33 protein-coding genes (1 of these 33 running past the window's edge) are annotated in these 57,671 nt (G+C 71.7%); 14 read left to right on the plus strand and 19 right to left on the minus strand.

The annotated features are described in order from the left end of the window. Positions 1-97: 97 nt before the first annotated feature. The 14 genes from WBA97_RS05170 to WBA97_RS05235 form a co-directional block, all read right to left on the minus strand. Positions 98-1,153, minus strand: a complete 1,056-nt coding sequence (locus WBA97_RS05170) for a branched-chain amino acid aminotransferase (RefSeq protein ID WP_424229522.1) — start codon at positions 1,151-1,153, stop codon at positions 98-100. 27 nt (positions 1,154-1,180) lie between these two features. Continuing rightward, positions 1,181-1,558 (minus strand): nuclear transport factor 2 family protein, encoded by a 378-nt coding sequence (locus tag WBA97_RS05175; protein WP_424229523.1) that lies wholly within the window; start codon positions 1,556-1,558, stop codon positions 1,181-1,183. Then, the gene (locus WBA97_RS05180) at positions 1,555-11,472 is read right to left on the minus strand and encodes an amino acid adenylation domain-containing protein (protein ID WP_424229524.1); all 9,918 of its coding nucleotides are present in this window, start codon (positions 11,470-11,472) and stop codon (positions 1,555-1,557) included. The genes WBA97_RS05175 and WBA97_RS05180 overlap by 4 nt, the downstream gene beginning before the upstream one ends. Further along, entirely contained in the window at positions 11,469-25,445 is a 13,977-nt protein-coding gene (locus WBA97_RS05185) for an amino acid adenylation domain-containing protein (protein WP_424229525.1), read from the minus strand. The genes WBA97_RS05180 and WBA97_RS05185 overlap by 4 nt, the downstream gene beginning before the upstream one ends. Before the next feature lie 40 nt (positions 25,446-25,485). Further along, positions 25,486-25,695: an MbtH family protein gene (locus WBA97_RS05190; RefSeq protein WP_424229526.1), complete on the minus strand. Its 210-nt coding sequence runs from the start codon at positions 25,693-25,695 to the stop codon at positions 25,486-25,488. A 120-nt stretch (positions 25,696-25,815) separates the two neighbouring features. Then, positions 25,816-27,198 (minus strand): amidase family protein, encoded by a 1,383-nt coding sequence (locus WBA97_RS05195; protein ID WP_424229527.1) that lies wholly within the window; start codon positions 27,196-27,198, stop codon positions 25,816-25,818. Further along, positions 27,191-28,432, minus strand: coding sequence for an MFS transporter (locus WBA97_RS05200; RefSeq protein WP_424229528.1), 1,242 nt, complete (start codon positions 28,430-28,432; stop codon positions 27,191-27,193). Before WBA97_RS05200 ends, WBA97_RS05195 begins: the two co-directional genes overlap by 8 nt. Continuing rightward, positions 28,429-29,697 (minus strand): glutamate synthase-related protein, encoded by a 1,269-nt coding sequence (locus tag WBA97_RS05205; RefSeq protein ID WP_424229529.1) that lies wholly within the window; start codon positions 29,695-29,697, stop codon positions 28,429-28,431. Before WBA97_RS05205 ends, WBA97_RS05200 begins: the two co-directional genes overlap by 4 nt. Continuing rightward, positions 29,694-30,698, minus strand: a complete 1,005-nt coding sequence (locus WBA97_RS05210) for an asparagine synthetase A (protein ID WP_424229530.1) — start codon at positions 30,696-30,698, stop codon at positions 29,694-29,696. Before WBA97_RS05210 ends, WBA97_RS05205 begins: the two co-directional genes overlap by 4 nt. Before the next feature lie 23 nt (positions 30,699-30,721). Further along, positions 30,722-32,002, minus strand: coding sequence for a methylaspartate mutase (locus WBA97_RS05215; protein ID WP_424229531.1), 1,281 nt, complete (start codon positions 32,000-32,002; stop codon positions 30,722-30,724). After that, positions 31,999-32,436 carry a cobalamin B12-binding domain-containing protein gene (locus WBA97_RS05220; RefSeq protein ID WP_424229532.1) on the minus strand — a complete coding sequence of 146 codons (438 nt, stop codon included), beginning with the start codon at positions 32,434-32,436 and terminating at the stop codon, positions 31,999-32,001. Before WBA97_RS05220 ends, WBA97_RS05215 begins: the two co-directional genes overlap by 4 nt. A gap of 106 nt (positions 32,437-32,542) precedes the next feature. Beyond that, entirely contained in the window at positions 32,543-33,004 is a 462-nt protein-coding gene (locus WBA97_RS05225) for a roadblock/LC7 domain-containing protein (RefSeq protein WP_424229533.1), read from the minus strand. Further along, positions 33,001-33,366, minus strand: a complete 366-nt coding sequence (locus WBA97_RS05230; RefSeq protein WP_424229534.1) for a hypothetical protein — start codon at positions 33,364-33,366, stop codon at positions 33,001-33,003. Before WBA97_RS05230 ends, WBA97_RS05225 begins: the two co-directional genes overlap by 4 nt. Positions 33,367-33,614: 248 nt before the next feature. Next, positions 33,615-34,517, minus strand: coding sequence for a hypothetical protein (locus WBA97_RS05235; RefSeq protein WP_424229535.1), 903 nt, complete (start codon positions 34,515-34,517; stop codon positions 33,615-33,617). Between the two features lie 357 nt (positions 34,518-34,874). Between WBA97_RS05235 and WBA97_RS05240 the strand changes: the two genes are divergently transcribed. The 6 genes from WBA97_RS05240 (at position 34,875) to WBA97_RS05265 (ending at position 41,736) form a co-directional block, all read left to right on the plus strand. Beyond that, the gene (locus tag WBA97_RS05240) at positions 34,875-35,270 is read left to right on the plus strand and encodes a hypothetical protein (RefSeq protein ID WP_424229536.1); all 396 of its coding nucleotides are present in this window, start codon (positions 34,875-34,877) and stop codon (positions 35,268-35,270) included. 39 nt (positions 35,271-35,309) lie between these two features. Continuing rightward, positions 35,310-36,377: an asparaginase gene (locus tag WBA97_RS05245; RefSeq protein WP_424229537.1), complete on the plus strand. Its 1,068-nt coding sequence runs from the start codon at positions 35,310-35,312 to the stop codon at positions 36,375-36,377. Further along, positions 36,370-36,840, plus strand: coding sequence for a PPC domain-containing DNA-binding protein (locus tag WBA97_RS05250; RefSeq protein WP_424229538.1), 471 nt, complete (start codon positions 36,370-36,372; stop codon positions 36,838-36,840). Before WBA97_RS05245 ends, WBA97_RS05250 begins: the two co-directional genes overlap by 8 nt. A 138-nt stretch (positions 36,841-36,978) precedes the next feature. Continuing rightward, positions 36,979-37,599: a TetR/AcrR family transcriptional regulator gene (locus tag WBA97_RS05255; protein ID WP_424229539.1), complete on the plus strand. Its 621-nt coding sequence runs from the start codon at positions 36,979-36,981 to the stop codon at positions 37,597-37,599. Further along, entirely contained in the window at positions 37,596-38,792 is a 1,197-nt protein-coding gene (locus WBA97_RS05260) for a cytochrome P450 (protein WP_424229540.1), read from the plus strand. The genes WBA97_RS05255 and WBA97_RS05260 overlap by 4 nt, the downstream gene beginning before the upstream one ends. 220 nt (positions 38,793-39,012) lie before the next feature. Further along, positions 39,013-41,736, plus strand: a complete 2,724-nt coding sequence (locus WBA97_RS05265) for a beta-L-arabinofuranosidase domain-containing protein (protein WP_424229541.1) — start codon at positions 39,013-39,015, stop codon at positions 41,734-41,736. A gap of 52 nt (positions 41,737-41,788) precedes the next feature. On the opposite strand, the gene WBA97_RS05270 is transcribed toward WBA97_RS05265, so the two are convergent. From WBA97_RS05270 to WBA97_RS05280, 3 genes are all read right to left on the minus strand, one after another. Then, positions 41,789-43,798 carry an ABC transporter permease subunit gene (locus WBA97_RS05270; RefSeq protein ID WP_424229542.1) on the minus strand — a complete coding sequence of 670 codons (2,010 nt, stop codon included), beginning with the start codon at positions 43,796-43,798 and terminating at the stop codon, positions 41,789-41,791. Then, entirely contained in the window at positions 43,795-45,219 is a 1,425-nt protein-coding gene (locus tag WBA97_RS05275; RefSeq protein WP_424229543.1) for an ABC transporter substrate-binding protein, read from the minus strand. Before WBA97_RS05275 ends, WBA97_RS05270 begins: the two co-directional genes overlap by 4 nt. Before the next feature lie 386 nt (positions 45,220-45,605). Beyond that, positions 45,606-46,352 (minus strand): FadR/GntR family transcriptional regulator, encoded by a 747-nt coding sequence (locus WBA97_RS05280; protein WP_424229544.1) that lies wholly within the window; start codon positions 46,350-46,352, stop codon positions 45,606-45,608. A gap of 72 nt (positions 46,353-46,424) precedes the next feature. Between WBA97_RS05280 and WBA97_RS05285 the strand changes: the two genes are divergently transcribed. Beyond that, on the plus strand, positions 46,425-47,582 hold the full coding sequence (locus WBA97_RS05285; RefSeq protein ID WP_424229545.1) for a mandelate racemase/muconate lactonizing enzyme family protein: 1,158 nt from the start codon (positions 46,425-46,427) through the stop codon (positions 47,580-47,582). A gap of 298 nt (positions 47,583-47,880) precedes the next feature. Here WBA97_RS05285 and WBA97_RS05290 read toward each other — a convergent pair whose 3' ends face one another. Together WBA97_RS05290 and WBA97_RS05295 are read right to left on the minus strand one after the other, a co-directional pair. Beyond that, complete coding sequence (locus WBA97_RS05290; protein ID WP_424229546.1) at positions 47,881-48,627, minus strand: IclR family transcriptional regulator; 747 nt, start codon at positions 48,625-48,627, stop codon at positions 47,881-47,883. Between the two features lie 27 nt (positions 48,628-48,654). Next, complete coding sequence (locus WBA97_RS05295) at positions 48,655-50,640, minus strand: FAD-dependent oxidoreductase (RefSeq protein ID WP_424229547.1); 1,986 nt, start codon at positions 50,638-50,640, stop codon at positions 48,655-48,657. 157 nt (positions 50,641-50,797) lie between these two features. On the opposite strand from WBA97_RS05295, the gene WBA97_RS05300 reads away from it, so the two are divergent. The 7 genes in view from WBA97_RS05300 to WBA97_RS05330 are tightly spaced (at most 3 nt apart) and all read left to right on the plus strand, a layout consistent with a single transcriptional unit that may run on beyond the window. After that, positions 50,798-52,459 carry an ABC transporter substrate-binding protein gene (locus tag WBA97_RS05300; protein WP_424229548.1) on the plus strand — a complete coding sequence of 554 codons (1,662 nt, stop codon included), beginning with the start codon at positions 50,798-50,800 and terminating at the stop codon, positions 52,457-52,459. Beyond that, positions 52,456-54,459, plus strand: coding sequence for an FAD-dependent oxidoreductase (locus WBA97_RS05305; protein ID WP_424229549.1), 2,004 nt, complete (start codon positions 52,456-52,458; stop codon positions 54,457-54,459). The genes WBA97_RS05300 and WBA97_RS05305 overlap by 4 nt, the downstream gene beginning before the upstream one ends. A gap of 3 nt (positions 54,460-54,462) precedes the next feature. Next, complete coding sequence (locus WBA97_RS05310) at positions 54,463-54,846, plus strand: carboxymuconolactone decarboxylase family protein (RefSeq protein WP_424229550.1); 384 nt, start codon at positions 54,463-54,465, stop codon at positions 54,844-54,846. Continuing rightward, entirely contained in the window at positions 54,843-55,571 is a 729-nt protein-coding gene (locus WBA97_RS05315) for a DUF2848 family protein (RefSeq protein ID WP_424229551.1), read from the plus strand. The genes WBA97_RS05310 and WBA97_RS05315 overlap by 4 nt, the downstream gene beginning before the upstream one ends. Continuing rightward, a complete protein-coding gene (locus tag WBA97_RS05320; RefSeq protein ID WP_424229552.1) occupies positions 55,571-56,353 on the plus strand; it encodes a maleate cis-trans isomerase family protein in 783 nt (260 codons plus the stop codon). Before WBA97_RS05315 ends, WBA97_RS05320 begins: the two co-directional genes overlap by 1 nt. Continuing rightward, a complete protein-coding gene (locus WBA97_RS05325; RefSeq protein ID WP_424229553.1) occupies positions 56,346-57,056 on the plus strand; it encodes an SDR family NAD(P)-dependent oxidoreductase in 711 nt (236 codons plus the stop codon). Before WBA97_RS05320 ends, WBA97_RS05325 begins: the two co-directional genes overlap by 8 nt. Beyond that, a protein-coding gene (locus WBA97_RS05330) for an ABC transporter permease (protein ID WP_424229554.1) crosses the window boundary here: on the plus strand, positions 57,053-57,671 show its 5' portion. 440 nt of this gene lie beyond the right edge of the window; only the first 619 of its 1,059 coding nucleotides appear in the window; the start codon lies at positions 57,053-57,055; its stop codon lies beyond the right edge, outside the window. The genes WBA97_RS05325 and WBA97_RS05330 overlap by 4 nt, the downstream gene beginning before the upstream one ends.

Consider the following 57,671-nt stretch of genomic DNA (forward strand, 5'->3'; position numbering starts at 1 on the left):
CCGGGCCGGGGGCGGGGCTGGTCGAGCACACGCTGGAGAGCCCGCATGCGCTCGCCGCCCTCGCCGCCGCGGCCGGGGTCGACCTGGCCAGGTGAGGTCAGCGGACCTGGTGCAGCCAGCCGTCCGGGTCCGGCGCGGTGCCGCGCTGCACCGCCATCAGCGCCGACCGCAGCGTGCTCGTCACCGGGCCCATGTCGCCGTCACCGATCACGAAGTCGCCGTCGCGGTCGCGGACCGTGCCGACCGGGGTCACCACGGCCGCGGTGCCGCACGCGAACACCTCGGTGATCGACCCGGCCTCGCACTCCGCACGCCACTGGTCCACCGACACCGGCCGCTCCGCGACCCGGTAGCCGTGCCGTGCGGCGAGCCGCATCAGCGAGTCCCGCGTGACGCCCGGCAGCAGCGTGCCGGTGAGCGGCGTCGTGAACACCTCCGCGTCGGCACCCTTGCCGCGCACGAAGAACAGGTTCATGCCGCCCATCTCCTCGACCCACGTGCGCTCCGCGGCGTCGAGCCACACCACCTGCTGGCAGCCGGCCTCCTGCGCCTTGCGCTGCGCGACGAACGAGGGGCCGTAGTTCGCGGCGCACTTGACGTTGCCGGTGCCGCCCGGCATCGCGCGGGCCTGGTCGCGGGAGATCAGCACCGACACCGGCTCGACCTTGTCACCGAAGAACCCGCCCGCCACGAACGCCATCACCAGGAACAGGTACTCGTCCGACGGGCGCAGCATCAGGTTCACGTCCGTGCCGAACATCAGCGGCCGCAGGTAGAGGCTGTGGTCCGGGTTGTCGGACAGCTCGTGCTGGTCCGCGGACACCAGCTGGTCCACACCGGACACGTACAGCTCCTCCGGCAGTTCCGGCATCGCGAGGCGCGCGGCGGAACGCTGGAACCGGCGGGCGTTCTCGTACGGGCGGAACACCGCCATCGTGCCGTCGGCCTGCCGGAACGCCTTCATCCCCTCGAAGATCACCTGCCCGTAGTGCAGGCCGATGGTGGCCGGGTGCATCGTCAGGTCCGCCATCGGTGCCAGCGAACCACCGTGCCAGCCCAGCTCGGGGCTGTAGCGGAGGCTGTAGAGGCTGCGGGTGAACGCGTCGCCGTGGCCGGGAGAGGTGGTCTCGGGCTTGTCGAGCAGCGAGGTCATCGGATTCTCCTTGGGATAGTGGGAAAGCTAGACGAGCGGGGCGGAGAAGAAGGTCTCGCGACGGGCGAAGCGGCCGTCGGTGCCGAGGGTGAAGAACTCGGCGAAGCGGTGCTGTGCGACCGATCCGTCGCGCTTGGTGCCCGCGAACGAGCCGCGCACGGCGACCTCGTTCCCGGTGACGGCGACGCCGTCGAGAGTGTGCGCGCCACCGGCGATGACGCGTTCGTAGCGGTAGAAGTGGTCCATGCCGGACTGCCCGAGCACCGGCGGGTAGCCGGGCCGGTGGTACTCGGCGTCGTCGGCGAACATCGAGACCAGGCCGTCGATGTCGCCCGCGTCGACGCGGGCGTAGAACTCGTTGGCGAGTCCGGCGGCGGTCTCCGTGCTGATTTCGGCGGTGGTCATGCCCGGGTTCCTTTCAGGTGGGTGGCGACGAGCGCGCCGATCTCGGCCAGCGGGCCGGGGGTGGCGAGGTCACCGTGGCGGCAGGTGATGTCGTGGGTGTGGAGGTGCCCGGTGACGCAGGCCCGCCAGTCGGCGGGGACGGGGGAGTCGGCGGTCTTGTCCTCGGTGGCGCGGACGACGAGCACGTCGCCGTCGAACGTGGCGGTGGTGCCGAGGGCCATGACGTTCCAGTGCGCGGCGAACACCGCCGCGAGCGCGGTGATCCGGTCCGGCGGCAGCCCGCCGAGCGGGCCGGGTTCGGCGAGCACGCGGGCGGCCACGTCGGCCGGGGTCTCGGGGGCGGGCTCGGCCGGGTAGCCGAGCGAGGTCAGCAAGGCTTGCAGGACAACGGCATCTGTCGCGCTCCACTGCCGGTCCGACGGGGTGGTCGGATAGCCGTCGAGCAGTGCCACCAGGCCGACCTCCGCACCCTCGTCGCGGAGTGCGGCGGCGAGCGCGTGGGCGACGTTCGCGCCGAACGACCAACCAAGCAGGTGATACGGACCGTCGGGCCGGACCGCGCGGATCTGCTCCAGGTAGTCCTTCACGAGGTCCGCCATGCTCGCGGGGTGTGCCCCGGGTTCGGACAGGCCGCGTGACTGCAGCGCGTACACCGGGGTGCCGGGGAGGTGGGGCAGCAGTCCTGAGTAGACCCAGCCGATCCCGGCCGCCGGATGCACGCAGAACACCGGTGGCGCGTCTCCGTTGATGCGCAGGGGAAGCAGCACGTCGAGTGCGTCCCCGCTCGCGGTGCCGCCCAGTACTCGGCGGGCGAGCGCGGCCGGGGTGGGTGCCTCGAACACCGTCTGCACGCCGAGCCGCACCCCGAACCGGGTGCCGACCGCGGCCATGAGCCGGGTGGCGAGCAGCGAGTGGCCGCCGAGGTCGAAGAACCCGTCGTCCGGGCCCGCGTCGACGCCGAGCACCTCGGTGAACAACGCGCACAGCGCCGCTTCCTCCCGCGTGGCAGGCGCCCGGCGGGCCGCACGCGTGACCTCCGGGGCAGGCAGGGCCTTCCGGTCGAGCTTCCCGCTCGGGGTGAGGGGCAGCGCGTCGAGCACCACGACCGCGGCGGGCACCAGCAGCTCCGGCAGGCGTTCCCTGGCGTGGGCACGGACCGCGTCCTGGTCCACCTCGCGGGTGGGCACGACGTAGCCGATCAGCCTGCCGTCGCGGGCGATCACCGCGGCCGCGGCCACGTCCGGGTGGGTGCCCAGCGCGGCGGCGACCTCGTCCGGCTCGATCCGCACGCCGCGGATCTTCACCTGGTCGTCCGCGCGGGAAAGGTACTCCAGCGCGCCGTCGGCGTCCCAGCGGACGACGTCACCGGTCCGGTACATGCGCTCGCCGGCGCCGAACGGGCAGGCGACGAACCGTTCGGCGGTGAGCGCGAACCGGCCGTGGTAGCCCCGTGCCAGCTGGACCCCACCGAGGTACAGCTCGCCCGGCACACCGGGCGGCACCGGCCGCAGCGCGGCGTCGAGCACGTACACCGCCGTGTTCCAGACCGGCCGTCCGATCGGCACGGTCGCCGTTGCCTCGCGGCAGGACGCCTGCTGGGCGGTCACGTCCACCGCGGCTTCCGTTGGGCCATAAAGGTTGTGCAGCTCGGCGCCGCACACGGCGGCGAACCGGCGGGCGAGCGCGCTCGGCAGCGCCTCGCCACTGCACACCACGCGGCGCAGGCTCGGGCAACGCAGCCCGGTGTCCTCGAGGTAGGCCACGAACGCGTCCAGCATCGACGGTACGAAGTGGACGGTCGTGACCCGCTGCGTGTCGATGAGGTCGGCCAGGTACGCCGGGTCGCGGTGACCGCCCGGCTTCGCGACGACCAGTGCGGCACCGGTCTGCATGGGCCAGAAGAACTCCCACACCGACACGTCGAAGCTCGACGGCGTCTTCTGCAGCACCCGGTCGTCCGCGTCGAGCGGGTACGCGTGCTGCATCCAGCGCAACCGGTTCACGATCGCGCGGTGCGTCATCAGGACGCCCTTGGGCCGCCCGGTCGAGCCGGACGTGTAGAGCAGGTACGCGGCGTCGTCCTGGTGGACCTCCGGCAGGGCCACGTCCGCCGACTCCAGGTCCCGCAGCGCCGGTTCGTCCAGCACCAGCACGGGATCGGCGTCGCCGATCATGAGCGCCACCCGGTCGGCCGGGTAGCCGGGGTCGACCGGCAGGTACGCGGCACCCGCGCGCTGCACGGCGTGCAGCGCCACCACCAGGTCCACCGACCGGTCGAGATGGACGGCGACGACCCGCTCCCGCTCGGCACCACGCGCCCGCAGCGCCCGTGCGAGCCGCTCGATCCTGTCCTCGACCGCCGCGTACGTGTGTGCGGTCCCGTCGTCGGCGATCAGCGCGACGGCGCCGGGGGTGCGTGCGGCCTGGGCGGTGAACAGCTCCGGCAGAGTCGTGGCGGGCACCGGGTGTGCGGTGTCGTTCCAGCCGGCCAGCACCAGCTCCCGTTCGCCGTCGACCATTACGTCCACAGTGGACAATGGCGCGTCCGGGTCGATGGTGACGGCGGTGAGCACGCGGACCAGGCGGTCGGCCAGCGCGCGGGCGGTGCGCTCGTCGAACAGGTCGTCGCGGTAGGCGAGCGCGCCGTCGAACCCGTCCGTGGTCTCCCGCAACCCGAGCGACAGGTCGAACGCGGCGGACCCGGTCTCCACCGGCACCGGTTCGACGGTGAGCCCTGGCAGTTCGAGCGTCCCGTCGCCGGTGTTCTGCAGTGTCAGTAGCACCTGGCACAGCGGGTGCCTGCTCAGCGACCGCGCCGGGTTCAGCACCTCGACGAGCCGCTCGAACGGCGCGTCCTGGTTGGCGAACGCGGCGAGGTCGGTGGCCCGCACCCGGTCGAGCAGTCCGGTGAACGTCGGGTCGCCCGCCGTGTCGGTGCGCAGGACCAGGGTGTTGACGAAGAATCCGACGAGGTCGTCCAGCGCGGCGTCGGTGCGGCCCGCGACGGGTGTGCCGATCGGGACGTCCGTGCCCGCGCCGAGGCGGGTCAGCAGCGTCGCGAAACCGGCCTGCAGCACCATGAACGGCGTCGTGCCGGTGCGCCGGGCCAGTGCCGTGATCGCCGCGTGCACGTCGGCGCCGAGCCGCACCGGCACGCGACCGCCGGTGTGCGCGGACGTGGCGGGCCTCGGCCGGTCGGCAGGCAGCGACAGCTCGTCCGGCAGGTCGCGGAGGGCATCCTGCCAGTACGCGACCTGGCGGTCGGCCTCGTCGCCGAGCCGGTCTCGTTGCCAGAGAGCGAAGTCCGCGTACTGCACGGGCAGCGGCGCCCACGTCGGTGCCCGGCCTTCGGTCCGTGCCCGGTAGGCGTCGCCGAGGTCACGCATCAGCGGACCCATCGACCAGCCGTCGCACGCGATGTGGTGCATGGTCAGGTAGAGCACGTGCGCGTCCGGCGTCTCCCGGACGATGGCCGCGCGGACCGGCAGCTCGGTGGTCAGGTCGAACGGGGCGGTCACCGCGTCGGCGTCCTCGGCGAGCGGCACGATGACGCCGGTGTGCACCCGCTGCACGGGTTCGCCGTCGACGTCAGGGAACGTGGTCCGCAGCGCCTCGTGCCGCGCCACCACATCCCCGACCGCCGAGGTCAGCGCCGCCACGTCCAGGTCACCCCGCAACCGCAGCGCGACCGGCACCGCGTACGACGGGCCCGCCATCCGGTTCAGGAACCACAACCGCCGCTGCGCGAACGAGAGCGGCACCGCGTCCGGCCGGACCACGGGTACGACCGGCGGCCGCGGCGGCGCTGCGCGGTCGAGGCACGTCGTCAGCCCGGCGGGCGTCGGGTGGGTGAACAGGTCCGCCACGGACAGCTCGACATCGAGCGCGGTGCGGAGCCTGCTGACGAGCCGGGTCGCGAGCAGGGAATGCCCGCCCAGCCGGAAGAAGTCGTCGTCTGTCCCGACGTCCGCCACGCCGAGCAGCTCGGCGAACAGGCCGCACACGATCTCCTCCCGTGGACCGCGTGGCGCACGGGCGCCACCGTCCGGCAGCTCGGGTGCTGGCAGTGCCCGGCGGTCGAGCTTCCCGTTGGCGGTCAACGGAAGCGCGGTCATCGGCACGACCGCGGTCGGCACCATGTGCTCCGGCAGCACCACGGCCAGGTCGGCGAGCAGCGCGGCCGTGTCGAGGTCATCCCTCTGCACCACGTACGCCACGAGGATCGGCAGGCCAGGCCGGTCCTCCCGGACCACAACGGCCGCGTGTGCCACCGCAGGGTGCCCGGTCAGCACCGACTCGATCTCGCCGAGCTCGATGCGGAACCCGCGCAGCTTCACCTGCTGGTCCGCGCGGCCCGCGAACTCCAGGTCGCCGTCGGCGTTGCGGCGCACCAGGTCGCCGGTCCGGTACATGCGCGCACCGGGCTCGTACGGGCACGCGGTGAAGCGCTCGGCGGTCAGGCCGGGCCTGCCGAGGTAGCCGCGGGCGAGGCCCGCTCCGGCCAGGTACAGCTCGCCGGTCACCCCGTCGGGCACCGGGTTCAGGTGCCGGTCGAGCACGTAGGCCCGCATGTTGTCGACGGGACGGCCGATCGGCGGCGGCACGTCGGCGCGGGTGCCGGCGCCGACCGGGCCGCACGTCGCGACGACCGAGGTCTCCGTCGGCCCGTAGTGGTTGACCAGCGTGAACGGGGTGTCCTGGCCGGGCCGCCTGCGCAACGCGTCGCCACCGGTGAGCACCGTGCGCAGCGCGCCGCCCGCCGCGGCGAGGTCGTCGAGCACGACCTCAAGGCGCGGGGTCGGCAGGAAGCAGGTGGTGAGTCCGGAGTGGACGATCCACGCGACGAGCGCGTCCGCGTCGGCGAGCGTGGCGCGGTCGGGCAGGTGCAGCTCGGCGCCCGCGGCGAGGGTCGGCCACAGCTCCCATACGGCGGCGTCGAAGCCCTGGGCCGCGACCTGACCGCCGCGGTCACCCGGCGCGGTGCCGTAGACGCGAAGGTGCCACGCGCACAGGTCGGCGAGGCCGCGGTGGTCCACCACGACACCCTTCGGCCTGCCGGTCGAGCCGGACGTGTAGATCACGTAGGCCGCGTCGCCGGGCGTGACCGGCACCGACACCGGCCCGGCCGCGGCGGGCAGGTCTGCCACACACACCACGGGCACGCCGTCGGCGGTGACCCGGTCCCGGAGCGCGGGTTCGGTGAGGACCAGCGCCGCGTCCGCGTCGGCGAGCATGTACGCGAGCCGGTCGGCGGGGTAGCCGGGGTCGAGCGGCAGGTACGCGGCACCCGCGCGGAGCACGCCGAGCGGTGCGGCGACCGCGTCGAGACCGCGGTGCAGGCAGACGCCGACGAGGTCACCTGGCCGCACGCCGTGTGCGACGAGGTGAGCGGCCACGCGGTTCGCGGCCGCGTCGAGGCCCGCGTAGTCCACCGTGACCGGGGTGAGTCCCTGCCACGTGACGACCGCTGTGGTGTCCGGGGTGGCACAAGCGTGGTCGGCGACCAGCTCCGCCACCGTTCGGAAGGCCGGGGCCGTCGTCGGCCCGGCGTCGGACAGCAGCCGCACGTGCTCGGCATCGCCGAGGATGTCGAGGCGCCCGATCGGTGTCGACGGGTCGGCCGCGGCGGCCGCGAGCAGCCTGCCCAGCCGGGCGAGGAGGGTCTGCGCCGTCGCCGCGTCGAACAGGTCGGTGGCGTACTCGAGCGTGGCGGTCATGCCATCGCCGTGTTCGGACACGACCAGCGCGAGGTCGAACTTCGCGGTGCCGGTGTCGGCGCTCATGTCCGATACCGACAGCCCTGGCCAGGTCGGAGGCTCGCCGCCGCCCGCGTTCTGCAGCACGAGCGTCACCTGGAACAGCGGGTGCAGCCCGAGCGACCGGGCCGGGTTCACCGCCTCGACCACCTGCTCGAACGGCACGTCCTGGTGCGCGTAGGCGGCCAGGTCGGTGTCGCGGACCCTGGCCAGCAACTCGGTGAACGTGGGGTTGCCCTCGGTGTCGGTGCGCAGGACGAGGGTGTTGACGAAGAACCCGACGAGGTCGTCGAGCGCGGCGTCGGTGCGGCCCGCGACAGGAGCGCCGATGGGCACGTCCGTGCCCGCGCCGAGCCGGGTCAGCAGGGCCGCGAGAGCGGCGTGCAGGACCATGAACACGGTGGTGCCACTGGACTTCGCGAGTGCCGTGACCGGCGCCGCGGCGAACGTGGTGGTGGCGAGGGCACCGCGTCCTGACGGCTTCGCCGGGCGTGGCCGGTCGGTCGGCAGGTCGAGCCGTTCCGGCGCCCCGGCGAGGGTGTCGCGCCAGAAGCCCAGCTGGCCATGGAGGTCGAGACCCTGGTGCCACAGCGTGTAGTCCGCGTACTGCACGGCGGGTGGCGGGGTGTCGTCGGCGCGGCAGGCGAGCCGCGCGGTGTAGGCGCGGGCGAGGTCGGCCAGCAGCGGCCCCTTCGACCAGCCGTCGCTCGCGATGTGGTGCAGCGCGAGGACGAGCACGTGCTCGCCGGGCCCTGCGGACCACAGGTGCACGCGCAGCGGCAGGTCGGTCGCCAGGTCGAAACCCCTGGTCGCGGCCGCCGCCAGTGCGTCGTCCAGCTCGGCGGGTGCGACGGTGCGTTCCTCGACCGGCGCGGTGGCCTCGGTCAGCACGCGTTGCACCGGCTCACCGTCGACGACGGGGAACACCGTGCGCAGCGTCTCGTGCCGCGCCACCACGTCCGCGATCGCGGCACGCAGTGCGCCGGTGTCGAGGGTGCCGCGCAGCCGCAGCACCCACGGCGAGTGGTAGGCGGCCGACCCTTCGTGCAGCTGGTCCAGCAGCCACAGACGGCGCTGTGCCGCCGACAGCGGGAGCGGGTCGGGCCGGTCGGCGCACGTGACGAGCGCGGGCCGCGCCTGCCCGGCGGTGGCGGCGCGGGCCGCGAGCGCCGAGGGGGTGGGACAGGTGAACAGGTCCCGGATCGTCAGCTCCACCCCGAGCACCCGGCGCGCGGCGCTGATCAGCCGGATCGCGAGCAGGGAGTGCCCGCCCAGGTCGAAGAACCCGTCGTCCACGCCGACCTCGGCGACGCCGAGCACCTCGGCGAACAGTCCACACAGGATCTCCTCCTGCGCGGTCCTCGGCGCGCCACCACCGGCGGTGTGCTCGGGTGCGGGCAGCGCACGCCGGTCGAGCTTGCCGTTCGGGGTGAGCGGCAGCTCCGTCAGCACGACCACGGCGGACGGCACGAGGTGTTCCGGCAACCGGTCGGCGACGTGCGTGCGGATCGTGGCCAGTGCCCCGTCGCCGGGCTCCGGCACGACGTACGCGACGATCCTGCGGTCGCCGGGCCGGTCCTCGCGCACGAGTACCGCCGCGCGTGCCACCGAAGGGTGGGTGCGGACCGCGGCCTCGACCTCGGCGGGCTCCACCCGGAACCCGCGCACCTTCACCTGCTCGTCGGCGCGGCCGATGTACTCGAGCACGCCGTCCATGCGGGTCCGCACCAGGTCACCGGTGCGGTACATGCGTGTCCCCGGCAGAAACGGGTCGGCGACGAAGCGTTCCGCGGTCGCGCCGGGGGCACCGAGGTAGCCGAGCGCGAGCCCGCCGCCGGTCAGGTACAGCTCGCCGACACCCCCCGGCGGCACGAGGCGCAGGTGTGCGTCCAGGACGTAGCCGCCCTTGCCCGCCACTGGCGTGCCGATCGGGATCGACCGGGCGTTCGTGTCCGCCGGGGTGATGGCGTGCGTGGTGCTGTAGCCCATGCTCTCGGCCGGGCCGTAGCCGTTGGTGAGCCGCAGGTGCGGGAAGTCACGCAGTGCACGGGCCGCGTGCGCGGCGGACGCCGGCTCGCCGCCGGTCAGCGCCCACCGCGCGTTCGCGAACACCGAGGGGTGCTCGTCGAGCACGTGGTTGAACAGACTCGCCGACGCCTTGAACACGGTCACGCCGTGGGTGTCCGCGAGGCGCGCGATCGCGTCCGGGTCCGGCGGGCCCGCCGGGTGCAGCACGCACACGCCGCCGTGCAGCAGCGGGCCGAACACCTCGGTGGCGAACGCGTCCCACGACACCGGCGCGGCCTGCAGCCACACGTCGCCCGCGCCGAACCCGGCGTAGTCCTGGCCGGTGAGGGTGGCGGTCAGCGCGCGGTGCGGCGCCAGCACACCCTTGGGCTCACCGGTCGAGCCGGACGTGAACATCACGACGGCCGGGTCGTCGGGCGCCACCGCGATCGCGGGTGCCGGTGCGTCGGGGACGGTGTGCGGGTCAAGGTCGGTGCCGACCACCACCCGCACCCCGGCCCGCTCGATGATCGACCGCAGCCGCTCGGCGGGGAAACCGGTGTCCAGCAACGTGTACGCGCCACCGGCCTTCAGCACACCGAGCAACGACGCGATCAGTGCGGGGCCGCGGTCGAGGTGCACGCCCACGATCTCGCCGCGCCGATCGCCGAGCGCGGCGGCGATCCGGTTCGCCCACGCGTCGAGTTCGCCGTAGGTGACGGGCACACCGTCCTGCACCAGTGCGGTCCGGGCGGGTTCCTTGGCGGCGACGATCTCGTGCACACAGCGGGTCTCGACCGGGCGGGGCGCGACGACGGTCTGCTCGGTCCCGGTCAGCAAGGGTAGGTCACTGAGCCGGGTGTCCGGGTCGGCCGCGACCGCGGTGAGCAGCCGGACGAGCCGTGTGGCGTGGGCCTCGACGGTGGCGTGGTCGAACAGCGCGGTCGCGTAGTCCCACGAGATCCGCAGGCCCGCCTCCTCGCGGAGGCCGACGGTCATGTCGAACTTCACGGTCCCGGTGCCCAGCGGGAGCACCTCGACGATGCCGGGCGCCGCGACCGGCGTGCCGCCGGATCCGGTGTGCACCAGCATGATCTGGAACAGCGGGTGCCGCGCGAGGGAGCGGCTCGGGTTGACCTCCTCGACGATCCGCTCGAACGGCACGTCCTGGTTGGCGAACGCGTCGAGGTCCGCGTCCCGCACCCGCGAGAGCAGCTCGGCGAAGGTGGGGTCGCCCGAGGTGTCGGTGCGCAGGGCGACGGTGTTCACGAAGAACCCGATGAGCTCCTCGAGTGCCTCGTCTGCGCGGCCGTGTGCCGCGGTGCCGAACACGAGGTCGGTGCCCGCGCCGTACCGGGTCAGCAGCGCGGCGAGTGCGGCCCGCACCACGGTGAACGTCGTGGTCCCCGCCCCGGCGGCGAGTGCCGACAGCGCCCCGTGGGTCGCGGCGTCGACCGACGCGGTGACCGTGCCGCTGCTGTGCGCGGGTGCCGTGCCGCGTGCGCGGTCGGCCGGGAACCCGGTCTCCTCCGGCATTCCGGCGAGCGTGCCGGCCCAGTAGGCGATCTGCCGTGCGACGCGGCTGTCCGGGTCGGCCGGGTCGCCGAGCACCTCCTGCTGCCAGTACGTGAAGTCCGCGTACTGCACGGGCAGCTCCGGCAGGCACGGGTCGCTGCCCGCCGCCCTGGCGGCATACGCGGTGGTGAGGTCGGCGACGAGCCTGCCGACGGACGCGCCGTCCACCGCGATGTGGTGCAGCACCACCAGCAGCACGTGCTCTCCGTCCACAGTGAACAGACGGACCAGCATCGGTGGCGCCTCGGTCAGGTCGAAGACGGTCCCGGTCGCCTCGGCCAGCGCCGCGTCCAGGTCGTCGACCCGCTCGGCACGCAGTTCCTGGCGCTGCGCGGGCAGCACGACCTGCCGAGGTGAACCGTCGACCTCCGGGTACGCGGTGCGCAGCGACTCGTGCCGGGTCACCACGTCACCGAACGCCGCCGCGAGCGCCGCGACGTCGAGCGGGCCTCGGAACCGCAGTGCCACCGGCACGTTGTACGTCGTCCCGGGGTCCATCCGGTGCAGCAGCCACAGTCGCTGCTGGGCGAAGGAGAGCGGGGCGGACACGGACGGGGGAGTGGACAGGCTGGTCACAGGGCCTCCTCGGGCCGGGGCCTGCGGCGCAGGGCCGGGCGTGCCCGCTCGGCCGCGCCCAGTCGTCCGACCAGGGCGGCCACCGTGCGGGTCTCGAACACGGACTTCAGCGACAGCTCGACGCCGAACGCGGCGCGGACGCGACTCACGAGCCGGGACACCAGCAGCGAGTGGCCGCCGAGGACGAAGAAGTCCTCGTCCACCCCGACGCCGCCGGGCAGGCCGAGCAGCTCGGCGAAGAGGCCGCAGAGGACCTCCTCCTGCGGGGTGCTCGGGGCGCGCCCCGATGGCCGGTCCGCGTGGGTCGGTGCTGGCAGCGCGGCGCGGTCGAGCTTGCCGTTCGGGTTGAGCGGCAACGCGTCGAGCAGCACGTAGGCCGACGGGCGCAGGTGCTCGGGCAGCGCGGTCTCTGCGTGTGCACGCAGGTCGTCGGCGGTGAGCCCCGGCTCGGGCACGACGTAGCCGACGAGCCGCCTGTCGCCGGGGGAGTCCTCGCGGACCACGACGGCGCAGCGCCGCACCCCGGCATGCGTGGCGAGCACGGCCTGGACCTCGCCGGGCTCGATGCGGAACCCGCGGATCTTCACCTGGTCGTCGGCGCGGCCGACGAACTCCAGGTCCCCGTCGGCACGCCACCGCACCAGGTCACCGGTGCGGTACATCCGGGTGCCGGGCTCGAACGGGCAGGCGACGAACCGCTCCGCGGTGAGCGCCGGCTCGTCGAGGTAGCCGTGTGCCGACCCGGTCCCGGTGACGTACAGCTCACCAGGCACCCCGGCGGGCACCGGTGCCAGCCGCGCGTCCAGCACGTAGGAACGCTTGCCGGACAGGGACTTCCCGATCGGCACGGTGCTGCCCTCGGTGTCCTCGGTGCGCACGTCGTGGCAGCTGGTGTAGATCATGTGCTCGACCGGGCCGTACGCGTGCACCAGCCGCACGTGCGGATGGTCGCGGCGCACCCGCGCCATGTGGCCTGGCGACACGGCCTCGCCGCCGGTCATCACCTGCCGCACCCCGGCGAACATGGCCGGGTACTCGTCGAGCAGGAAGTTGAACAGGCTGGTCGACAGGAACAGCGTCGTGACGCCGTGTTCGGTGGTGAGCGCGGCGATCCGGCTCGGCTCCGGCACCGGACCCGGCTGCAGCACACAGGTCGCGCCGTGCAGCAACGGCCCGAACAGCTCCAGAGCGAACGCGTCCCACGGCATCGGCGCGCACTGCAGCCACACCTGGCCGGCGTCGAGGTCGGCGTAGGACTGGCCGAGCAGCGTGCCGGTGACCGCCCGGTGCGGCGCGACGACGCCCTTCGGCTTGCCCGTGGATCCGGACGTGAACATCACGCACGCCGTGTCCTCGGGGGTCACGTCCACTGAGGGTGGCGTGGCGGGCAGTCCGTCCGGCACGAACGTGACGTCCAGGAACCCGATGTCGGTGGCCACGTTCTGGCCCAGCCAGGCGATGCCAGCCGCGTCCGTGGCGACGAGCCGCGCCGAGGTGGCGTCGAGGATGGCGTGCACGCGGGCGGCGGGGAAGCGGGGGTCGAGCATGGTGTACCCGGCGCCTGCCTTGAGGATGGCGAGCACCGCGATCACCGTGTCGGCGCCGCGATCCAGTCGCACGGCGATCAGCTCGCCCGGCCGCACGCCGCTCGCCACCATGCGGTGCGCGAGGCGGTTGGCGCGGGTGTCCAGTTCCGCGTAGGTGACGGGCATGCCGTCCGCGACGAGCGCCACGGCGCCGGGGGTGGCGGCGGCGTGGGCCGCGACCACCTCGTGCACGCACACCGCGGTGTCCGTGGCGGGGGTGCCCGCCCACGCGCCGGTGAGCAGGTCCCGCTCTACCGGGTCGAGGAGGTCGATCGCGCCGATCCGCACGGCCGGGTCGGCGGCGACGGCGGCGAGCACCCGGCCCAGCCGGGTGACGAGCGCCGTCGCCGTGTTCGCGTCGAACCGGTCGGCCGCGTACTCCATGGCGCCGTCGAGTCCGTGGCCGGACTCACGCATGGCGAGCACGAGGTCGAACTTGGCCGCACCGGTCGCCACCGGCGTCACCGTGGTGTCGAGTCCTGGCAGCGTGAAGTCGGCCTCCGCGTTGTTCTGCAGCACCACCATGTGCTGGAACAACGGGGTCCGGTCCGCGACCCGCGCCGGGTTGAGCGCCTCAACGAGGTGCTCGAACGGCACGTCCTGGTGGTCGTAGGCGGCGAGGTCGGCCGCACGCACTCGCGCCAGCAACTCCGTGAACGACGGGTCGCCCTCGGTGTCGGTGCGCAGGACGATGGTGTTGACGAAGAACCCGACGAGGTCGTCGAGCGCGGCGTCGGCGCGGCCCGCGACAGGTGCGCCGAGCGGGATGTCGGTGCCCGCGCCGTGCCGGGTCAGCAGCGTCGCGAACGCGGCCTGCAGCACCATGAACAGCGTCGTCCCGGTCCGGCGGGCCAGTGCCACCAGCGCCTGGTGCACGTCGTCCGGCACGGTCACCGGCGCCAGCCCGCCCCGGCTCGTACCGCCCCGAGGGTGGTCGACCGGCATCGGCACGACGTCGGGCAGCCCGGCGAGTGCGTCCCGCCAGTGCGCGAGCTGCGCCTCGGCGGTCGCGGCGAGCAGGTCCTGCTGCCACAGCGTGTAGTCGGCGTACTGGACCGGCAGCGGTGTCCACTTCGGACGATCACCATCGGCCCGTGCGGTGTAGGCGGTGGCGAGGTCGGTGAGCAGGGGGCCCATCGACCACCCGTCCGCGGCGATGTGGTGCACGGCCAGCACGAGCACGTGCTCGTCCGCGCCGGCCCGCAGCAGCGTCGCCCGGCACGGCAGTTCCGCGGTCAGGTCGAAGGCGTACGCCCCGGCATCGGCGACCGCGGTGTCCATATCGGACACCTCGGTGACGGGGATGGACAGGTGAACCCCGTCGGCGGGCCGGATCACCTGCCGGGGCACCCCGTCCACCGCGGGGAACGTCGTGCGCAGCGCCTCGTGCCTGCCGACCACGTCACCCAGCGCCGCGCGCAAGGCGTCGACGTCCAGGGGGCCGCGCAGCGCCAGCGCGTGCGCCACCACGTAGGCGGCGTCCGGTCCGCGCAACTGGTCGAGGAACCACAGCCTGCTCTGCGCTGGCGAGAGCGGTAGGTCGTCGGTCCGCTCCACGGGCACGAGCGGTGGCCGCGTGTCGGCGCTGCCGTCGAGCCGGGCCGCCAGTTCGCGCACCGTCGGCGCGGCGAAGACATCGGCCACCCCCGCCGCGACGTCGAGCGCGGTCCGCACCCGGCTGACCAGCCGTGCCGCGAGCAGCGAGTGCCCGCCCAGATCGAAGAACCCGCTGTCGACCCCGACCTCGGGCACGCCGAGCACCTCGGCGAACAGCCCGCACAGGATCTCCTCCCTGGCCGTGCGTGGCGCCGTCCTCCCGTCGGCCTCGGCGACGGGCGCGGGCAGTGCGGCGTGGTCGAGCTTGCCGTTCTGCGTGATCGGCAGCGCGTCGAGCAGCACGCACGCCGACGGCCGCAGGTGGTCGGGCAGCCGCTCGGCCGCGTGGCTCCGCAGCGCCACCGCCGTGAGACCGGGTGCACCGACCACGTACGCGACGAGCCGCTTGTCGCCAGGCTGGTCCTCGCGGACCACCACCGCGCACCGCCGCACCGCCGGGTGCGTGGCCAGCACGGCCGCCACCTCGCCCGGTTCGACGCGGAAGCCGCGGATCTTCACCTGGTCGTCGGCGCGACCGAGGTAGTCGAGGACGCCGTCCGCACGCCGCCGCACCAGGTCGCCGGTGCGGTACATCCGCATGCCCGGCCGGAACGGGTCGGCCACGAAACGCGCCGCGGTCAGGCCCGGCTGCCCGAGGTAGCCGTGCGCGAGCGTGCCCGCCATGTACGCCTCGCCGGGCACGCCGACGGGCACCGGCGCGAGCCGGTCGTCCAGCACGTGCACGACCGTGCCCGCGATCGGCAGCCCGACCGGGATGGCGGGCAGTGCCGTGTCCGCCCTGGTGATCGGGTGGCAGAGCGTGAAGATGGTGTTCTCGACGGGGGAGTAGCCGTTGACGAGCCGCAGGTCCGGGTGCCTGGCCAGGAGCGTGTCCACATGCGACACAGAGGCCGGTTCGCCACCGGTCATGACCTGGCGGACGCCCTCGAACGTGGCCGGGTGCTCGTCGATCAGGTGGTTCAGCAGGCTCGCCGACACGTGCATCGTCGTCACCCGCTCTGCCGACACCAGGTCCGCGATCGTCGCCGGATCGGTGTGGGTGCCCGGCAACAGCACGCACGTGCCGCCGGTCAGCAGCGGTCCGAACAGCTCCAGCGCGAACGCGTCCCACGAGACGGGCGAGCACTGCAGCCACACCTCGTCGCTCGCGAAGTCCACATAGGACTGTCCGAGCAGGGTCGCGGCGAGTGCCCCGTGTGGGGTGACGACACCCTTCGGCGTACCCGTCGAGCCCGACGTGAACATCACGCACGCGGCGTCGCCGGGCGTCACGGCCACCGGCGGCGGCGTGGCGTGCCCGGCCGCGCCCGGTGCGATCGCGACCACGTCGGCGGGCAGTCGCGCCGGGTCGTCGGTGACCACCGCGGTCACGCCGGACAGCACCGCCGCGATGCGGGCGTCCGGCAGGCGGGGGTCGAGCATCGTGTACGCCGCACCCGCGCCCAGCACTCCCAGCACGGACACGACGAGGTCGGCGTTCCGGTCGAGCAGCACCCCCACGAGGTCGCCCGGCCGCACACCGCGTGCCACCAGGTCGTGCGCGACCCCGTTGGCGCGGGTGACCAGGTCACGGTAGGTGAGCCGGATGCCGTCCGCGACCACCGCGACGGCCGCCGGGGGCTGGTCCGCGACGATCTCGTGCAGTGGCCGCACCGGCGCCGCTGCGGGTCCGGTTCCCTTGCCGTGCAACCAGTTCCGTTCATCCGCCGACAACAGGTCCACGTCGGCGACCACGGTGTCCTGGTCCTCGGCCACCGCCGTGAGCAGCCGCGCCAGGTGGGTCAGGAAGCGTTCGACCGTGGTCCGGTCGTACAGGTCGGTCGCGTACTCGAGATAGCCCGTCAGCCCGTCGGCGGTCTCGGTGACCGCGAGGGTCAGGTCGAACCTGGCGACGGTGTTCGGCACCGGCTCCGGCACGCACGTGGTGCCCGCGAGGCCGACGGCCGCGTCACCGGCGTTCTGCACGACCAGCATCACCTGGAACAGTGGGTGCCGGTCGGGCGACCGGCGGGGGTTGAGGTCCTCCACGACCTGCTCGAACGGCACGTCCTGGTGGTCGAGTGCGGCGAGGTCGGCCTCCCGCACCCGGTCGAGCAGCGTCCGGAAGGTCGGCTGACCCGACGTGTCGGTGCGCAGCGCGAGGGTGTTGACGAAGAACCCGACGAGGTCGTCGAGGCCCGCGTCGGTGCGGCCAGCGGTCGGGGTGCCGACCACGATGTCGTGGCCCGCGCCGTGCCGCGACAGCAGCGCGGCGACCGCGGCGTGCAGCACCATGAACGGCGTCGTCCCGGTACTCCTTGCGAGGTCGAGCAGAGCCGGGGGAAGCGAAACGGGCACCGTGGCGCCCCGGTGGCTCGCCGTCGTGGGCCGGGGCCGGTCGGCGGGCAGCGTCACGAGCCCCGGCAGGCCGGCGAGCACCGACCGCCAGTGCGCGAGCTGGGCCTGCGCCGTCGAGTCGAGCAGCTCCCGGTGCCACAGCGCGTAGTCCACGTACTGCACCGGCAGCGGCGTCCACTCGGGACGGTCGCCCGCGCGGCGGGCCGCGTAGGCGGCGGCGAGGTCGGTGAGCAGCGGCCGCATCGACCAGCCGTCACCCGCGATGTGGTGCAGCGTCACGAGAAGCAGGTGCTCGTCGTCGCCGGTGGTCAGCAGCCGGACCCGCAGCGGGGTCTCGGTGGCGAGGTCGAACGGGTGCCGCGCCTCGGCCGCGATCACGACGGCCGGGTCGGCGGTGGGCAGGACCTCGACCGCGCTCGCACCCGCCAGCACCCGCTGGTGCGGTACCCCGTCCACCGCAGGGTAGACGGTACGGAGCACCTCGTGCCGGTCGGCGACATCGGCGACCGCGGCGGTCAGCGCGCCGGCGTCGACCGGGCCGGTGACGCGGGCGGCGAACTGGACGTTGTAGGTCGCGGCGTCGTGCTGTTCCGCGAACCACAGGCGTGCCTGCGCGGCCGACAGTGGCGGCTCCTCTGGCCGCTCCGCCCGCACGAGCGCGGGCCGCGCCACGCCTTCGGTGTCCAGGCGGGTGGCGAGACCGGCGACGGTCGGGGTGGCGAACACGTCCCGGATGCCAAGGTCCGCGCCGAACGCGGCACGCACCCGGCCGACCAGCTTCGCCGCCAGCAGCGAATGCCCGCCGAGCGCGAAGAACCCGTCGTCCACGCCGACCTCGGCGACGCCGAGCACCTCGGCGAACAGCCCGCACAGGATCTCCTCCCGCGCGGTCCTCGGCGCGGCACCCTCCCCGGCCCACTCGGGCGCAGGCAGGGCGGACCGGTCGAGCTTGCCGTTGGCCGTGCGCGGCAACGCGTCGAGCGCCACGAACGCGGAGGGCACCAGGTGGTCGGGCAGCCGTCCGGCGAGGAACTCCCGCGCCGCGGCCGCTGTCACGTCACCCACCACGTAGGCGACGATGCGGTCATCGCGGACCACGACGGCGGCCTGCCGCACGCCGGGGTGCGCGGTCAGCGCGTCGGCCACCTCCGAGGGCTCCACCCGGAACCCGCGTACCTTCACCTGGTCGTCGGCGCGGCCGAGGAACTCGACCACCCCGTCCGGCCGCATCCGCACCAGGTCACCGGTGCGGTACATGCGCGTCCCCGGCAGGAACGGGCAGGCCACGAACCGCTCGGCGGTCACCGAGGGCTGGCCGGTGTAGCCGTGTGCGAGGCCAGGCCCCGCCATGTACAGCTCGCCAGGCACCCCCGGCGGCACCAACCCGAGGGCGGCGTCCAGCACGAAGACCCGCTTGCCCGTCACGGGCACCCCGACCGGCACGATCCCGGCGTCCACATCGGACCCGTCGATGGTCCGGCACAGCGTGAAGATCATGTTCTCGGCGGGGGAGTAGCCGTTCACCAGCCGCAGGCCAGGGTGTTCGGCCAGCAGGCGCGCCACGTGCGGCACCGAAGCCGCCTCACCGCCGGTCATCACCTGCCGCAGGCCGGTGAACGCGGCCGGGTGCTCGTCGACGAGGTAGTCGAGCAGGCGTGCCGACACGTGCAGCGTCGTCACCCCGTGTGCGGCCACGAGGTCCGCGATCACCGCGGGCTCCGGCCGCTGACCAGGGTGCAGCACGCAGACCGCGCCGTGCAGCAGTGGGCCGAACAGTTCGAGCGCGAACGCGTCCCACGACACCGGCGAGCACTGCAGCCACACGTCGTCGGCCGCGAAGTCCACATAGGACTGTCCGAGGAGGGTCGCGGTCAGTGCCCGGTGCGGCGCGGCGATCCCCTTCGGCCGCCCGGTCGACCCCGAGGTGAACATCACGCACGCCAGGTCCTCCGGCCCGACGGCGACGTCCGGCGCGGTGGCCGGGCCGTCGGCCGCCGGGGTCACCGTGCGGGTGCCGTCGACGGCAGCGCCGACCACGACCGCCACCCCGGCCTGCCTGGCGACCGCCGCGAGCCGTGCGGCCGGGAAGTCCTGGTCGAGCATCGTGTACGCGGCACCCGCCTTGAGCACGCCCAGCACCGCGACCACCAGGCCCGCGTCGCGGGCGAGCCCGACACCCACGGTGTCCCCTGGCCGCACGCCGGCGGCGATGAGCTGGTGCGCCAACCGGTTCGCCCGCACGTCGAGGTCGCCGTAGGTCGTGGACCCGGTGTGGTCGACCAGCGCGACCGCGCCCGGCGTCCGCAGGGCCACGTCGGCGATCATGGCGTGCACGGTCTCCGCGTGCACCGGAACCGCGACCCCGGACCGGCTGCCGAGCAACGCGGCACGGTCCTCGTCGGCGAGCATCGGCAGCTGCCCCAGCGGGGTGTCCGGTGCCAGCACGGCCGCGCTCAGTAGCCGCACGAACCGGTCGGCGATGGCGATCGCCGTGCCCGCGTCGAACAGGTCGGTGGCGTACTCCAGGATGCCGGTGACCCCGCCGTCGCCGCGTTCGTCGAGGATCAGCGACAGGTCGAACTTCGCGACCCCGGTCGGCGCGGCCACCGTCGACGCCGCCAGCCCCGGCAGGTCGGGCAGCGCGTCCGCGACGTCCTGCCGCAGTGCCAGCATCACCTGGAACAGCGGGTGGTGCGCGGTCGACCGCGCCGGGTTGAGCCGCTCGACGAGCCGGTCGAACGGCAGGTCCTGGTGGTCGTAGGCGGCGAGGTCGGTGGCGCGCACGCGGCCCAGCAGCTCGGCGAACGTCGGGTCGCCCTCGGTGTCGGTGCGCAGCACGAGCGTGTTGACGAAGTACCCGACGAGGTCGTCGAGCGCCTCGTCCGTGCGGCCGGCGACCGGGGTGCCGACGGGGATGTCACTCCCCGCGCCGTGCCTGCTCAGCAGCGCGGCGAACGCGGCGTGCAGCACCATGAACAGCGTGACCCGCTCGGCCGCCGCGAAGGCGGTCAGCTCGCGGTGCAGTGCCGGTGGCAGCGTCACGGGCACGGTCGCGCCCCGGTGGCTCGGCACGGCCGGGCGTGGCCGGTCGGCAGGCAGCCGCAGCTCGGCCGGCGCGCCGGCGAGGGTCGTCCGCCAGTGGTCGAACTGGTCGTCGCCCACCTCGTCGAGCACCTGGCGCTGCCACAGCGCGTGGTCCGCGTACTGGACCGGCAGCGGGGCCCACTCCGGAGCCGAGCGGGAGAGCCTGGCGCGGTAGGCGGTGGCGAGGTCGGCGACCAGCGGGCGCAGCGACCAGCCGTCACCCGCGATGTGGTGCAGGACCAGCACGAGCACCCAGTCGTCGCCGGTGCGCAGCAGCGTGGTCCGCAGGGGCGGCTCGGTGGCGAGGTCGAACGGCTCACGGGCCAGCCCGGCCACCTCGCCGCTGTCGAGCACGCGGACGACCGGCGCGTCGGTGGTCACCCGCTGGCACGGGTCGCCGTCGAACACCGGGAACGTGGTGCGCAGGATCTCGTGTCGCGCCACCACATCCGCGACGGCCGCCCGCAGCGCGGCCACGTCGAGCGCGCCACGCAGTCGCAGCGCGACCGGGATGTTGTAGGTGGCGGACGGCCCGTCGAGCTGGTGCAGGAACCACAGCCCGGACTGCATCGGCGACAGCGGCACGACCGAGGGCCTGGTCGTCGCGGTGAGCGGCGGCCGCGCGGCACCGGCGGTGTCGAGGGCACGGGCCAGGTCGGCGAGCGTGGCGGCGGTGAACACGTCCCGCACCCCCGCGTCGACCCCCAGCACCGACCGGATCCGGCCGGCGAGCCGCGCCGCGAGCAGCGAGTGCCCGCCGAGCGCGAAGAACCCGTCGCCGAGCCCGACGCTGTCGCTCGGCAGGCCGAGTACCTCGGCGACCAGCCCGCACAGGATGCGTTCCCGTGCCGTGCGTGGCTCCTGCCGCCGGGCCGTCGGCGTGGCGGGGGCGGGGAGCGCGGCGCGGTCGAGCTTTCCGTTGGGGGTCATGGGAAGCGTGTCGAGCAGGACGTACGCGGCGGGCCGCAGGTGCTCGGGCAGCACGCGGGCGGCGTGGTTACGCAGGTCGGCCACCGCGCCGTCGGCCACCAGGTACGCGACCAGTCGCTGGTCACGAACCACGACGGCGCCGTGCCGCACGGACTCGTGCCTCAGTAGCGCGGCGAGCACCTCACCGGGTTCGACGCGGAAGCCGCGGATCTTCACCTGGTCGTCGGCGCGGCCGAGGTAGTCGAGGACGCCGTCGGCGCGGCGGCGCACCAGGTCACCGGTGCGGTACATGCGCTTCCCCGGCCGGAACGGGTCGGCGACGAACCGGGTGGCCGTCAGGCCGGGCTGACCGAGGTAGCCGTCGGCGAGCGCGCCGCCCATGTAGACCTCGCCGGGCACCCCGACGGGTACGGGCCGCAGTCCCGCGTCGAGGACATAGGCCTGCTTGCCCGCGATCGGCAGCCCGACCGGGATGGCGGGCAACCTGGTGTCGGCACGGGTGATCCGGTGGCAGAGCGTGAAGATGGTGTTCTCGACGGGGGAGTAGCCGTTGACGAGCCGCAGGTCCGGGTGCCGGTCGAGCAGCGTCCGCACATGTGGCACCGACGCCGCCTCGCCACCGGTCATCACCTGCCGGACACCCTCGAACGTCGACGGGTGCTCGTCGATCAGGTGGTTGAGCAGGCTCGCGGAGACGTACAGGGTCGTGATCCGCGCGTCCCGCACGAGGTCCGCGATGACGGCCGGGTCGGTCACGTGCCCCGGTTGCAGCACGCAGGTCGCGCCGGACAGCAGCGGCCCGAACAACTCGAGCGCGAACGCGTCCCACGACACTGGCGAGCACTGCAACCAGACCTCGTCGGCCGCGAAGTCCACATAGGACTGACCGAGGAGGGTGCCTGCCAGCGCGGCATGAGAGGTCACGACGCCCTTGGGGCGGCCGGTCGAGCCGGACGTGAACATCACGCACGCCGCGTCCTCGGGCGATATCGGCACGACCGGCGCGGTCGCGGGGCGGTTCTGGGCCTCGGGCGGTACGACCACGGCCGAACCCAGGGTCGTGCCAGGCATGGCGATCACATGCCGCATCCCGGCCGCCTCGGCCACGGTTTCCAGCCGCTCCTGGGGGAAGCGCGGGTCGAGCACGGTGTACGCCGCACCCGCGGTCAGCGCCGCGAGCACGGCGACGACGAGCGAGACGTCCCGGTCGAGCAGGACACCGACGATCTCGCCCTGCCGCACACCCTGCGCGACGAGCTCGTTGGCGAGCCGGTTGGCGCGGGCCACCAGCCCGGCGTAGGTCACCCGTTCGGTCCCCGACACCACGGCGATCGCGTCGGTGGCGGCCAGGTCGTGCAGGCGGCGCGTGACCGTCGGCAGGTCCGGACCGGTGCCCCACGCAGCCAGTCGAGTGCGCTCGGCGTCGTCCAGCAGGTCGGCGGCACCGAGGCGGGTACCGAGGTCGGCCGCCAGCGCGGTCAGCATCCTCGTGAGTCCCCGGCCGAACCGCTCGGCCGTGGCCCGGTCGAACAGGTCGGTCGCGTAGGCGAGCCTGCCCGCCAGCCCGCCGCCGGTCTGCTCGGCGAGGTCGATGGTGAGGTCGAACTTCGCGACGTCCAGGTCCACCACGTGGTGCTCGGCGGCCAGGTCGCCGAAGTCGGGGGTGGCGGGCGGGGTGTTCTGCAGGACCAGCATCACCTGGAACAGCGGGTGCCGCGCGAGCGAGCGGTCCGGGTTCACCAGCTCGACGAGCCGGTCGAAGGGCAGGTCCTGGTGGTCGTAGGCGGTGAGGTCGGCGGTCAGCACCCGCGCCAGCAGGTCCGCGAACGTCGGGTCGCCGGCCGTGTCGGTGCGCAGGGCCAGGGTGTTGACGAACAGCCCGACGAGGTCGTCGAGGGACTCGTCCGCCCGGCCCGCGACCGGCGTGCCGATCACGACGTCCGTGCCCGCGCCAAGCCGGGTGAGCAGCGCGGCGAGACCGGCGTGCAGCACCATGAACAGGGTCGTGCCGGTGCGCCTGGCGACCCCCAGCAACGCGTCGTGCAGGTCCGCGCCGATGGTGAGCGGCACGGTGTCGCCGTCGGCCGACCGCACTGCCGGGCGCGGCCGGTCCGCCGGTGGCGTGCACTCGCCGGAGACCCCGGCCAGCGCGGCCAGCCAGTACGCCTCCTGCGCGGCGAGGTCGCCGGTGGTCCGCTCCCACAGTGCGTAGTCCGCGTACTGCACCGGCAGGACCGGCCACCCCGGCGCGTGTCCGCCGGACCGCGCGCGGTAGGCGGTGGCGAGGTCACGCAGCAGCGGGGTGGTGGACCAGCCGTCGCCCGCGATGTGGTGCAGGACAAGGAGAAGCGTGTTGCCCACCAGGTGCGCGCGCAGCGGCGGCTCGGTGGCGAGGTCGAACGGCACCGACGCGAGGGTCTCGAGGTTCGCGGTGTCGTGCTCGGTCCAGGACGGGGCCGCGTCGACGACCTGCTGCACCGGCGTGCCGTCCACGACAGGGAAGACCGTCCGCAACGCTTCGTGCCTGGCTACGACGTCACCGAGAGCGGTCCGGAGCGCGTCGCGGTTCAGGTCGCCGCCGAACCGGACGGTGATCGGGATCGTGTAGGTCGCGCCGCCCTCGACCTGGTCGGAGAACCAGATCCGGGCCTGCGCGGAGGACAGCGGCACCCGCTCGGGCCGTGGCCCCGAGGTCGGCGCGGGGCGGGCGGTCGCCGCCGAGCCGGTCAGTGCCGCGATCGTGGCCGGGGTGCGGGTCGCGAACACGTCGGCGATCCGCAGCTCCACCCCGAGCGTGGCGCGCACCCGGCTGATGAGCGTCGCGACGAGCAGCGAATGCCCGCCCAGCGCGAGGAAGTCGTCGTCGACACCGATCTCCGGCACGCCGAGCAGTTCGCTGAACAGCCCGCACAGCACGGCTTCGCGTTCGGTGCGTGCCTCGCCGCCGGAACCCGTCGCCAGCACGGGTTCCGGCAGCGCGGCCCGGTCGAGCTTGCCGGTCGGCGTCAGCGGTAACGCGTCCAGCGCCACCACGACCGACGGCACCAGGTGCTCGGGCAGCCGCTCGGCGGCGTACGCCCGCAGATCGGTGCCGGTGTCGGTCACCGCGTAGGCGACGAGCCGCCGGTCGCCCGGCCTCGGTTCCCACACGGTCACCGCCGCCTGCCGCACGGCCGGGTGCGCGGTCAGCGCGGCCTGGATCTCGGCAGGCTCGACGCGGAAGCCGCGGATCTTGATCTGGTCGTCCGCGCGGCCGTGCAGCGTCACCACACCGTCGCGGCGCACCCCCAGGTCACCGGTCCGGTACATGCGTGTCCCCCGGCGGAACGGGTTCGCGACGAACCGCTCGGCCGTGAGCCCCGGCTGCCCGACGTAGCCGTCGGCGAGTCCAGGCCCTGCCATGAAGATCTCGCCTGCCGTGCCGTCCGGCACCGGCCGCAGGTCCGCGCCGAGCACGTACACGTCCTTGCCCGCCAGCGGGACGCCGACCGGCACCGAGGGCAACGCCGTGTCGGCGGGGGTGATCCGGTGGCACAGTGTGAAGATCGTGTTCTCGACGGGGGAGTAGCCGTTGACCAGCCGCACGTCCGGGTACCGGGCAAGCAGCGTGGCGAGGTGCTCGCGTGACGGCGCCTCGCCGCCGGTCATCAGTTCGCGGACCCCGGCGAGTGCGTCCGGGTACTCGTCGACGAGCAGGTTGAGCAGCCCGCACGAGACGTGCAGCGTGGTCACCCGGTGTTCGGTCAGCAGGCGCGCGATCACCGATGGCTCGGGTGTCTCACCCGGCTGCAGCACGCACACCGCGCCGGACAACAGGGGCCCGAACAGCTCCAACGCGAACGCGTCCCACGACACCGGCGAGCACTGCAACCACACGTCGCCGGCCGCGAAGTCCACATAGGACTGGCCGAGCAGGGTGGCGGTCAGCGCCCGGTGCGGGGCGGCGACGCCCTTCGGGGTGCCGGTGGACCCGGACGTGAACATGACGCACGCGAGGTCGTCCGGCCCGACGGTCACCGGTGGCGGGACATCGACCATTCCGGTCGAAGGCGCGACCGTGGTGCACTCGTCGAACCCGTTGTCGGTGACTACGACCCGGACCCCGGCCTGCGTGCACACGGCGGCCAGGCGGCTTGCCGGGAACCGGGGGTCGAGCATCGTGTACGCCGCGCCCGCCTTCAGGACGGCGAGTACCGCGACCACCATGTCCACGCCACGCGGCAGGCACACGCCGACGACCGCGCCCGGCCGCACGCCGTGCGCGACGAGGTCGTGGGCCAGCCGGTTCGCCCGGCCGTCCAGTTCGCCGTAGCCGACCGTGCCGTCCTGGGTCACGAGTGCCGTCGCGGCCGGGGCCGCAGAGGCGACCGAGGCGAACACGTCGTGCACGCCGCCCGCCACCACCGATTGCTCGCTCATGTCGCTGTCCGTCTCCGGGTCTTCCGTCGTGATGGGGAGGTCAGCCGCGGAGCGCGGCGAGGCTCGCCGGCCGCAGGTCGGTCCAGTTGGTGTCGACGTAGGCCAGTGCCGCGTCGCGGGTGTCCGGGCCGTGCACCGTGGTCCAGCCCGCAGGCACCGCGATCGACGCGGGCCACAGGGAGTGCTGGTTCTCGTCGTTCACCAGCACGAGGTAGCTGGCGTCGGTGTCCTCGAAGGGATTCGTGCTCATCCCGTGGCTCCTTGTGTTGACCGGTAAGGGAAGCGATACCGAAAAACTACGGCCGCCCGACCGCCCGTTCCGGCAGTGGAACGGGCAGTCGGGCGGCGGTTGTTGCGGCGGAACTGCCGCTCAGACGAGCGGCACGGGCCGTGGCCCGCACACGGTCGCCACGGCCTCGGCGACGGCGAGCGTCGTCTCGGTGGCGGCGGGCCCGAACACCGAAAGGCCGACGGGCAGCGGCCCGACCGAGCCCATGGGCACGGTCACGTGCGCGAGCCCGGCGAGTGCGGTGTAGGTGGACGTGCTGCGCACGATCGGCGGCGGCACCGACGGGTCCACCGGCCACGCCGGGCTGCTCGTCGGCGCGACGATCGCGTCCAGGTCCCCGAGCGCGGCGGTGACTTCCGCCTGCGCCCACGCGCGTGCGGTGGCCCGCTTCGCGACCGCGTCGGCGCGAGCGTCGTCGGTCACGGCGGCGGCCAGCTCGAACAGCTCCTGCCCGAAGAGCGCCGACTCGACGGGGTCCGCCCGGTTGGCGGCGATCAGCGCGTCGAGCGTCTGGGGTGCTCCCGGCCGGGTGGCGAGGTAGTCCTCCAGCGCGGGCCGGAACTCCGCGACCAGCGCGTCGAGCGCGCCGACCAGCACGGGCCCGTCGAAGCTCAGGTCCACCGGCACCACGGTGATCCCGGCGGCGCCGAGGTCGGCGACGACCCGGTCGGCCACCGCCAGTACCTCGGCGTCCATCCGCCTGCCGGGCCAGTACCCGACCCGCAACCCGGTGACCGGGGGCGCCGATGGCATGCCGAGTGCCGCGAGGACGTGCGCGGCATCCGCGACCGACCCGCACAGCACGCCGACGGTGTCCAGCTCCGGCGAGATCGGCACCACCCCGCGCGAGGGCAGCAACCCGCGCGACGGCTTGACCCCGACCACGCCGTTGACGGCCGCGGGGCACACGATCGACCCGTCGGTCTCGGTGCCGAGCGCGACCGGCGCCATCCCGGTCGCCACCGCCACCGAGGAACCCGACGACGAGCCCCACGGGCTGTGGCCGGGCGCGAACGGGTTCGCGGTCTGCCCGGTCACCCCCGACCAGCCCTCGATCGCCGCCGTGGAACGGAAGTTGCCCCACTCGGTCATCGCCGTCTTGCCGACGATCACCGCACCGGCCGCGCGCAGCAGCGCCACCACGTCCGCGTCCCGCACCGGCGGTACCGGCAGCAGCCGCGACCCGGCCGTGGTGGCGAGTCCTGCGGTGTCGATGTTGTCCTTCACCAGCACCGGTATGCCCTCGAGGGGCCGCGCGGTGCCGGTGGCGAACCGGCGGTCGCTGTCCCGCGCGCACGCGGCGGCGCCGGGGTCGAGCGCCACGATGGCCTTCACCGCCGGGTCGACGGCCGCGATCCGCTCGTGGCAGCGGGCCAGCAGGTCCACCGCCAGGAACGAACCGCGGGCGAGTCCGTCCCGCAGGACCGGCAGGGACGGCCACACGGGCGTCAGTACGTCAGTCAAGGCGGGCCTCCCGCAACGCACGCGCCGACCAGTAGACGGCGGCCGCGGCGAGCGCGAGCACCCCGTGCGCCACCATGGTCGTGGTCAGCCCCAGCCACTGGATGGCGCCGCCGATCGCCGCGTTGCCCAGCGGCGGCGCGGCGAACACGACGAGCGACATGATCGACATGACCCGGCCGCGCACCGAGGTCTCCGTGGCGCGCTGGATCTGCGACACCAGCACCACCCCGAGCTGCGCGCTCACCAGGCCGAGCAAGGCGTAGCAGGCGATCGCGGCGACGGTGGCGTGCACGTGCCCGAGCGTCACCAGCACCGCGGCCTGCACCAGCAGGCTCGCCATCGCCACCGGGCCGGCGTGCCTGCCGACCGGCCGCACCAGACCCCACAGGAACGCCGCCGTAGCGCCGACAGTGAACGCGGACAGCAGCAGGCCCGCGCCGGTCACCCCGGCGCCGATGCCGTCGGCCACCAGCACCAGCCCGATGTTCACCGGGCCCGCGCTCGCCAGCTCCGCGAGCCCCACCACCAGCACCAGCCGCCGCAGCTCACGGTGCCGTGCCACGTGCCGGAACCCCTCGGCGACCCGCGTGACGAACCGGGGCCCGGCGACCGCAGCCTTCGCGGGCACCTTCTCCCGGAACCGCGACACGGCGAGCGCCGACACCACGAAGCTCGCGGCGTTGGCCACCGCGACCGCGGCGACCCCGCCGAGCCCGACCAGGAAGGCGCCGACCGGCCCGCCCGCCGCCTGCCCGGCCCGCAACCCCACCAGGTACAGGGAGTTCCCGCGCACCAGGTCCTTCTCCGGCAGCAGCAGCGGCCGCAACGCCCCCGACGCGGGCACGAAGAACGCGCTCAGCAACGTCAGCCCGGCCGCGGCCGCCACCAGCACCGGCACCGACGGCCCGGTCACGAGGACCGCGACCGCCGCGGCGAGCATGACCACACACCGGCCGAGGTCAGTGCCGACCATGACCCTGGCAGGCCCGCGCCTGTCGGCGAGTGCGCCGCCGACCAGCATGGTCACGATCCTCGGCAGCCCGGCGATGGCCAGCACCGCACCAGCGGTCGCGGGCCCGGCCACACCGACCACAGTGGACGCGAGCGCGATCATCCATGCCGCGTCACCGATCGAGGACAACCCGACCGCCGCCACGAACGACAGGTACCGCGCGGACAGCGGTCCGGGCTGGGTCTCCTGTGGCGGTCCGGATCTCGCCGTCTCCACGGTCACCGGACCGGCTCCCGCTCGGGTGTCATGGCCGGGAGCTCGCCCGGGAACCACAGGTCGTCGCTGGTCAGCGCCGCCGCGTGGTACTTGCCGAGCGCGCTCACCAGCAGTCGCGCCTCCAGGGCCAGCGCCTCGACCAGCCTGCGCAGACCGGCATCGGCGTCGGTCTCGACCGCCAGCAACGCCGCCCGGCCCAGCCCGACCGCCCTGGCACCGGCCGCGAGGCACTTCACCGCGCGCAGTCCTTCCCAGATCCGGCCCGACACGAGCAGGCAGCCCGCCGGGGTGCCGATCCGGCGCAGGCACTCGGCGAGCGGCAGCCCGACCCCGCTCAGGAACGCACGCGGCGCCCAGCCGCTGCCACCCTGTGCGCCGTCGACCGTCACCGAGTCCGCGCCCGCGGCCCACGCGACCCGCGTCGCCGCACCGACGTCCCGGCCGGGCGGCAGCTTCACCCACACCCGTGCGCGCGGGAAGTTGTTGCGCATCAACCGGATCTGCTGCCGCAGGATCTCCTCGGTGAACGTGCCGGGGCTCGCGCTGCGCAGCAGCGGTCCGTCCGCACCGAACACCGGCTCGACCGCGAACTGGTCGGCCAGCCGCGCCGCCTCACCCGGCGCCACGACCGTCATGCCACCCAGGCCCGGCTTCGCGCCCTGCCCGACCTTCAGCTCGAACCCGAGCCGGCCCGACTCCAGGAGCGGCCGGGCCGCGGGGTCGCTGTAGACCAGGTTCCACACCTCGGCGTCCGCGTCCTCGGTGCTCTGCTGGACCACGACACCGCCGAACCCGTCGGGCGCCGCGTCCGCGTACGCGGTGATCCGCGCGAGCAGTGACCGGCCGCCCGTGTCGTCGAGCCTGCCGTACCCGCTGACCGGCACCACGTTCTCGCCGACCACCATCGGCAGCCCGAGCGCACCGGCCTGCGCGCTCGCCGCCACGCCGAGGTCCCTGCTCGCGACCTGCGTCGACCCGAACGCCGACAGGTACACCGGCAGCGGCGCGGCGAACCCACCCACGTCGGTGGCGAGGTCGACGTCGCCGTACAGCGGCTCACGCGCCAGGTCGATCAGCTTCTCCAGGCGCTCCGGCACGAACACCGGCGGCACCAGCGACGCCCCGTCGAGCGCGTCCCCGGAGATGGCCTCTGTAGCGCCGAGCAACGTGGTGCCGTAGGACTCCACGTCCGGGAACACCGCCGCGGTACCCACGCGTGCGCGCTCGCGAACCGACTCCTCCGGGAATCCGGGCGCTGTCAGTCCACTCATGGCGCTACCACTCCCGGCACCTTCGGGTAGGCGCTCGCCTGCCACACCGAGTCGAGCCCGGCCACGTAGCGGGTCAGCCGCTCCAGTCCGATGCCGAAACCGGCGCTGCCCGGGATGCCCTCCCGCACCATCTGCAGGTACCAGCCGTACTTCGCCGGGTTCTCGCCCGTCTCCCGCATCCGCGCGACGATCGTGGCGTAGCGGTACTCGCGCTCGCTGCCGCTGCACAGCTCGCCGTAGCCCTCCGGCGCCAGCAGGTCGAAGTTGCGCAGGTAGCCTGGGCGCTCGTCGCTCTCCCGGTCGTAGAACCCGCGCGAGCCCTTGGGGTAGTCGGTGAGGAAGAACGGCTTGCTCGCCTTGGCCGACAGCATCGCCTCCCCTTCCCAGTCGATCTCCGCGTCGGCGCTCTGCGGGTGGCCAAGCGCGTGCAGGTCGGCGACCGCGGCCTCGTGCGTGCGGCGCTCGAACGCGGTGCCGGACAACAGGTCCGCGAACGCGTCGGCGTCGCGGCCGAGCACCTCCAGCTCGGCGGCGCGGCGCTCGACGACCCGGCGCACCACGTGCCCGACCACGCCCTCGGCGACCCCCATCGCGTCCTCGCGGGAGGCACCCGCCCACTCCACGTCGATCTGGTGGAACTCGGCGAGGTGACGGCTCGTGTTGCTGGTCTCCAGTGGCTCCAGCCGCACGTTCGGCGCGATGCAGAAGATCTTGTCGAACGCGGTCAGCGACGCCTGCTTGTAGAGGATCGCGCTGGTCATCAGCTTGTAGCGGTGGCCGTAGTAGTCCACGTCGACCTGCTTCGCGCCGCGTGCGCCAGGGTCGGTGACCGGGCCGATGATCGGCGGCAGCAGCTCGGTGAACCCGTGGTCGCACAGGTACTCCCTGGCCGCGGTCAGCATCGTGTGCTGCACCAGCAGCGTCGCCTGCGTGGTGGGGGAGGACAGGTGCTCGCGAGGGCTCGCGGGCAGGTGCGGGGTCGCCGCGGTGGTGCTGTCCATGAGGTTTCCTTTCCGGGTGGGGTTCAGCCGAGGGGGAGTGGGTCGAGCTGGGCGGCCGCGGCCTGCTCGATGGCCGCGTCGTCGAACCGGCGCTCCACATGGGACAGTGCGCGGAGCAGGCCCGTCGCGGTCGCGTCGTGGGAGCCGCCCGCGTCGGCGATGCCGCGCAGGGGCAGCGCACCGAGGCGGGACCAGCGCAGGTGCCCGTCGCGGTCGACGAACGCGCGGGTGGCGCCGGGGTTGTCGGGGTGCAGGCAGTACGGCACGTCCAGGTAGCCCATCCTGACCGCCCGGATCAGCGCCGTGCCGAGGTCGTCGTCGAGCATCAGCACCGCGTCCACCAGTGCCCGCGCCTCCGCGAGCACCCCGGTGTCCTGAGTGGACGGTTGATACCGCGCACTAGCCGCCGCGGCGGCGGCCGTCCGCAGCGCGGCGACGTTCTCCTCGATCGTGGGGATGCGGTGCGCCTCCGCGACCGTCTTGACGATCAGCCTGGCCGAGCCCGTGCGGACCGCGAGCCGTGCCGCCTCCGCCAGCAGTGCCGTCGCGCCGTGCGGGGTGCGTGGGAAGACCCCCATGTAGGTGTAGATCACCACGTGCCAGTCGTCGCCTGCGAGGTGCTCACCGGCGAGGGTCCGCAGTGCCAGTACCGCCTCGGCGTCCTGATCCGGGTGGGTCTGCTGGGCGTAGCTCAGCGACACGCTGCGTACGCCGTGCCGCTGGAAGAACACTCCTTCGAGGACGCTGATCGCGACGAGCAGGCTGGGTGGGCACAGCTGCCCGAGCATGCAGCCGCCGAACGACTCGAGGTGCGGCTCCAGGCCGTCCTCCCGCAGAGTGGCGAGCAGCAGGCACGACTCACGCCACGCGCGCACCGCCTCGGACACCGGCACGCGGCTGTAGGGCAGGCAGTACGACAGCGGCCCGCCCTCGGTGGCGTACAACCCGGCCGCGATCGAGGCGGTGACGATGTCCTGCGGCCGCGCCGACCCGTGGCGGACCTGCACCGGGAAGTCGTCGCCCGCGATCCGATCGACCACGGCACGCGTGGTGTCCAGGGGGTAGGCCACGATCGGATACCCGTTGAGGTCGTCGCCCGCCGCGAGTGCGGCCCGCGCCGTCTCATGGCTGCCGACCCTGGTGTAGCTGTCGAGGGTGATCGTGCCGACCGCGGTGGTACCCGAGTCCCGCACCGCGGCCAGCCCGCGGCGCATCTGCCGGGGCGACCCGAAACCCATGCGCGGCTGGACGACGAGCCCGCCTGCGGCCGCAGCCTCGGCGACGTACCGCCCGAACCCGGTCACACCCGCACCCCCGCCTGCAACCGGGCGAGGAAGGTGCGGAACGCGGCCATGCCGGTGCCGTCCTCGAACACCGCGTCGTACCCGGCCGCCACCAGTCGCGCGGCGCGATCACGGGCGCCGTCGACGCCGCCGGTGCCGAGCTTGCCGCCGATGACGACCGAGGTGCCCGCCAGTTCCGGCCGGGCACGCAGCGTCGTGACGACCCGGGCGCCGTCGTGGAACCCGTGCCCGTTGACGCTGCTCACCACGACCAGGTCGGGCGAGTGCCGGACGCACTCGGCGACCAGCAGTTCGTCGGGCACGCACGCGCCCAGGTTCACGACCCGGTGCCCGAGCTCCTCCAGCACGAGTTGCAGGTAAACCAGATTCCACGTGTGGGCATCGGAAGCCAGGCTCGTCACGACGATGTCGAGCCCCGGGGACCTCTCGCGCATGGCAGTCCTTCACGGTCACGGAAGCAATGCCATGAACGTAGGAGTGCCCTGCGGACCGCAGGGGCAGCCGAGGCGGCAGCTCAGGGGCAGTTGCCCGCCGCCGCGGTCAGTCCAGGTGCGGACCGAGGATGACGGCGAGCGCCTGCTTGGCGGCCACGACGAACCGGCCCATCGTCACGCGGGCGTCGCCGAAGAGCACCAGCAGCAGCGTGCTGGTGAGCGGGAAGACGCCGACACAACCGGTGCTGCCCTCGAAGGTCACCGCCTGGAGCTGCCCGGTCCCGGCGGCCTGCACGAACTGTGTGCCAAGGCCGGCGGCCACCGACGCCATCGCGGACGTCTTCGACGCCATGTCGTCGGCGACGAACCGCGAGCGCCGGTCGGCCGGGTTCGCCGCGCGGACCGCCGCCTCCAGCTGCGGGTCGATGTGCGCGGCCATGACCAGCCCGTCCCTGGTCGCGACGACCGCACCCGCGATGTCCTGTACGGACTCGCGGGCCTTGGTGATCACCTTGGTGACGGTCTCGGGATCCTGCAGCTGGACGTGTGCCGGGCCGAGCCCGCTCATGCTTCGATGAGGTGCTCGACCTGGCGCAGGTGCCTGCGGGCGAGCGCGAGGTTCGAGCGCGTCCGGTCCAGCACGTAGTACAGGAACAGCTCGCCGTGCGCGCTGTTGAGCGGCCGGATGATGTGGTACTGCCTGCCCAGCGTGATGAGGATGTCCTCGATCTCGTCGTTGAGCTGCAGGGCGGCCATGGTTCGCATCTTCGCCCGGACGACCTCGGTGTTGCCAGCGCCCGCCGTCTCGAGGTCGAGGAGCCCGCCGCCGCCGAGACTACCGAGCGTCATCCCGCTCTCGTAGTCGACCAGCGAGACCCCGACCGCGCCGTCGATCGTCATGGCCTCGGTCAATGCCTTCTCGATGTTCAATTTATCCGTGCCCTCTCCCGGTTGTCGCTCCCACGCACAGACCCGCTGACCGCGCCGAAGGCGCGCGCCACCGATGGTGAAATTCGGTAAGGCCTGTTACCCCACGCGCTTGTATACCCGTGCCGGTGAAGATCGGAAACCGCCCGAACGGCCGCATCCCCGATTCCACCCCGGACGAACACGCACAGTGAGCGGACACCGCGAGGTTGCTGGAACCCACGGGGAGGGGGTGGTGCTTGGTAGCTCTGTCAGTCCAGGACGGTCCTGATGACACGGTCGTGGTCGATGAGGTCCGGTCCCGACATCGTCGCGGCGGCCCGATCTCCACCACGCTCGATCCGCTCACCCAGCTCGTCGAGAGCCCGGTTGCCGGTACTCGACAACGGGGCCTGGGAGGTAACCAGGACGCCGGAGTGCGCGCCGCGCTTGGCCGAACCCGACGAGGTGGCGCGCCAGCGGAACGGCTGGCCGTCCTGCCCCGGCAGGGACACGCCGACTTCGACGCCGACGATAGTGCCGATGGCAGAGGGAGTATTTCCCGTCCAGATGAAGTCGCCATCCAGGTTGTTGATGAGCGTCGCGCGGTCGATCCAGCCCATGTAGCGGGGCAGGATATCCACGGAGACGTTCTCACCCCTGGCGGTCTCTGTTGTCCAGGAATGCCCGTAGGTGGTGGTGAGGGAAACCTCCACGATGTCGAAGAATCCGGCGGAGACCGATGCCGAGATCTCCACGCTGTGGGTGTGCGAGGTCGACTGACTCCAGTTCATGCCGTAGTTGGCTGTACCGGGACCGGGGTTGACCACCACGTTCTCACTGACCTGGTACAGATCCGCGTAGGTGTACCACTGGCGCTGGGGACGGGCGATCACGATACGGGACAGGGACATCGACTGGGCGTAGCGCTGTAGCCGCTCGCGGTAGGGGTTCACGGTCGGGTCGATCACCGGCACGTCGGCCCAGGCCCGTCCGGCCAGCCTGACGCGCAACCGCTCGTCGATCGCCGCGAAATTGGGGGTGTCGGGGCCGGGTGGTGCAGGCACAATATTTCTCGAGTCCGCGGTCGTCATGCGTTCTCCTCCGAATTTCGGTGAACACGTCGAACCTGCAAGGCGTACACACAATGCGTAGCGCACAATCACCCGATCCACACACCGCTACCTGGCTCAACCTCCAACTTCGCCGAAGTTCTCGTCCCCGGACCAGTCTGGTTCACCATGAAGGTCAATTACCGGGTCCACCTATTCAAACGAGCCACCATACGCAGCACCCACCCGAGCTGAAAGCAACGGATCGGCGTACATGCGGGGTTCGGGGCTTGGAAGGTGGAAGAGCAAGGTGAAAGTGTTGAGATACGCCCCCGACTGCAAAAGCACGTCGAATCGGGCACCTACATCGGCGCAAATGACCGACACTGGGCGCGGTAGTTTCGCTCTCTCGGTCCAATCAGCCACAGAGGCGAGTGGGCCATTTTCGCCCAGCAGTTTGGTGCCCTGCATGTTCGGGTCGTGGTGTGGGCGGCTGCACACCGCCGAGCCCGAATACGCCGCCGTTCCGGCTTCGTCTTCGACGGCCACCGGCGCGCGATCGTGGCGAACTGGGTCGGTACCGACGGCATCTGGCAGGTCGACGTCACCGACACCGCGCCGCTGCTGCGCGAGTTCGCCGACGCCACCGGCTTCGCCCGTGCACATTCAATCGCCGCCGCCGACATGCCGGGCGATCGGTTGCGGGCGCTGGCCGACTACCTCGACCTCGACTGGCCCTGGCTGGTCCGCCGCTGCGCCGAACTCGGCGAGTACGGCAGCAGCGGAATCGCCCAGCCCCGCAGCAGACTGCTGTCCACCGACGGTGTCGACCGAGCCTGCCTCTTCCTCGCTCAAGCCGCGCACACGGCCAGCTAGGCTGCCGGATCATCCTGGCCTCGACGACGAAGGACAGCCGTGCCCGAACCCTCCAGCACACTGGCACGCCGCGTGGTCGTCTTCGGCCTGGGCGGCACGATCGCCATGACCTCCACCGAAGGCGGCGGCGTGGTGCCCGCGCTGTCAGCCGACCAACTCGTCGACGCCGTGCCCGGACTGGCCGGCACAGGAATCACCGTTGAGGTGGAGGACTTCCGCCGCGTGCCGGGCGCCTCTCTGGCCTTCGACGACCTGGCTGCGCTGGCCGCCGCGATCCAGGCGCGGCTGGGGGCCGGCGCGGACGGCGTGGTCATCACCCAGGGCACCGACACCATCGAGGAGACCGCCTACCTGCTCGATCTCACCCACGACCGGCCTGAGCCGGTCGTGGTCACCGGGGCGATGCGCAACCCGACACTGGCCGGTGCCGACGGGCCGGGCAACCTGCTGGCCGCGGTCCAGACCGCCGCCAGCCCGGACACTCGGGAACTCGGCGTGGTGGTGGTGTTCGCCGACGAGATCCATGCCGCCGCCCGCGTCCGCAAAACCCATTCCACCAGCGGCTACACCTTCGTCTCCGCCAACGGTGGCCCGCTGGGTTACGTCGTGGAGGGCCAGGCCCGCGTCCTCAACCACCCGACCGGCCGCACCACCATCACCGCGGCTGCCGAACCCCGTCCGGTCGAGGTCCCCCTGGTCACGATGGTGCTCGGCGACACCGGAACGCTCCTGCGCTCCGTCGCCGACCAGTGCGACGGACTGGTCGTGGCCGCCTTCGGCGTCGGCCACGTCCCCCAACGCGTCGTGGACACCCTCACCGAGCTGGCCGCGGCGATGCCCGTGGTGCTGGCCTCCCGCACCGGCGCCGGCTCGGTGCTCGCCCACACTTACGCTTTCCCCGGATCCGAATCCGACCTGCTGGGCCGCGGCCTGATCTCCGCCGGTTTCCTCGACCCGCTCAAGGCCCGCATCCTGTTGCACCACCTGCTCGCCGGCGGGCACGACCAGGCCTACATCCGCGCCGCGTTCGCCCAGGCCGGCGGCAACACGCGTCCCGACCGGCAAACAGGCCACGCCGAGGACATTCAGGGAGCCGCCCGTGCGTAGCCACGAACTGACCCTCGGCCGCAGCTTCGCCGTCGTCTTCGACCACGGCGACGACTTCTTCACCGCACTGGCCGACTTCTGCCGCGACAACGGGGTACGCCAGGGCTACATTCCCGGCTTCATCGCCGGCTTCAGTCAGGTCCAGATCGTCGGCACCTGCGACAAACTCGACGACCCCAACGCACCCGTGTGGACCAAGGTCCACCTGACCAACGTCGAAGCCCTCGGCGGCGGCACCCTCGCCTACGACGAGACCAACGACCGGGTCGCACCACACATCCACGTCTCGGTCGGCCTCAAGGAACATGGCGCCACCGGCCACACCAGCCACCTGCTCGGCGCCGAAGTCCAGTTCCTCACCGAAATGCTCATCATCGAAGTCGCCGCACCACAAATGCACCGCGTCCGCCAACCCGACCTCTACGACGTCCCGCTTCTGCGGTTCGGATCCAACTCCGAGTAGGCGCCGCGCCCGATCGCTACAGCGGCGGCGCGGATGTCCGTAGCCAACTCCGGTGAGCCCCGAAAGCCAGGGCATGCCGCGCCTGCTCGCTGACTTGACACCTTGTATAGTCACCCGGAGTCGTCGTAGGGTGACGGCGTGACATCACGTGCGGTGCTGCGGGAGGAACAGAAGACCGCCACCCGCCACCGTGTGCTCGACGCGGCGGTGCGGGTGTTCACGGAGACGCCGTTCGTGGCGGCGAGTGTCGCCGACGTCGCGGCCGCGGCCGGGGTCACGCGCGTGACCGTGTACGCGCACTTCCCCGACGGGAAGGCCGATCTCGTGCGCGGGCTGATCGCGCGGGTCTACGCGACCGCGGACCGGCTCTACGCCGACCTCGCCGATGCGGAGTGGACCCGCGACACGATCCGGGACTGGGTGGCGACCGCGGCGGCGGCGTGGCGGCGGCTGGCGCCGACCATCCGGGTCGTCACGACCACCGGGGCCATCGCGCGGGAACCGGGCGACCGCGGCCAGTACGTCGAGGCCCACGAGCGTTACGTCGCGCTGCTGTCCAGCGGGTCCAGGTGGGACGGCGTGGTGGCGGCCGAGGCCGGGCAGCGGGTCCTGATGGCGGTGCTGCAGGTCGAGTCCGTGCTGACCGTGTGGGCCGTGGGTGCGTGGCCGCCCGCCGCCGAACCGCTCGACCTGCTCGCGGACGCCGTGTGTCACCTGTTCGCGCCCGCGCTCGACAACGAAGGAAGGAACCGGAGATGACGGCACAGATCAGGGACTACCCGTTCAGCCAGTCCGACCGGCTGGACGTCGATCCGCTGTTCGCGGTGCTGCGTAAGGAAGAACCGCTCTGCCGCGTGCAGATGCCCTACGGGGAGCCCGCGTGGTTCGCCACCCGGTACGCCGACGTCAGGACCGTGCTCGGCGACGCCCGCTTCAGCCGTGCCGCCGCCACCGGCCGGGACCAGCCACGCGTCCGCGCCCACGTCGGCCCGCCCGGCAACATCATGAGCCTGGACCCGCCCGACCACTCCCGGCTGCGGCGGCTGGTGATGAGCGCGTTCACCATGCGCCGCGTCGAGGCGCTGCGTCCCCGCGCGCAGGAGGTCGCCGACGGCCTCGTCGACCGGATGATCGCCGACGGCGCACCGGCGGAACTGGTCGAGGGTTTCGCCCTTCCGCTGCCGATCACCGTCATCTGCGAGCTGCTCGGCGTCCCCGTCGAGGACCGCCGGGACTTCCGCGTGTGGTCCGACGCGTTCCTGTCGACCACCAGGTTCACCCCGCAGGAGGTGATGGCGAACGTCGGGAAGCTGCGTGAGTACATGGCAGGACTGATCGCCGACCGCAGGCGAGCGGCCCGCGACGACCTGATCAGCGCACTCGTCATCGCCCGCGACGAGGGCGACCGGCTCTCGGAGGACGAGCTGCTGTCCATGGCGGAGGCCATCCTCGTCGCCGGGCACGAGACCACCGCGTCGCAGATCCCGAACTTCGTCTACGTGCTGCTGCACAACCCGGCGCACCTCGATGCCCTGCGGGAGAACCCGGACCTGGTGCCGAAGGCCGTCGAGGAGCTGATGCGCTGGGTGCCGCTCGGCATCGGCGGCAGCACCGCCCGCTACGCGACCGAGGACGTCGAACTCGGTGGCGTGACGGTCCGCGCGGGCGAACCCGTGGTCGTGGCAATGAACTCCGCGAACCGCGACGAGACGGTGTTCCCGGACCCGGACGTCATCGACTTCGGCCGCACGGACAGCCCGCATGTCGGCTTCGGTTACGGGCCACACCACTGCCTCGGTGCTCCGCTCGCGCGGATGGAGCTTCAGGTCGCGCTCCGGACTCTGATCACCCGGCTGCCCGGCCTGCGGGTGGCGGGCACCGACGACGATGTCGTGTGGAAGTCCGGGCTCGCCACCCGGGCGCCGGAGCACTTTCCGGTCGCCTGGGACTGACCGGCCCGTTTCTGCGGTGATGTGTGCGCTCACACTCTGGAGGTCAATTCGATCAGCCATCACCCAATATTCCTGATAAACAGGCCCATGACGCGCGGTTGAAGATCGAAGTGAGCGTTCACAATTTGTCGTTGACGCGGTGGCGGGTTCGTCGCTACATTGGGTTCCACGACAAAGTCCGACATACCCCCTGCTGACGAAGATGTCGGAGGACTTCTGTATGTCATCCTTCAGCCGCCGCCGCATGTTCCAGGCCGCCGGGGTCGCGGCCGCCGCGTCCGCGATACCCGGTCTCCTGCACAGAACGGCCCTGGCGTCGATCGCTCCGGTTCGTCCGGATCTCGGGGTCTCGGCCCATCCCTTCGACCTCGGACAGGTTCGCCTGACCGCGGGACGGTGGATGGACAACCAGAGCAGGACGTTGTCCTACCTGCGATTCGTGAGTACCGACCGGTTGTTGTACAACTTCCGGGCCAACCACCGGTTGTCCACGAACGGTGCCGCGGCGCTGGGTGGCTGGGAGGCACCCGACTTCCCGTTCCGCACCCACAGCCAGGGACACTTCCTGAGCGCGTGGGCGTACGCCTACGCCGTGCTGGGCGACACGACCTGCCGCGACCGGGCGGACTACTTCGTGGCCGAACTGGCCAAGTGCCAGGCGAACAACTCGGCCGCCGGGTTCAACACCGGTTACCTTTCGGGGTTCCCGGAGTCCGACTTCGACGCGCTCGAGGCGGGTTCGCCCGTGTCGGTGTCCTGGTACTCGCTGCACAAGACCCTGGCCGGGCTGCTGGACGTGTGGCGTTACGTGGGCAGCACCCAGGCCCGCGACGTGTTGCTGCGGTTCGCGGGCTGGGTGGACTGGCGCACCGGGCGGCTGTCCTACAGCACGATGCAGCGGGTGCTGGGCACGGAGTTCGGCGGCATGAACGCCGTGCTCACCGATCTGTACCAGCAGACGGGCGACGCCCGGTGGCTCACCACGGCGCAGCGGTTCGACCACGCCGCCGTATTCGACCCGCTCGCGGCGCGCCAGGACCGGCTGAACGGGTTGCACGCCAACACGCAGGTCCCCAAGTGGGTGGGGGCGGCGCGTGAGTACAAGGCCACCGGCACCACCCGCTACCGCGACATCGCCGTCAACGCATGGGACCTCACCGTCGGGGCCCACACCTACGTCATCGGCGGCAACAGCCAGGCCGAGCACTTCCGCGCCCCCAACGCGATCGCCGCCTACCTCAACACCGACACCGCGGAAGCATGCAACACCTACAACATGCTGAAGCTCACCCGCGAACTGTGGCTGCTCGACCCGTCGCGAGTGTCCTATTTCGACTACTACGAGCGCGCACTGCTCAACCACCTGATCGGGCAGCAGAACCCGGCCGACGGGCACGGGCACATCTGCTACTTCACCGGGCTCAACCCCGGCCACCGCCGCGGCATCACCGGGCCGGCATGGGGTGGCGGGACCTGGAGCACCGACTACGGCACCTTCTGGTGCTGTCAGGGCACCGCGCTGGAGACGAACACCAAGCTGGTCGACTCGATCTACTTCCACAACGGCACCACCCTGACGGTGAACCTGTTCACCCCGTCGGTGCTGACCTGGACCGAGCGGGGGATCACGGTCACCCAGGCCACCACCTACCCGGCGTCGGACACCACCACGCTGACCGTCACCGGCAGCGTTAGCGGCTCGTGGACCATGCGGATCCGCATCCCAGCCTGGACCACCGGGGCGACCGTGAGTGTCAACGGCACCAACCAGAACATCGCGACGACGCCCGGCACCTACGCCGCACTGACCCGGTCGTGGACCTCCGGCGACGTCGTCACCGTCCGGCTGCCGATGCGGGTGATCACGCAGGCCGCCAACGACAACCCCGGCGTCGCGGCCATCACCTACGGACCCGCGGTCCTCGCGGGCAACTACGGCAGCACGTCCCTGTCCGCGCTCCCGTCGCTGAACGTCAGCTCGATCACCCGCACCAGCACGTCGTCGCTCGCCTTCACCGCGACGGCCAACGGGACGACGGTGAACCTGGGTGCGTTCCACGACGCCCACGGCTACAACTACACCGTCTACTGGAACACCGGTGGCGGCAGTGTGGACGCGGGGTACCGGTTGTTCAACGCCGCCAGCGGTCTCGTACTGGGCGTGCGGGACATGTCCACCGCGGACGGCGGCCTCGCGGTGCAGTGGAACGACACGGGCACCGCGGACCACAGCTGGACGATGATCCCCGACGGGAGCGCGATCCGGCTGCGCAACGGCAACAGCGGCAAGGTCCTCGGCGTGGAGAACATGTCCACCGCCGACAACGCACCGGTCCTGCAGTGGAGCGACACCGGCACCGCCGACCACCGCTGGACGGTGGTCGACAACGGCGACGGCACCCACAAGCTCCGCAACGCCAACAGCAACAAGCTGCTCGGCATCCTCAACGGCGCCACCTCGGCGGGTGCACAGGCCGTGCAGGATCCCGACAACGGCAGCGCGGACAACCGATGGCGGTTCGTCCCCGTCGGCGCCCGCCGGATCCAGAACCTGGCCACCGGCTTCGTCGTCGGCGTGCAGAACATGGCCACCTCGGACGGCGGCCTGGCCGTCACCTGGGACGACAGTGGCACCACCGACCACCTGTGGACCGCCATAACCGACACCGACGGCTGGTTCCGGCTACGCAACACCAACAGCGGCAAGGTACTGGGCGTCGAGAACGGCGCCAACAGCAACGGCGCCCGCGCACTGCAATGGGCGGACAACGGCACCGCCGACCACCGCTGGCGCCTGCGCTATTCGGCCGACGGCTACTTCCGCCTCCAGTGCGGCAACGGAGGAAGGGTGCTGGGCATCAGCGGCGCCGCAACAACACGCGGCGCCCAACTGATCCTGTGGGACGACAACGGCTCCACCGACCAGCGATGGCGCTTCATCTGACAGCTGGATCCAGCAGTGCGGCTCAACAAGAACACCGAAGGCGGTGTCCCGCTCATCCCTTCACAGCTCCGGCGGTGAGCCCCTCAGTCAGGAACCGCTGCCCGAACGCGTACATGAGCACGACCGGGATGCTGATGAGCAGCGAGGCCGCGGCCAGCTGCCCCTGCGGCACGACGTCACCGAAGATCATCGACTGCATGCCGACGGGCAGCGTCTTGTAGTCGTCCTTGGTGATGAACACGAAGGCGAACAGGAACTCGTTCCACGCGTTGGTGAGCGTGAACAGCGCGACCGCGAGCAGGCCCGGCTTGGCCAGCGGCAGTACGACCCGGATGAACGCCCCGAACCGCGTGCAGCCGTCGACAAGCGCGGCCTCCTCGAGGTCGGCCGGGATCGACTTGAAGTAGCCGACCAGCAGCCACGTCGCGAACGGCAGGGTGAACGTGGGGTATGCGAGCACGAGCGACCACAACGAGTCGTTGAGCCCGATCCCGCTCATCAGTTGGTACAGCGGGATGAACAGCAGCGCGCCCGGCATCACGTAGGTGAGCAGGATCGTCACCGTGAAGCTCTCCGAACCCCGGAACTTCAGCCGCGCCAGCGCGTAGCCGGCCAGCGCCGCGCAGACCAGGGCAATCACGGTGGATGCCACCGAGACCAGGATCGTGTTGATGTACCAGGTGCCGAACGCCCTGCCCGTGAACAGGTTCGTGAACTGCTCGGTGGTCCACGGGGTCGGCCAGAGGTCGTCGGTGCGCGCGACGATCTGGTTGTCGGACTTGAAGGCCGTGACCGTCATCCAGTAGAGCGGGGCGAGCACGAAGCCCAGCAGGCCCACGAGCGCGACCCCTGTACCGGTGCCGCTGACCAGGCGTGCGGCCAGCCCATTGCCCCGCGCGGCGAGCGCGGAGACGAGCCGCCCGACGGCAGCCGCGAGCACCACGAACACGCCCAGCACGAACACGGCCTTCCACACGATGTGCGGCGACGCCCAGACCAGGATGAGCACGGAGACCACGACGATCACCCACGGCAGGGCCCTGCGCTGAGCGGGAGTCAGCCGCCTGCGCCCCGGACCGCCAGCGCCTGGCTGGTCGCTGCGTCGCATCATCCGCACGAGGATCATCACGAGGATGCCGATGATCGGCAGCATCACCAGCGTGACCGCGGCGCCCGCGCCCGGCTGCAGCTGCTGGATGGCTTTCGAGTAGGCCACCATCACGTACGGGGCGGTCGCGTCCCCCGGTCCGCCCTGCGTCATCAGCCAGATCAGGTCGAAGTTGTTGAACGTCCAGATCGATGACAGCAGCACCGTCACGATCATGATGTTGCGCAGGCCCGGCAGCGTGATGTGCACGAAGCGCTGCCACGACGAGGCGCCGTCCACCATCGCCGCCTCGTAGAGACCGTTGTCGATGGCCTTGAGCCCGGCGAGGAACGTCACCGTGAAGAACGGGATGCCCTTCCAGACGTTGACCAGGATGACCGACGGCATCGCGAGCGCGGGGTCGGACAGCCACTCCGCTGGCCAGGAGTCGACGAGCCCGATCGCGGCCAGGGCCGGCCCAATCCCGGAGTCGGTGAGCAGGACGTTGACGCTGCCGAAGATCGGGTCGAACAAGGACCGCCAGGTGAAGGCGGTGACGACCGTCGGCACCACCCACGGCAGCAGGATCACCCCGGCAATGATCGCTCGGCCGCGGCGCATGTGATGCAGCATCAACGCCGCGATGAGACCGAGGGTCACCTTGAAGATCTCGGCATATGCGGTGAAGACGAACGAGTTCAGCACGCCCTTGTGGAACACGGCGTCGTCGATGAGGGCGAGGTAGTTGTCCAGCCCCACGAAGACCGTCTCCGCGCCGTGGCGCTCCGTGGTGCTGGTGACGATCGAGCTGACGATCGGGAACAGGATCAGGCCTGCGACCAGCAACAGCGTCGGCCCGATGAACACCGCGGCGAGGCGCCAGTCACGCCCCAACAGCCGCTGCGACGGGGTGAGCGAACGCGACGCGTTCGGCGCCGAACGGGCAGGCGCCGAACGCGGACGCAGGAGAGTCACTGCTTGTAGCCCTGCTGTTCGAAGACCTGGACGATCCGGGCGTGGGTCGAGGCGACGGCGTCAGCCGGCCGGGTGCCCTGGATGACCGACTGCATCATGTCGGTCAGCAGATAGGCGGCGGTGGCGGCTTGCTCGCCGGGGCTCGGGGCCTGGGGGAACGCGTAGCCGGTCTTGGATTTCATGGGGAGTTCCGCGCGGGTCTGCTCCCGCAGCGCGGCGAAGGCGGGGTCACCGCTGGTGTAGTACGGGTCGGAGTCCCACACCTTGTCCCATGAGGGGTTGACCAGGCACGGTGCTCCCTTCGCGACACCGAGCAGCGCGCTCCCGCTGACCATGAACTTCGCCACCAGCTTGGCGAGGTCGGGGTTCTTCGCCCCCTTGAACACGACGAACGAGTTGGACTCGCCGAACGCGAGTGGCTGGTCGATAGCCGGTCCGGTGGCGCCGTTGAACGGGTGCGTGTTGGCGTAGACCGGATTGTCGCTGGTCTTCGAGTCGGCGTAGACGCTGTACTGGTTGAGCGTCAGCCCCAGGATCTGGGCCAGCCAGTTCTCGTTGTTGCTCGAGTCGGTCCAGCTTCCGATCCCGGGCGGCAGCATCGGCGCGTACTTCGGGTTCGTGTAGATGTCGCCGATGAACCTGACGCCGTCGACGGTCTCCGGCGAGTTGAACACCACCTTCGTGCCGGTGTTGTCCGCGATCGCCCCGCCGTAGCAGTTGATGACATTCGCGATGAAGCCGTTGGCGTCGCCGGAGCGGTTCGCCGTGAGGCCCCAGCCGAAGCGCCGCTTCGACGGGTCGGAGACCTCCAGCGCGTTGTCGCGTAACTCCTCCCACGTGTAGTGAGGCCTGATCGGGAGCCCCTTCTCCTCGTACCAGTCCTTGCGCAGGTACATCGCGGACCCGATGAAGTGGTAAGGGATCGCGTACCAGCGCCCGTCGAACACGCAGAAGTTGTTCGCCTCCGTCGCGGGCTCCCCGTAGAGCGCACGCATCTCGTCGACCACGTCGGTGACGTCGGTGAGGTCGCCGAGGTTGTGAAGCTGGCCGACGAACCGTCGGTCGCTCACGAAGGCCAGATCACGGCTGGTTCCCGCCTGCACCTCGGCGTCCATCTTCGCGACCATGTCGCCGGTGTCGCCGGAGACCAGGTCGTTGCGGACCGTGGTGCCGGTGGCCTTCGCGAACACCTGCAGCGACTTGTCCAGCGCCTGGTTGGCGGTTTCCGAGTACAGCTTCTGCGAGAGCATTCCCACTGACCCGCCGCGGAGCTCGGCCGCCTCGTCGAGCAGCGCCTTGGGCACCTGGACATCGACCTGCGGCGCCGAGGGTGGGTTGTCCCCGCACCCAGCGAGACCGAGCACCCCCAGCGCGCTCATCCCGAGGAACCTGCGCCTCGACCAGTCCGTTTTCCCTTCCATGACCCACTCCTCTCTCGCGTCCGATCGAGCGGACGCCTACCGACGGGCGACGTTGCGACCGCCGGAACAGCGAGGCGAGCGCCGCGCTGCGGGTCGTTCATGCGACGAAAGACGCCGAACCGCTGGTGCGTTGTCCCGGCAGCCCGTCGAACGGCCCGGTCGAGCCACAGGGCCGCAACAGCGGTACCGGGCCCGCGCGGCGGCACCGGGATCCCGGGGTGGGAATCGGTGTAGTCGCCGCTGGCGCCTCCGGTGAACCGGCCAGTGCGGCTTCTCGACCGCGAGCCCGGTATCGATCAGCCCCAGCCGGATCGGCGGGATCGCCGGTGCTGCCATGGCTCGTCCGTCCTCGTCATCGGTTCCGGAACCGGTCGGGCGGTGCTGCGCTAACGCCGCCGGGCGGCCCGCTTGCTTCTCTGCTCCTTCTCCGCGAGGAGGGTGGAGTAGTTGTTGCTCAAGTGCTTGCGCATCGCCGCGCGCGCGCCCGAGGGATCGCGCGCCACGAGCGCCTCGTAGATCTCCGTGTGCTGGGCCGTGGCGCGGCGCAGCCCGGCCGGCGCCTCGTTGGTGATGCGTCGGCTGGCCGTGCCAAGCCAGCGGGCCGAGTACATGATCCGGTCGAGGATGCGGTTGTCGGCCGCCCGGCAGATCTCCATGTGGAACTCGTGGTCGACCTCGAGGTAGGCGTCGGGATCCCCCTCGAGCGCCGCCATGCGGTCGAGCTCGTCGGAGAGCCGGTCCAGCGTCTCGTCGGTGATGCTGACCGCGGCCATCGCGGCGAGCTCGGGCTCGAGCAGCGCGCGCAGCTGGTGCAGTTCGTGCAGCAGCTCGTCGACGGTCTCCTCGGGCAGCCACTCGATCAGCAATGGACTCAGGTAGTCCCACTCCGCGCGGGGGCGCACGACGACGCGACGGCCCTGCGCGACGTCGACGATGTCGAGCGAGGCAAGGATCTTCAGCGTCTCGCGCGCCACCACGCGGGACACGCCGAACTCCTGGGAGATGTCGAGCTCCGACGGAGCCCGGCCGTCCTCGATGTCGCCATTGACGATGCGTCGGGTCAGGTGTGCCGCCACCTGCACCGGAAGAGTCCGGACCTTGACAGCATCCGGAGACTCTTGTCTCCTATGCATGTCATCAGCTTATAGGACAAGTAAGACAGCGCAACAGTCCGTTCATCCGCACAACCCGGCGGCGGGAGAGCAATGCGGATCGTGAACGTCACGACGGCCGTGGTGGCCTACCACGGTCAGGCCACACTGGTGCGGATCGACACCGACGAGGGCATCAGCGGGTTCGGCGAGGCCAATCCCGATGCCGGCGCGGGCGCCGTCGTCGGCATGATCAACGATCTGACGCCCCTTCTGATCGGCGAGGACCCGCGCAACGTCGAGCGGTGCTGGGAGAAGCTGCGCCGCAGCAGGGTTTTCGCTGGCGCCCAGGGAGGGGTGTTCGTGATCGCCCTGTCCGGGATCGAGCTCGCGCTGTGGGACCTCGCAGGCAAGGCCGAGGGCCAGCCGGTCCACCGGCTGCTCGGCGGGAAGTTCCGCAACCGGATCCGCCTCTACGCCGACTGCGGCGACGGCGACGACCCAGCGGGCTCGATCACCGGGTGCGTCGACCGAGCTCAACGGTTGGTCGCCGAAGGCTTCACCGCCATCAAGTTCGACATCGACGACCTCCACCACCCTGACAAGTTCGACGACTTCAACCACACGATCAACGCCGCCGAGCTGCGATCGATGGTCGAGCGCGTGGCAGCCGTCCGGGAAGCGATCGGACCTGACGTCGATCTGGCCATGGACCTGCACGCCCGCTACGACGTGCCGAGCGCATGCCGGATCTCGTGGGAGCTCGAGCCGTTCAACCTGATGTGGCTCGAGGAGCCGCTGCCGGCGGAGAACGTCGACGCCCTGGTGCGGGTGCGCGCACAGACCCGCACCCCGATCTGCGCGGGCGAGAACCTCTACCTGCGGTGGGGATTCCGCGAGCTGCTCGAACGCGGAGCCGTGGACGTCATCGAGCCGGACGTGCCGAAGTGCGGTGGCCTCGCCGAGGCCAAGAAGATCGCCAACCTCGCGGAGCTGCACTACATTCCCTTCGCACCGCACCTGGTGTCGACGCCGCTGGGCACGATGGCCACGTCACACCAGTGCGCGGCGATCCCCAACTTCTTCGTCCAGGAATGGCACGCCCTCGAGGAACGCGCGGTGTGGGACAGCTACGTCCACGCCCCTGACGGGAGCGGCTCGATCGTCAAGGACGGCTACATCACCCTTCCCGACACTCCCGGCATCGGCGTCGAGCTCGACATGGACGGCGTCCGGGCACACGCCATTGCGGGCTACGGAGTGTTCGAGTAGCGGAGCCGATGCCACGACCACAGCACCTCACGCCGCGAACCTGGCCCGGTGCGGGTTGGCCGGGTTCTGGCAGAATTCGCGGTGCGGGCGAGTATCCACATCGGACCCATTACCGAGGTTGGCGCCACCGGCGGGTGCGCATCGTCCGATGAACGATGCGCACCGGCTACTCGACTCCACGATCGTACGCACGGCCCTGGCCAGCAGCGATCCCAACGTCACCTTGGGCACCGCGCCGGCTGGCCGTCCGGACGGACCACTCGCCTGGTGTTGCGGCCGAAACCCACCGGACCAGAACTCAACCGCCCCGCAGCATGTCCGAGATCCGCTCAGCGGCGGCAACCGCCACCGGCCCGTAGGTGTCCCGCGCCGCCCCGTCCAGCCGAGCCCTGGGCCCGCACACACTGAGACAAGCGAACGCACGCGAGTTGCGCCCGGTGATCGGAGCCGCCACAGCCGCCGCATACGTGTCGCGTTCACCGGAACTGTCGGTGTAGCCCCGGACCCGGTCGATGGCCAGCACGTCGACCAGCGCCGCGCGGTCCTGAAGAGTCCGGTCGGTCAGCGGGGTGAGCTCGACCTGCGACAGGTAGTGGTCGAGCTCCGCCTCGCCGAAGGTCATCAGGATCGCCCTGCCGGACGCGCCGGCGTACAGCGGGGCGCGGCGCCCCACCTCGATGGTCATCCGCACGTCCTGCCTGCTTTCGACCTGTGCGACGTACACGCGCTGGTTGCCGATGGCGAACGTGAGCGTCACCGTCTCACCGGTGGCGTCGCGCAGGTCCTCCATCACCGGCAACGCCAGTGACCGGACGTCGACCGTGCCGAGCGCGGCGAGGCTCAGCTCGGTGACGCGCGGCCCGAGCCGGTACTTGCCGCGCTCGTGCTCCCTGGTCGTCATCCCCGACTTGGTCAACGCCTCCAGCACCCGGTGCACGGCACTCTTCGGCAGTTCCAGGCGCTGGGCGACGTCGGTGATCCCCAGCTCGGGGTCCCCGTCCGTGAAGCACATCAGCACGGCTGTGACCCGCTCAACCGACTGCATGCTTGTCCCCTTCGGACTCGTTCGGGTTCACAGTTGCCCGCGCAACGGGGCTTCGGCGGCGCGCACCGCCGCGGTACGCGCCACGGTCAGGCCAGCAAGCCTGCCATCGAACGCGGCTTCCAGCGCGGTGCGGGGAGTATATGCGTCGCCGACGACGGTGCCGTCGGCCGCGTGTCGCGCGAGGTCAGGGCAGGCGAGCGGCGGCCGGACGAACACGACCGAGTCCACGCCGCCGATCCGTTGTTCCTGCCAGGACAGCGGGTCGGTGCACACCAGGTCCGCACCCGCCATCCGAGCGGGCGTCCGCATCAGCACCGCGCTGAAACCCCGGCCCCGCAAGCGCTCCAGCAGCGCGGGCCGGGAGTAGACCGGCACCCGCCACGACAGCGCCGCGCGGTCGGTGACGAGCGTGACCCGCCTGCCGTGCGTCAGCAGCAGGTCGGCCAGCGCGAGTGCGGTCGTGGTGCCGTCCTCGTCGACGAGCACCACGTGCCCGCCCGTCGCCCCGGGGTCGGACACCGCCTGGCGCAACGGGATCGCGGGGAAGCCCGCAGGCGGCGCCGGGTCCCGGCCACCCGTGGCGACCACCACGTGGTCCCACCCGTCGGCGAGCAGCGCCGCGTCGGCCGTGGTGTCGAGCCGGACGTCCACGCCCGCGTGCCGGACCGTCCGTGCCAGCTGGTCGATCATCTGCCCGAACCTGGCACGCATCGGCAGCAGGGCGGCGAACCGCAGCGCCCCACCCAGCTCCGGCTCCGCCTCGACGAGCGTCACCTCGTGTCCAGAGGACGCGGCGGCACCCGCCGCCTCGAGGCCGGACGGCCCGCCGCCGACGACGAGCACCCGCAGGTTTGGACCGGTCCTGGCCGCCGCCCGAAGAGCCGCCCACTCCCGTTCGAACCCGGCCTCCGGGTTGACCACACAGCTGATCGGCAGGCCCAGTTCGAGCCGGCCTGCGCAACCCTGGTTGCAGGCGATGCACTCGCGGACCGGCGTGACATCGCCGTCCCGGTCGCGGGCGACGAGGTCCGGCGCCGCGATGTGCGGACGTGCGAGCGCGACCAGGTCCGCGCTGCCGTCGGCGACCAGCTGACGGGCGTTGTCGAGGTCGTCGACCCGGCACACCGCGAGGACGGCGAGGTCCGGGAACTCCTTCTTGAACGCCGATGGCAGGTGGCGGAACGGCAGGGGAGGGAAGCTCATGTCCGCCATCTGTGTCGCCACGCTCGCGGTCGCGACGTACGCGGAGTGGCTCACGTGCAGGACGTCGATCGGGTGGTCGGCGACGAGCAGTTCGGTCGCCGACAGCATCTGGTCCAGGTCGAGGCCGCCGGGCAGGAACTCGTCCCCGCTGATCCGCACGATCAACGGCAGCTCGGGAACGGCGGCGACCACCGCGTCCAGCACCTCCCGCGCGAACCGCAGCCGGTTGGTCAGGCTGCCGCCGTAGCCGTCGGTGCGGTGGTTGGACGCGGGGGAGAGGAACTGCTGCGGCAGGTGTCCGTGCCCGAGGTGGACCTCGACCGCGTCCACGCCGGCCTCCTCGACCCGGCGCGCGGCGGCGGCGAACGCGGCGACGACCTCCGCGATCTCCCCGGTGGTCATCTGGTGTGGCATGGCCGCGGTCGGCGACCACGGGATCGGCGAGGCGCCCCACGGTGCGGTGAGCACGAGATGGCTGCCGGCCTGGCGGCCGACGTGCAGCAGTTGCGCGGCGAGCTTCGCGCCCTCGGCGTGCACGGTGGCCACCAGTTCGGACAGCGACGCGACGATCCGGTCGTCGGCCGCCGACACGGTGTTCGTGCGTCCGAGGCTCGTCGCGTGTACCCGCATACCTTCCGTGATGATCAGGCCGACGCCCCCGGCCGCGCGTGCCCGGTGGTAGGCGAGATGGCGTGGTGAGAACCCGCCGTCGACGGCGAAATTGGTCGTGTGAGCAGGCATGACGATGCGGTTCCGCAACTCGAGCCTGCCGGCGCGGACCCGTTGGTGGAGATCACCGGGAGTGTTCATCCGCGACTCCTCTCAGGGGTGGGAGCGACTCGGCGGCCAACCGTTACGGCGAGGTTGCGTTCGGTTCCGGGGGTTGACAGTGCTCCGGAAGGAGCGTCAAATCTGGAACAACTTAATCATCTTTTCCCGCTCAGCGGAACACCCTAGAGGATGCGCGATGATCAAACCCTGGTTAGATCGGTCAGTCGGAGCGACTCGCGGGGCCAGGAGGGGCCGCGCGGCCGGTGCGCTCGCGGTCGCCGTCGCGCTGGTCGCGACCGCATGCGGGGGCACGTCCGGCGGCGGTGGTTCCGCCGGGGCGTCCGCGACGTTCACCTACGCACTGACCGGGCTCCCGACGAGCCTCGACCCCGCCGACTACCAGGGCGACCCGTCCCGCAACATCGGCTTCGAGCTGGCCAGCTCGCTGTTCCGCTGGGACACCGAGAAGCTGCCCAACCAGGGCTGCGACGAGCTCGCCAACGTCGACCAGCTCACCGGTCAGCTCGCCGAGTCCTACGAGCGCAGCACGGATGGCAAGGTCGTCACGGTCAAGCTGCGTGACGCCACGAGCGCGGCGGGTAACAAGCTGACCTCGGCCGACGTGAAGTGGACCTTCGACCGGCTGATCGCGCTCGAGGTCGGCACGCCCAACACGCTGATGCAGGACGTCGCCGACTACGCCGCCGACCCGATCAAGGTCGTCGACGACAAGACCTTCGAGATCCAGCTGGACGCGGCGGGTGCGATGGACCTCGCGATCCTCACCTGGGCACAGTTCAGGATCCTGGACAGCACCGACGTCAAGGCCCACGTCACCGACGCGGACCCGTGGGCCAAGGAGTACCTGGTCAACCACTCCGCGAGCTTCGGCCCGTGGACGCAGGAGCCAGGTGACTTCGTCTCCGGCGACCGCCTCACCCTCACCGCCAACAAGAACTACAAGGCCGAGCGGGGTGACGTGACCAAGCTGGTGTTCCTGTCGGTGCCGGACGCGTCCAGCCGCGCGCAGCTGGTGTCCACCGGCAACGCCAACTACGGCACCGGTCTGCAGTACGAGCAGTACGCCCAGCTGAAGGACACGCCGGGTGTCGACGTGCAGACCTGTGCGTCCGCCGACCGCATCCCGCTGGTGCTCAACGCCAAGGACCCGAACCTTGGCAAGCCAGAGGTGCGCAGGGCGATCTCGCTCGCCGTCGACCGGAAGTCCATTGTGGACGCGGTCTACCGCGGCTTCAACAAGCCGGCCACCGGCGGGCTGAGCCACGCCTACGGCATCGAGAACACCGAGAAGGGCACCTACAGCCACGACGTCGCGGAGGCCAAGAAGCTGATGAGCGAGGCGGGCGTCGGGAACATCCCGATCACGCTGCACATCAGCCCGAGCCGCCCCGGCCCGGAGGCCGAGCAGATCGCGATCCTGCTGCAGAGCCAGCTCAAGGAGATCGGCATCGACGTGAAGATCCAGACGGTCGCGAGCGCCACCGAGATCAACACGATCTTCCACGACGGCACGTTCCAGGCACTGCTGTACCTGGAGCCGCCCGCGGTCGCCGACCCGTACTACTCGGTCTTCCTCTACAACTCGTCGTTCTCGAAGCTGAACACCTACGGCTACGCCAACCCCGAGCTGGACGACCTGGCCAAGCAGATCGGCGTGATGTCGCCTGGCGAGGACCGCGACCAGCTCGCCGCCGAGGCCGGTGAGCAGATCGTGCAGAACCCGCCGTTCATCTACCTGGTGGACCGCGACTTCGTGCACGCGGTGCGCGAGGGGTTCACCAACTATCAGCACGCCCCCAACGGGGAGATGTTCGTCTACACGCTCAAGCAGGGATGACGACAGCAGTGACCGAGTACCCGAACCTGTTCTCACCACAGAAGATCGGACCCAGGACCGCCAAGAACCGGGTCTGGATGACCGCGCACAGCACGCAGCTCGTGAAGGACCACAACTTCACCGAGGAACACGTGCACTACTACGCGGAACGGGCCCGCGGCGGGGTCGGCGTCATCACCATGGAGGCGATGGCCGTCCACCCGACGACCCAGCCGTACAAGGGGAAGATCTTCGCGTTCGACCCAGCCGTGGTGCCCAACTACAAGTTGCTGGCCGCCGCCGTGCACGAGCACGGGACGCTGCTGCTCGCCCAGCCGTGGCACCGAGGCAGGGAGACCAGCGGCACGGTCAACCGGCTGCCGGTGTGGGCGCCGTCGTCGGTGCCATGCACGGTGTACCGGGAGATGCCGCACGTCCTCACCCACGACGAGATCGACGAGCTGATCCAGGGTTACGTCCTCGCCGCGCGGTACGCGGTGGAGGGCGACCTGGACGGGGTCGAGGTGCACGGGCTCGCGCACGGGTACCTGCTCGGCCAGTTCCTGTCGCCCGCGACCAACCACCGGACCGACTCCTACGGCGGGAGCTTCGAGAACCGGCTGCGGCTGATCGTGGACATCATCGAGCGGACCAGGGCGGAGACCGGCCGGGACCGGATCGTGGGTGTCCGGATCAACGGCAGCGACGGCGACGTCCCCGGCGGACTGTCCAACGCGGACTGGGTGGCGATCGCCAGGGCACTGGCGGACACCGGGCTGATCGACTACATCTCGGTCACCCAGGGCACCTACATCGAGCGGATGAACATCTACGGCGCCACCCCGAAACCGGCCGGGTTCCAGATCGAGGACACCGGCAGGATCAAGGCGGCGGTGCCGGAGCTGCCGGTCGTGGTGGCGGGCCGGATGAACACCCCGGAGATCGCCGAGCAGGCGCTCGCGGCCGGCAAGGCCGACATGATCGGCATGGCACGCACGCTGATCGCCGACCCTGAGTGGCCCAACAAGGCCCAGCGGGGCAAGGCGAACACGATCCGGCCGTGCGTCGGCGCGAACTGGTGCATGGCGTCGATCGTCAACTCGCCGCTCGCGTGCGTGCACAACCCGGCCGTCGGCCGGGAGCGCCAGCTCGGCGTCGGCACGCTCACGGAGGCGCCGCGTCACAAGCGGGTCGCGGTCGTCGGCGGCGGGCCGGGTGGCATGCGGGCCGCGCTGACCGCCGCCCAGCGCGGGCACCACGTCACGCTGTTCGAGCAGGAGTCCGAACTGGGCGGTCAGGTGCGGCTGATCGGCAGGTCGGAGACCTACGCCGAGTGGCAGGGCATCACCGACTGGCTGATCTCCCAGCTCGGGGAGAGCACGGTGGACGTCAAGCTGACGCACCGGGTCGGGCCGGGAGAGCTGGACGCCGGGTACGACGAGGTCGTCATCGCGACCGGCTCCACGCCGCTCAAGCACGGCTGGAGCAGCCTGCACCCCGCGTCGTGGGGTGACGGGTCGATCGTGCCGGGTGCCGACCAGTGGAACGTGTACTCGGTCAACGAGATCCTGTCCGGCAGGGCCGAGGCCGGGCCCCGGGTGATGATCTTCGACGACACCGGCGCACGCCAGCCGCTGGTGGCCGCCGAGTACCTCGCCGACCGCCGCCACGAGGTCGTGATCGTCACCAGGCTGCCGCAGGTCTCGCCGGACCTCGAGGCCAGCCGCGACCTGCAGGCCACCTACCGCCGCGTGCGGGGCAAGGGCATCACGTTCGTCACCGACCACGAGATCGCCTCGATCGTCGAGGACTCGGTGGTGCTGCGCGATGTCTGGACGGGCACGACCACCACACACGATTCGGTCGACGCCGTGGTGCTGAGCACGGGCAACGCCGCGGACGACGCGTTGTTCCACGAGCTCAAGGGAAAGACGTCGGTGCGGGCGATCGGCGACTGCGTGTCGCCGCGCCGCATCTTCAACGCCATCTGGGAAGGCGAACTCGCCGGACGGGAGATCTAACACATGACCAGCACGGAACTCACGGGCGAGGAGATCGTCGAGCAGGCGAAGGCCCGCCGCGGCGGCAAGCTGCTGCCGGTGCACGAGCTGATGGCCGAGGTCGACCCGCAGATCCTGCGCCGCTACGACCAGCTCACGGCGGAGCTGCTGTTCCCGGAGGAGCCCAAGGCGCTGGACCTCAAGACGCACTACCTCGTGCTGGTGGGCGTCACCACCGCGGTCAAGGGCGACCCGGACGGGGTCATCTGGTCGGCCAAGCGCGCCATGCAGCACGGCGCGAGCCGCCGCGAGGTGCTCGAGGCGGTGCTGCTCTCCGGGCTGCCCGGCGGCATGCCCACGATCGAGGAGGCCACGCACGCGCTCAAGAAGGTCTTCGACGAGTCGTGACCACCTTCTCCCTGCTCGTCGCCGACCCGTCCGGTGTGGACATCCCGCTGCCGGTCACCCCGGCACGCGTGTACAACCTGGGCTCGGCCACCGTCGACGCGTCGTCGGCGGTGGCCCACCAGGAGGAGGTCGCCGACGTCGGCGTGCGGATCGCGTTCGACATCCCGGCGCCGAGGATCTACCCGATGGCGGTCAGCTCGGTCACCACCGACACCACGGTCGGTGTGCACAGCGCCGCCACGTCCGGTGAGGCCGAGCTGGTGCTGGTCGTCCACGACGGCGAGCTGTACCTCGGGGTCGGTTCCGACCACACCGACCGGGAGCTGGAGCGGCAGAGCATCATCTGGTCCAAGCAGTACAGCCCGAGCGTGCTCGGGGCCAGGGTGTGGCGCTGGGCGGACGTCGAAACACGCTGGCCGGCGCTCGTGCTGGAGTCCACGGTGGACGGTGAGCTGTACCAGAGCTCGCTCGCGTCGGTCTTCCTGCCACCGAGGCAGATCCTCGGGATCCTCGCAGAACGGGTGACCACGCTCCCGGACTCCTACCTCGTCTACTGCGGCACCTACACCAGCATCGACAGGACGATCCGGTTCGGCACGACGTGGACCGCGACGCTGCGCGATCCCGACGGTGACGACCGGCTCGACCTCGGCTACGACGTGGTGAACCTGCTCGGCGAGATCGAGCAGGGCTACCGGGTGCCGCTGCGGCCGGAGGAGGGCTGATGTACGGGAGAAGGGCCCGGCTCGGCGTTGTCGTCCCGTCCACCAACACCACGGTGGAGCCGGAGTTCGCCGCGCACGTCCCGCACGACGTCGCGGTGTTCGCGACCCGTGTGCTGGTCGCGGAGGTCGGCACGGAGGCGGAGAAGACGGCGAGTCTGCTCGCGATGCACGACAGCCTCGACCGCGCGGTGACCGAGCTGGCGAGCGCGGGTGTCGACGCGATCGCCTACGCGTGCACATCGGGCAGCTTCCTCGCCGGTCGCGACTCCGACCAGGGCATGTGCGCGGACCTGTCGCGCAGGCACGGCGTGCCGATCGTGACCACCAGCAGCGCGCTGGTGGCGGCGCTGCACGCGTTGTCCGCGACGGCGCTCGCGGTGGCGACGCCCTACGTCGCGCCGGTCGCCGACGGCGCCACCGCCTACCTTTCGCAGGCCGGTTTCGACGTGGTGGCGCGCAACGACCTGCACATCCTGTCCAACCTGGACAAGGGCAGGCTGGAACCGGCGGCCGCCTATCTCGCGGCCACCGGCATGGACCTCGCGGACGCCGACGCCGTGGTGGTCAGCTGCACCAACTGGCGCACGCTCGACGCGCTCGTCGCGGTCGAGTCCGCCACCGGAAGGCCCGCGATCAGCAGCAACCTCGCCACGTTGTGGGCGCTGTCGCGGCTCGCCGGGATCGACGAGCGGCTCAGCCCCGGCGTGGCGCTGATGTCGCACCCGCTGCCGGACGTGTTCCGGGCCGAGTGGGCAGTTCCCGAGGGAGTACGTCATGGCTGACCCGATCGCGCTCGTGACCGGCGCGGGCGGTGGCATCGGCAGTGTGCTGTGTGCCGACCTCGCCAAGCACGGCTACACGGTCGTCGCCGCCGATCTCGGTGGCGAGCCGGTGCCCGGCGCCGCCAACACCGTCGCGCTGGACCTGCGGGACGGCGCGTCCTGCCACGCCGCCGTCGCGGCCACGGTGGACCGGTTCGGCGGGCTCGACCTGTTGGTCAACAACGCGGGCATCAACGCGAGAGGCAGGACCGAGGACATGCCGGAGGAGGTGTGGCACCCGGTCGTGGAGGTCAACCTCAGCGGCACCTTCCGGATGTGCCAGGCCGCGCATCCGGCGCTGGCCGCCGTCGGCGGCACCATCGTGAACCTCGCGTCGACCGGCGGTCTCGTCGCGATCGCCGGCTCGGCCATGTACGGCGTGACCAAGGCCGCGATCATCCAGCTGACCAGGATCCTCGCGATCGAGTGGGCGGGGGCGGGCATCCGCGTCAACGCGGTCGCGCCGACGATCGTGCCGTCGCCGATGACCGCCGACGTGCTGGACGACGCGGAGTACATGACCGCGAAGCTCGCCACCATCCCGCTCGGCAGGCTCGTCGAGGCACAGGAGGTCGCCGACGCGGTGCGGTGGCTCGCGTCGCCGGGGTCGGCGATGGTCACCGGCCAGACCATCGCGGTCGACGGCGGGGTGAGTGTCCTGTGACGGCGACGATGGCACCCGCCGAGCCCCGGCGGCCCTGGTCGAAACGGCATCCCGCGCTCCGGTACGCACTCGTCCGCGTCGCGATCGTGCCGATCTCCCTGTTCGTGCTCGGCAGCGTCTCGTTCGTGCTGGTCTTCTTCATCCCCGGCAACCCGGCGGTCACCATCCTCGGCGACTTCGCCACCCCGGAACAGATCGAGCGGGTCAACGCCCAGCTCGGTCTCGACCAGCCGCTGTGGGACCGCTACCTGTCCTACTGGGGCCACCTGCTGCAGGGCGACCTCGGCACCTCGTTCTTCACGAACGAACCGGTGCTGTCCGACATCGGCAAGTTCCTGCCCAACACCGTCGAACTGGTCGTGCTGGCGCTGTTGGTCGCGGTCGGGCTCGGCCTGCTGATCGGCGTCACCGGCGCGTACTTCGCGCACCGCTGGCCGGACCGGTTCCTGAGCGGCGTCACCTCGGCACTGCAGTCGGTGCCGGACTTCTTCCTCGCACTCGTCGGCATCTACGTGTTCTTCTTCCTGCTCGGCTGGGCACCGGCACCGATCGGACGGCTGTCGATCGACGCGGGCACCGACCACCCGCCGTTCCTGATCTTCGGCAGCCTGTTCC

Origin of the sequence: Actinophytocola sp. (assembly GCF_049647105.1) — a bacterium.
GTDB lineage: Bacteria > Actinomycetota > Actinomycetes > Mycobacteriales > Pseudonocardiaceae > Actinophytocola.

What these genes read in the sequence shown, in the direction of transcription:
- WBA97_RS05170 (WP_424229522.1), bottom strand. Translation starts at nt 1,153, where the DNA reads ATGACCTCGCTGCTCGACAAGCCCGAGACCACCTCTCCCGGCCACGGC.
- WBA97_RS05175 (WP_424229523.1), bottom strand. Translation starts at nt 1,558, where the DNA reads ATGACCACCGCCGAAATCAGCACGGAGACCGCCGCCGGACTCGCCAAC.
- WBA97_RS05185 (WP_424229525.1), bottom strand. Translation starts at nt 25,445, where the DNA reads ATGAGCGAGCAATCGGTGGTGGCGGGCGGCGTGCACGACGTGTTCGCC.
- WBA97_RS05190 (WP_424229526.1), bottom strand. Translation starts at nt 25,695, where the DNA reads ATGAGCACGAATCCCTTCGAGGACACCGACGCCAGCTACCTCGTGCTG.
- WBA97_RS05205 (WP_424229529.1), bottom strand. Translation starts at nt 29,697, where the DNA reads ATGAGTGGACTGACAGCGCCCGGATTCCCGGAGGAGTCGGTTCGCGAG.
- WBA97_RS05210 (WP_424229530.1), bottom strand. Translation starts at nt 30,698, where the DNA reads ATGGACAGCACCACCGCGGCGACCCCGCACCTGCCCGCGAGCCCTCGC.
- WBA97_RS05220 (WP_424229532.1), bottom strand. Translation starts at nt 32,436, where the DNA reads ATGCGCGAGAGGTCCCCGGGGCTCGACATCGTCGTGACGAGCCTGGCT.
- WBA97_RS05225 (WP_424229533.1), bottom strand. Translation starts at nt 33,004, where the DNA reads ATGAGCGGGCTCGGCCCGGCACACGTCCAGCTGCAGGATCCCGAGACC.
- WBA97_RS05260 (WP_424229540.1), top strand. Translation starts at nt 37,596, where the DNA reads ATGACGGCACAGATCAGGGACTACCCGTTCAGCCAGTCCGACCGGCTG.
- WBA97_RS05265 (WP_424229541.1), top strand. Translation starts at nt 39,013, where the DNA reads ATGTCATCCTTCAGCCGCCGCCGCATGTTCCAGGCCGCCGGGGTCGCG.
- WBA97_RS05275 (WP_424229543.1), bottom strand. Translation starts at nt 45,219, where the DNA reads ATGGAAGGGAAAACGGACTGGTCGAGGCGCAGGTTCCTCGGGATGAGC.
- WBA97_RS05280 (WP_424229544.1), bottom strand. Translation starts at nt 46,352, where the DNA reads ATGCATAGGAGACAAGAGTCTCCGGATGCTGTCAAGGTCCGGACTCTT.
- WBA97_RS05285 (WP_424229545.1), top strand. Translation starts at nt 46,425, where the DNA reads ATGCGGATCGTGAACGTCACGACGGCCGTGGTGGCCTACCACGGTCAG.
- WBA97_RS05290 (WP_424229546.1), bottom strand. Translation starts at nt 48,627, where the DNA reads ATGCAGTCGGTTGAGCGGGTCACAGCCGTGCTGATGTGCTTCACGGAC.
- WBA97_RS05295 (WP_424229547.1), bottom strand. Translation starts at nt 50,640, where the DNA reads ATGAACACTCCCGGTGATCTCCACCAACGGGTCCGCGCCGGCAGGCTC.
- WBA97_RS05300 (WP_424229548.1), top strand. Translation starts at nt 50,798, where the DNA reads ATGATCAAACCCTGGTTAGATCGGTCAGTCGGAGCGACTCGCGGGGCC.
- WBA97_RS05305 (WP_424229549.1), top strand. Translation starts at nt 52,456, where the DNA reads ATGACGACAGCAGTGACCGAGTACCCGAACCTGTTCTCACCACAGAAG.
- WBA97_RS05310 (WP_424229550.1), top strand. Translation starts at nt 54,463, where the DNA reads ATGACCAGCACGGAACTCACGGGCGAGGAGATCGTCGAGCAGGCGAAG.
- WBA97_RS05320 (WP_424229552.1), top strand. Translation starts at nt 55,571, where the DNA reads ATGTACGGGAGAAGGGCCCGGCTCGGCGTTGTCGTCCCGTCCACCAAC.
- WBA97_RS05325 (WP_424229553.1), top strand. Translation starts at nt 56,346, where the DNA reads ATGGCTGACCCGATCGCGCTCGTGACCGGCGCGGGCGGTGGCATCGGC.